This window comes from Ruegeria sp. CJ9 (assembly GCF_056536625.1).
Genome location: NZ_JBQFPY010000014.1, coordinates 1 through 55,271, shown reverse-complemented (window position 1 = coordinate 55,271; position 55,271 = coordinate 1). Strand labels below are relative to the sequence as shown.

Sequence of the window (55,271 nt, the reverse complement as noted above, 5' to 3'; positions counted from 1 at the left end):
GCGCCGAAATTCTTAGCTTCTCAGAGCCAGCGCACGCGTGTGAATTTCGTTAATCGGATGGCTGTCCGCACCTATGGCCGCGGTTTTGTTTGGTTATCATTGGCTCCCGTGTTTCTCTCACAGGGCTGCACTCGCGCCCATTGGCATAGTTTTTGGTATAAATTTTCTACCTTTTGCAGTAGCTGAGTAATTATGGGTGACATTAACAGAGTTAATACCAGTCTAAGCCGAAACCTCGTGGCGCTTTATGCGTTCGAAATGGTCGCGAAACATGGAAACTTTACAAGTGCCGGCGACGCTCTCGGGCTGACCCAGTCCTCGATCTCGCAACGGATAAAAGGTTTGGAGGTCGATCTGGGCGTCGTCCTCTTTAAAAGAGAACACCGGGGCGTTTCACTGACATATGAGGGGTTGAGGCTTTTGAATGTGGTCAGACCCGCAATGACGCAGATGAATTTTGCGGTAAACTCTTTGCTCGAGCGCAAAACTAAACCCAGTGTTCGAATCTCAGCCGATTTTGCGTTCTCAACATTCTGGCTGCTTCCGCGTCTTGGTTACCTCCGAGAGGAAATCGGGGATGAAATTGAAATTCAGATTTTGGCCTCCACTGTGCCGCCCGACCTGGATGATACCGATTGCGACATTCGTATCCATGTTGCACCCAAAGCCCAGATCAAACCTGATGAAATACTACTCTTGGAAGAGGTTGTCGCCGCTGTTTGCAGTCCTCAGCTATTAGAGAAGATTGGATCAATCCAAAATCCCGCGGACTTGCTGGATGTTCAACTTCTGAGCCTGTCAAAACCTGCAACCGCAGCGTGGCAAACCTGGCAAGGATGGTTTGATAGCCTGGGCATAACTGGCAAAAGAAAGAAAAATTACATCAGTTTCAACAACTATGACATGGTCACCCAGGCTGCTTTGTCTGGTGAAGGTGTCGCATTGGGGTGGATTGGATTGATTGATGATCTGCTCAGCAAGGGGTCTCTGGTGACCGTTACGGACGATTTAGTCTTCAGCGATGCTGGTTATGTAATGTCACGAAGTCATACCAACTCCGGCAGGGGGTCCAGGCTTGTGTTCGACTGGATTGCGGATCAAGTTCTCGCAACATCTTCGAATTAGAACGTCGCTGAGTTGTTCAGCCAGCTCGGCCATAATGTCAGGTCAATTCGAAAACTACGGCAATACTACAACAACATGAAGCGGCATTGAAAACTTGCTTTCTTCTCGCTTTACGGAATTGCAAAATCTGGTCGCGAATGTCGGCTACGGGCTGAATCAGCCAAATATGCAACCCGTAGAAAATGACTGCTGTGGGCCAAAGCTGCCGAAAACTGACTCGGTCCTAAGGTGTTTTTTCAACCACGGGCGCGCATCTCCAAAGCGTCTTGTGTAGTTAGAATGTGTCCCGCGTAACCCCATGAACCGCTGCTTACCTCTAGCAACCGGACAGACGTTCCATTTTGTATTGTTTGCCCGGCGACTTCGCCGAAGGCCTTGGTGATATTTTGTATTATCTTGCCTTTTTCTTCTGCCGAAAACACACCTTCAAGCACCTGAATTTCAATTGAGGGCATCGCACACTCCATTTCTTAAGACTTACCAAAATGCCGGTCTATACTTGGTCGATTGTTCGACAAGATGACATGCAATGCCCATTCTTGTAAGAATCCTATGCAGTTCGAGAGGAGCAACTACATGTCAGCAATGGTTTCATTTCGCTCGGTTGTTGATCCAACGGATTGCGATTTTCTTGGACATATGAATGTTTCGAGGTACTTCGCCGCATGTTCCGACGGTGTTTTAGCCATTCAATCTGAAATGGGGTTAACCGCAAACGATATGCGAACGGGCCGCCGTGTTTCATTCGCCGTAGTCAACGCTCAAAGCGATTTCCGCGCAGAGCTTACTGCTGGTGAATCGATACGGCTGGAGACGGAAGTTGTAGCGATTGGCTCCAAATCCATGACCTTTAGACATCGGCTTTTTCGAGCTGACGGCAACAAAATAGCGTTCGAAACCGAATTCAAATGCGTACTGCTAAGCCTCGAAACCCGCCAAGCCACAGAGATACCCGATGACGTTCGCGAACGTGCAACCAAATGGTTGGGGAACCCAACCTGAATGACCAGAAAGTCCCGAATTGCGTTGGTTCACTCCGACTAATCTTAGCGCCGTACATCAATCGGTGGCTTTGGTCAGCATCGCTAGAATTACAAAGCTCGGTCTTGAAGGTCCGCTTTGGGCTGCGATCTGTCGCAGACATCGTATGCAGAAAATGTCTGCAGTGAGCCCAATGCAGTCATCCATCGTTGCTTGAGCAGGACAATAAATTGCGCATTTGACAACAAGTATTTACGGCCCTCATGCTAAAACTTGGAAATCGAAGTGGAACGACCAAAGGTAATTTCATGTTTAGATCATCAACCCGAAGTGAAGCAGAAAGTTTGTTAAGCGGACTTGCTCTTGGATTTTCTGCGGACCCATTCATGCGTTGGCTGTATCCTGAACCTGCCGATTTCCTCTCCCACTTCCCGCGAGTAATGGACTTCTTTGGAGGGCGTGCATTTGAACAGGGCAGCGCGTTTCGAAACGATGATTTCACCGCTGGCGCACTTTGGCTTCCGCCAAGCATTCACCCTGATGAAGAACGGCTTGTCGCCTGTTTTGAGCAGACGGTCTCACCAGAAAAGCATGATGCGTTGTTCGAAACCTTTGGGCAGATGGACAATTATCATCCCGATGAGGACTGCTGGCATTTAGCTTTTATTGCGGTCGACCCAATTCACCAAGGAAAAGGGTTGGGTTCCGCGTTGCTTGAATGCTGCCTCAAACGTTGTGACGAAGATGGAAGACCTGCTTACTTAGAGTCGACAAACCCTACAAATCTATCGCTGTATAAGCACTATGGTTTTCAAGAGATGGGTCTAATCAAAGCCGACCAAGCCCCACCCCTATTTCCGATGTTTCGAGCCGCCCAATAGCGATAGAACAAACGGCTGCATTGTCCGCTTCTCGGAAAACTGCAAAGTCTAGTTTTGAATTTCCGGTTTGGGCTGCGACCGGTCACAGATACGCGTCGCGGATATCTGAGCGAACTGCCGTGTCGCAAAGCGACGTGACCTATTCTTTGACCCATGGTAGTGGCCCTGTGAAAGGGCACTCCATGACAGCGGAACAAAAACAACAAAACCCGACAGCTGGTATTGTGTTCGTGCTGATCGGAATATTGGCGATTTCTGTCAATGACATGCTGATTAAATTCCTGTCTGGCGGTTACCCCTTGCACCAGATGGTGTTTACAAGATCGTTGATCGGGATCGGGTTCAGCTTTGCCCTGGTCCAGATGGAGGGTGGTTGGCGCATCCTGAAAACCGATCAGCCGGGACTTCACCTTGTGCGCGGTTTGCTGATTGTCATTGCCAATCTGACGTTCTTTACGGCCCTGGCGGTAATGCCGCTGGCGGAAGCCACCGCTGTTTTCTTCGTAGCCCCCTTGATGATCACCTTGCTGAGTATCCCATTGCTTGGCGAAAAAGTTGGGCCGATGCGGATTGGTGCTGTGCTTGTGGGATTTTGGGGCGTGGTGATCATGACTCGCCCATGGGAGGCCGGCGGCGAGCGTGAAGTTGGTCTGTTGATGTATGCCTTACCGGTTCTTGCTGCATTTACCTATGCCCTCAACAACTTGATGACCCGTTTTCTTGGCGCAAAGTCCAAAGCCTCAGCAATGGCCGTGTACATTCAGGCGTGCTTTATCGTTGTCAGTCTGTTGTTCTGGTCAGTGGCAGGGGATGGACGTTTTGCGAGCGAGCTCGAGAACGATAGCCTGATCTTCTTACTGCGTGCGTGGGTTTGGCCCGAAGGGGCTGACCGCTGGTTGTTTATTGGCCTCGGATTCAATTCTGCAATTGTCGGGTATTGCCTTGGCCAAGCCTACCGAATGGCAGACGCAGCTACAGTGGCACCGTTTGAATATGTCGGTCTTCCCATGGCTATTTTCTGGGGATGGGTCATCTGGGGCGAACTCCCAAACCTGCCTGTCGCAGTCGGTATTTCACTGATCTTGGGGTCAGGACTGTTTGTCTTTTTGCGCGAGCGTCAGAAAAAGAGGCACGTTGTTACTGAAAAGAGAGTGCACCGTCGGTATTAGGTGCCAAATCAATTCTTGCCAAAAGCCGCTCAAAAATACCTTGGGATATTGAATATCAATCACAGTTGAGCACTGATGAATCTTGTCATTAATGAGATGAGAATTTTGATGCGATACACAGTCATTCTTGCTGCGCTAATTCTTACCGCTTGCGGCAATGAACCCGCAGAGCCTTTGACGCGACTTTATCCAGGCGAGACCCCTGAGTTGCGTGTGATGATCAACGAAACCGCGGACGCAAACGGAGTGCCGCGGAGCCTCGTACACCGTGTGATCCAGCGAGAAAGCGACTACCGCCCTAATGCCCGAAATGGTCCCTATTACGGGCTGATGCAGATTCTGCCTGCTACTGCGCGCCAGATGGGATTTCGCGGACAGCCTTCCGACCTCTTGGACGCTCAGACCAATCTAACATACGCCATTAGATATTTGCGTGGTGCTTGGATGGTTTCAGATGGAAATGAGCCCGAAGCGGTCATGTGGTATGCCCGCGGGTATTATTACGAGGCGCGAAACAGATGCATGCTTGTGGCCACCGGGCTTAGGGATACTGAGGTGCGAAAGTACTGCGGATGAAGCCCGTCTCTGACATTCTTACTCCCCTCTGGAACTGAGACTTTTGGGCAAGTTGCTAACTTTGAGTTATTTGTCATGGCCCCGGAAAAGCTAGTTGTCGGGCGTGCGAGCGCTTCCTCAGGAGAGGCTCCAATTCTGCAAACGACCTAGTCCTCCGGCGCAAGTAGTTTGCACTGGTGTGGAAAGACGGGAGACTGGCACCGAAATTCCTACCTGTGCGTTGCTTTAGGTGTCGTCTGGTGACACGCCCTGCCTATTACCAGAAGTTGGTTCAATCTCCCGAATTGCCAAATCCGCGATTTTTCGAACCAGATACCAAACGCTGCTCCGGCGTGTATGCCCCTTGATCCAGCCAGTCACACACTGAGCCGGGATCCTACCGCTAGTGTGGATGAGGATCTGGCGCGATTGCGCAGGCAGATGATGGCTGTGTTTGAGCGGTGAAGTCTGTTTGACAGAAATATGCAGAAACCGAGTTTGTTGAGTTTCCGCTACGCGTAGCGGCAGATAACAGATTTGCAGAGCAGTTGTACTTGTCGGTGGGATTTTCTCCAACGGGTATCGATATTCGAAGACCTAGTTAGTACCCGTATTTCAGTATGCTCTTGGCCATTCGTATTTATGGATGGGCTGCTTGGTATTGTCTCTGAATTCTCTGAAGAGAATGGACATTTAAGTGCCCTGATCTCGCTATTCTTGCCGGAGGCAGAAAAAAGCAGGGGAGACACGAATTTGCCAGATGCTGTACGACGTATGAGTGACCAAAAGCTAACACTAAGCTGCCTTCAGACCACCAGCATCGCCTGCGATACCGACTATGCAATCATCGCCGATCTGAATGCGATTTGCCGGGCTTTCCCCTCCGAGTTCCAGTTTGGGTGAGGTTAACCAGAACGCGCATTGCCACGGGGTCATTTCACGTGGCAGGGCTTTCAACACTTTTTCCATCAAAGGAAGCGGGGTTCCATCCTGAGCAAACTGGAAAGATGGATAGGCGTTGGCTCCTTTGTAAGGTAAAGAAAGCACCTTCCCGGTTCGTGTCCAGATGTCGGCTATCCGCGTGATCTGCCAGGAGCCCTTCTGCCATTGTGCGTGCACGCCTACATCGTCCAGCAACGGATACTCACGCGCAAAATCATCCATCCGGATGTCATTGACCGCGCAACAATGCCCCTCGAAATTATGCAAATACATCTACTCACTCACTGAACTCACTAACAACTCATGAAACGATACTGCCAAAAAACCGTTCTAACCAAAGTTAAGAAGTTCACATTGGGCAAATTGAACTTCAGCTGCCCTCGTTTTTTTGCCTAGCGCGCTGAAATTATTGTTGGTTTGCTTACGATGACCCGCCGTTCTGATGCTCGTAAAACCAGTTCTGAATTCCTGGCTTTGTTACTCATTGGAGTAGTAATCCTCACAAGATGAGGGCATTGGCCATGAATCTACCGAACCAATCTCTGGTTTGTGAGTGATCAAGATCAGCGCGTTGGACAAAGCCGCCAGTCACTCAGTCCAGTGTTGGAAACTAGTACCGAGCGCGGGCTCTCTTTTTTACGATCACGATCCTCCTCGTCTGACACTCCCGCAAAAAGACAAACAGTCCTGATCCTAAGATTAGCGTGAGGTCTTGTATTTCTACCGACCTAAATTCCTTTCTCTGGTCATAATACGGACTGACCATTCCAAAAATTTCCTACCGCCACCTTGAATTTCTGGACCAATCATTCCAAATCATGCGCATGAGCAAAAAAACTCTCCCAAATGGCGACATCAAATCATCCGCAGGTCCAGGTAGACCTCGTGCCTTTGACGAAGCTGAGGCATTGGAAAAAGCCTTGTGTGTATTCTGGCACAAGGGCTACGAGACCGCGTCCGTGGATGATCTGACCAAGGCCATGGGTTTGAGCCGGTCCAGCTTCTATGGAGCGTTCGGCAACAAGCAGGCTTTGTTTCACAAAGCCCTCAGCCACTATTCAAGGCGTGGTTTGAAAGCGCTGCGTGACGTTGCTGACGCGGGCGGAGATGACCCTGTTGGTGCGATAATGGAAGCTTTGGCGAACCCGCAAGGCGGTCGTGATGGCTGCATGCTTATCAACTGCCTGACGGAACTTGCTCCTCATGATGATGAAGTGGCGGCTCTCGGGCGGCAGCATTTGGAGAATATTGACGAGATTATTGCGAGAGCGCTTGAGCCTTCGGATCCGGGACAGGCCCTCGACAAGGCACGCGCCTTTGCGTCCCTTGCAATCGGAACACTAGCCTTGCGCAAGGCGGGCGTTTCCGCTGAGCAGATATCGCAAACCCTGAAACAAGCCCGGTTGGTGATTTCGCCATAAGGCCTCCCGCCACCATAAGGAAAAGAAACCTAAAACAAACTCAATCAAAAGACAGTGACCCTAATATTGGACTGATTGGTCCAATAATTTCTGAACGAAGTTTACCAAAGAAGGAAGCAGCAATGGCTGATGAAAAACTGTTCTCCGGCATCAAAGCTGGTGCAATCGAGCTGAAAAACCGCATTGTCATGGCGCCATTGACCCGCAACCGGGCAAGAGCCGAGGATGACAGTGTCCATGAATTGCAGGCCAAGTACTACGCCCAGCGGGCGGGTGCAGGTCTGATCATCACGGAGGCTTCGCAAATCTCACCCCAAGGCAAGGGCTATGCCTGGACGCCCGGCATTTATTCCGAAGCGCAGATCGACGGCTGGAAAAAAGTGACTGAGGCCGTCCATGCCAAGGACGGGAAAATTGTAATCCAGCTTTGGCATGTGGGCCGGATTTCGCATTACAGCTTGCAGCAGGATGGTGGCGCCCCTGTTGCACCATCCGCAATTGGAGCTAAGGCCAAGACGTTTGATGGTGAGCAGTTTGTTGAAACATCTGAACCGCGGGCTCTGGCCATCGAAGAAATTGCGAACATTGTTTCCGACTACCGGAGGGCCGCGGAAAACGCCAAAGAGGCTGGTTTCGACGGTGTCGAGGTCCACGCAGCCAATGGATATCTGATCGATCAGTTCCTGCGGGACGAATCCAACAGGCGTGAAGACGAATACGGCGGTCCTGTCGAGAACAGAGCGCGATTCCTGAAGGAAGTCATGGACGTGGTTGTCGACGTGTGGGGCGCCGACCGCGTTGGCGTTCGCCTCAGCCCGTTCTCGTACGCCAACAACATCTCCGACAGCGACCCGCAGGCGACGTTCTCCCATGCGATCAAATTGTTGAATAGCTATGGGTTGGCCTATCTCCATCTCGTGGAAGGACAGACCGGCGGCCCGCGTGATATTCCTGAAGGTGGCGATCTAAAGGCGCTCTATGAATTGTTTGACGGTGCGAAAATGGGCAACAACGCTTATGATCGCGAAATGGCGATTGAATCGGTTGAGACCGGTGCCGTCGATTTGGTGGCTTTTGGCCGACCGTTCATTTCCAACCCGGATCTTGTCAGTCGGCTGGAGAAAGACGCCGCGCTGAATGAGCTCGATCCAACCACTCTCTACGGCGGCACTGAAAAAGGGTACACCGATTACCCGGCACTGGAAGAGGAAGCGGTTGCCGCAGAGTGATGCATCACTCTTAACTCCTTGGTAACAGGCGATACCAAATAGAGTGAGCGCGCCGGTTTGGACGCGCTCACTTCGAGGTTACGGCAATACCCTTTCTTGAAGCGGGGTTCTGTCACAAGTCTACGAATGGACTGCTTCCCTCCGATTGCGGTGATTAAGAGAGGCTTTTGAGTTTATCTTCAGCGTCTCTTTGAGTTGGCGAAATCCAGTTTTCAGCAGATACCACGTCCGAGAAAACGAGCTGTGTGAGCCGACGTGATAGATTTTGGACTTATCTGCCGCGCAGAGTTGGTTCTTCGTATTTGCTGCTGGTCAGGTAACGTTAGGTTGGGAGTACGATATGGAATTACCAACACTGACGTACGAAATGATAGCCGTACTGAGTCTATTATCTTTTACCGTCTTACTTTTTGTTACCGAGATTATACGGATCGATGTCGCAGCAATTCTTGTAATGGTACTGCTTGGCGCACTGAGCTATCTACCGGGGCTAGGTAATCTAGCCGATATATCCAAGCTCTTTGAAGGTTTCTCCTCCAACGCTGTGATGTCCATCATCGCAGTGATGGTAATTGGGGCTGGGCTTGATAAGACTGGACTTATGTCAAAGGTCGCGGCCTTGATCCTCAAGAATGGTGGCACGACAGAGGCCCGGATAATCCCCATAATTTCAACAACGGTTGGTGTCATCAGCTCTTTCATGCAGAACGTCGGAGCTGCTGCGCTTTTTCTGCCTGTTGTTAGCCGCATCTCAGCACGTACGGAAATCCCGATGAGTAGGTTGCTGATGCCCATGGGGTTTTGCGCGATTCTGGGTGGTACGATCACATTGGTCGGGTCGTCGCCCCTCATCCTGTTGAATGACTTGATCGTTTCGGCAAATTCATCCCTTCCGGCTGACCAACAAATGGAGACATTTGGGTTGTTTTCAGTCACGCCTATCGGTGTGATGCTGGTGCTGACAGGGGTTCTTTACTTTGTGCTCTTTGGTCGTTGGGTCCTTCCAGCGCAGCGAGAGCGTGGAGAAGACGCAAGCTCAGCTCGGTCCATGCAGACCTATGTAGAAAACACCTATGGGCTTAGGGCCGATATGTTCGAGATTCGTGTTCCAGAAGGCTCGATCTTGATTGGACAAACGCTCGCGGATGTCATGGTCGCCCATAATATTTACATTCTTGGTACATCCTATCGCGGCCACAAGGTCATCGCGCCGATGGCTGATACAAAGATCGAAGCCCCGGCGCGGCTCGCAGTGCTCGGCCTGCGTCGGGTGGTTGAGCATCAGTTCGCTGAGCCTTACGGCTTAGAGATACTACCCCAACTAGACGTCTTTGCGGATGATTTCGCCGCGACTCAATCAGGGGTGGCAGAGGTTGTTATTCCTCCCGGTTCTTCAGTGATCGGCCAGACTCCGATTGATTTGCGTCTCCGTCAAACACATGGGTTGTCTTTGTTAGCCATTCAGCGTGGCGAAGAAACACTGAGCCACGTTGAAACCGAGGATCATGCAGCCACGCATATCGGGCAAGTTCCTTTGCAAGCCGGCGACACATGTGTGGTGCACGTGCAGTGGGATCGTCTGACACGACTGAAGTCAGACAGGGATTTCGTCGTTGTAACCTCGGACTTTCCCCAGGAAGAGTTGCGGCCACACAAGGTCGGATGGGCGCTCGCCTTCTTCCTAATAGCGTTGAGCTTAATTTTGTTCTCTGATCTGCGCTTGTCATTGTGCCTGTTGATCGGCGCTATTGGGATGGTTTTGAGCCGGGTGCTCTCGATTGATGAAGCCTACGAGTCGATCAGTTGGAGCACAGTTTTTCTGCTCGCTTCGCTGATCCCGTTGGGCCAGGCAGTTCAGAACACCGGCACTGCGGATTGGATTGCCGCGCATGTGTTGGCCCTCCTGAAGGGGTGGCCGATCTGGTCTTTGCAAGCAGGAATCGCCATTTTGGCGACAGCGTTCACGCTGGTCATGTCGAACGTGGGTGCAACTGTTCTGCTGGTGCCGCTGGCGGTTTCTATCGCCATATCAGCGGGTGGTAACCCGGCTGTATTTGCCCTCACAGTGGCAATTTCAACGTCCAACTCATTTTTGATCCCAACCCACCAGGTGAACGCGTTGATCATGGGCCCAGCAGGCTACCGGGTGGTCGATTTTGTTCGCTCGGGCGGAATTATGACTCTCCTTTTCTTGGTTGTCTCAATGACCGGGCTTGCGATTTTCTTCTGAGTCGCCTCTCGGCGATCCGCATTGCTGAACTCTGCTTCAGCTCAAAAGAACTGGCAAGATGAGGCCTTTGAGACCAATCCTTTTGTCGGAGCAGCAGATCCGAGATCTATACAAATGGAACTTCGCTGCGAGCAAGAGAAGAAGGGCGGCGAACAAATGCAAACCTGACGCCGACATACCCTGGTACTGGACCGTTTTTGTTTTATCGATCACTGTTGCTTGGCCAATACCGTCGGCATATTGGAGAGTTCACAATGAAGTTCCTTCGAACACCTGACCATCGGTTTGACGGGTTGCCAGATTTCGCATTCGGCCCGAACTATCTTGATGTGGATGATACCGAAGGCGGTCGACTCCGACTGCACTATTTGGATGAGGGTCCGGCACAGGCACCGCCTGTATTGTTGATGCATGGAGAGCCCACCTGGTGTTTCCTGTATCGGCACATGATCCCATTATTCAAAGATGCGGGCCACCGAGTTCTGGCGCCTGATTTGATTGGGTTCGGACGGTCGGACAAGCCAGCTGAGCGGTTCGATTACACCTACCAACGCCATGTAGACTGGATGTCCGAGTGGTTGCGGAAAGTTGACCTAACGAGCATCACATTGGTTTGCCAAGACTGGGGCGGACTCATAGGCTTGCGGCTAGTTGCGAGTATGCCCGAGCGGTTCTATCGGGTAGTTGTGGCAAACACGGCCTTGCCCACCGGTGACACTCCCTTGGGCGAGGCATTTCTTTCTTGGCGGGAATACTCGCAATCCGTTCCTGAATTTAATTCGGGACGCATCGTATTCGGCGGCACAACATCCAAGATTTCCGATGAAGAGGTCGCAGCCTACAACGCACCGTTCCCGGATGCGCGCTATCTGGCAGGCGCTCGACAGTTTCCAATGTTGGTGCCCGACAAACCCGACAACCCAGCTTCAGAAGCCAACCGAGCCGCATGGAAAACCCTAAAGACCCTCAACACTCCGTTTCTGACCGTTTTTGGAGAAGATGACAGGGTCATGGCGGGAGTAGACAAAGTGTTCCAAAAGTCGATCCCTGGGGCAGTTGGTCAAAACCATACCGTTGTGCCTAAAGCCGGGCATTTCATTCAAGAAGATGCTGGCAGAGAGCTAGCACAGGCGACTTTGAAATTCATTAAGCAAACCTAGCTGGTATCAGTCTAGTTTCTTCCCCTGTTGCCTCAATTCACACCAAATTTGCGACGCAAGTGCTCGGCCAAGGCCGTTATGCGACGTGGTTGGGCTCGGCTAGGCGGAAACATCATTTGCAAAGGTTTCGGCGGTGGGAGGAAGTCGCGCAAGACAGAAACAAGTCTGCCAGATCGAACATCTTCGCCTACATCCAGTTCTGACTTCAATACGACCCCATGGCCTGCAATCGCCCAATCGCGGATGAGTGAACCATCATTGACTATTCGATTTCCCTTTACCGATACGCGCTGGGCATTTGGCCCTGATCCAAACTCCCAAACGTTGTCGATCATGTCGCCAAACCTCATGACCAAGCAGTTGTGGATTAATAGATCTTCTGGTTTTTCGGGCGTTCCGAATGAGGCCAGATAACTTGGGGACGCACATACGAAACGTTGGTAGCTTCCTAGATTTCGCAACCTGAGCGAGCTGTCTGTGATGTTGCCAAAGCGAACGGCGAGGTCGAAACCCTGGCCCACAAGGTCGACATAGCCGTCCGAGAGGGACAGTTCGATTGAGACGGCTGGGTTCTCTTCGGTGAATTCGGCAATAACCTTGGAAACAATGCTCCGTCCCAAGTCAATCGGCGCGCTTATGCGAATTGGACCAGACAGAGTTTCGGCACCGTGCCGAACAAGTGTATCCAGGTCCGCAACCTCACTGAGTATGCTTCTTGCTCCGTTAGCTAGTGTCCGGCCTTCTTCGGTCAGGCTAATGGAACGGGTGGTGCGGTTGAACAAAACCACTCCGTAATGTGCCTCGAGAGCCGCGAGCCGCTCGGACACTGTCGTGCTCGACATCCCTGTGTCGCGCGCCGCGGCCACAAGACTGCCTTTCTCGGCTATGGTCAGAAACAAGCGAAGATTGTCTAAATGCATTAAACGGTATTTCCGGATTATATGTTCGATTATACTCCGTTTATCCCGAAAAGACTGCGGCGTAAATCTAACGCATCACGCAAATACACAAGGGACCTATTCCAATGGCCAAGTTGACAATCGTCGCCAACATCAAAGCTAACCCCGACAAGACTGACCTCGTAAAGGCCGAGCTGATCAAGCTCATCGACATAACCCGTGCCGAAGAAGGTTGCATTAACTATGACCTGCACCAGGACAACGACAACCCGGCTCATTTCGTGTTCTACGAAAACTGGCAAAGCCGAGAGCTTTGGCAAACCCACATGGGTGCTCAGCACCTTGCGGCTTACCTGGAAGCAACAGAGGGCGCCGTTGCAGAATTCACGTTGAATGAGATGACAGTCATCGGTTGATTGAGAACCGGACAAAGGAGCACGTTATGAAAGCCGTGGGATACCTTGAGACAGGGTCGATTGATCGGGCGGACGCCTTAATCGACTTTGAGGCCGACAAACCGACGCCGAAAGAGCACGACTTGTTGGTGAAGGTGCAGGCCGTGTCAGTGAACCCAGTTGATACGAAAATTCGTCAAAAACGTGCTCCTGTAGGTCCAATACCTGATATTCTGGGGTGGGACGCAGTAGGGATCGTCGAAGCAGTTGGTGAAACGGTTGAGACTTTCAGTCCGGGAGATACAGTTTGGTACGCCGGGGCAATAAACAGATCGGGGACCAATGCTGAGTTTCATCTGGTAGATGAACGTATCGTCGGGTCAGCGCCAAAGTCCATATCTGCAAAAGCAGCTGCGGCGATGCCGCTAACGACACTTACTGCCTTTGAGATGCTGTTCGACCGCTTGCGAGTTCAAGATGCCGTTTCCGGCGGGACCAATACGTTGTTGGTTATTGGTGGCGCAGGCGGTGTCGGGTCGATCACCATTCAATTGGCCCGGGCTCTTACTGAATTGACAGTGATAGCGACGGCGTCCCGACCCGAGACACAAGACTGGGTTCGAGAGCTGGGTGCACACCATGTCATCAACCATGCGGAACCTTTTGGCTCACAACTCGAGGCTCTCGGTATCGACAGCGTGGATTTCATTTATTCGACAAACCATTCCCAGCTTTATGCTTCCCAAGCTGGAGAGGTGATGACACCTCAAGGTCGCTTTGGGTTGATTGATGATCCTGAAACCTTCGACATCGCGCCGTTCAAACCTAAATCGATCTCATTGCATTGGGAGTTCATGTACACTCGGTCGCTTTTTGGGACTGGAGATATGAACCGTCAAAGCGAAATCCTGAATCAGGTCGCCGGGTTGATAGATGACGGAAAGATCAGATCCACAGCGACCGATACACTTGGTAGGATCAATGCTACAAACTTAAAGAAAGCGCATACTATCCTTGAAAGCGGCAAGGCCAAAGGAAAGCTCGTGCTTGAGGGTTTTAGATGAGAATTGAGCGGCTGGATCATGTGAATATCGTGACGACTAAGTTGCCTGAGATGGTTACTTGGTATGAAGAGGTCTTGGGTTTAAAACTCGGGGCCCGCCCTGATTTTCCGTTTCCCGGAGCTTGGTTGTATGCGGGTGATCACGCCGTGGTTCACCTTGTGGGTCACGAAGGAACGCCTAATGTCGGCTCCGAAGTGAAGCTCAAGCTCGAGCATTTTGCGCTCTCAGCCACAGGGTTGAGAGCATTCGAAGAAAAACTGATCTCGTGTCAGATCCAGTATCGCAAATCCGAAGTCCCGGGATCCCGAATGATCCAAATCCATGTGGCCGATCCTGATGGAAATCACATTCACATAGACTTTGAAGAAACTGAATAAGTGGCTAACCCGCGAAATAGTCGCAACGCAAAATCAAGCCGGTAACTTCTTGCCGATTAGGGATTGAGGTCCTTGCCGGGTTGCTTCCAAGACTTGCGTGGGCCAACATTTTTTGGGCGGTGCAAATGTCGATTTGGAGATCAGTATGCCGGACCTCAAAACAAACAAGAAAAACGTCATCGCTTTCTACGAAATGATGTTCAACGAGTGTCGACCTGCCGAGGCCATAGAGATCTTTGTTGGGGAAACCTATACGCAGCACAACCCGCATGTTGGCGACGGCAAGCAAGCCTTTGTCGAGTACTTCGAGCGTATGGCTGCCGAATACCCGGGAAAGCGTGTGGATATCAAACGTGCCTTTGCTGAAGACGACCACGTTGTTTTGCATTGCCACCAAATCTGGCCCGATGGTCTCGAGTACGCAGGGATCGATATTTTTCGCCTGGATGTCGATGGGAAGGTTGTCGAGCACTGGGACGTTCTTCAGGAGGTTCCGGCAAACAGCGAGAATGAAAACGGCATGTTTTGACTTAACTGTTCTGACAGCGGCGCATGGAACATTGAAAGGTCCTGTCGGCTGAACCACGATAGTCAAAGGGCATAAGTCTGATCCAAGAAAGCCGCCAGAGCGTATTTGTCAGGAACCGTCGAAAGGAGACAAAAATGCTTCCGACCAGAATTATTGCGGTGTGCCTCGTACTTTTCGCAGCTACCTCGCTTCACGCCGGAGTTCAAATTCGCTTCATAGAAGGTGCACCAAAGGACCGTTTTGTTCTGACGAATGTCGGAACGTGCGAAGTAGAAGCCTCAACCCTCAAAATTGACTTGTCGCAATCTACCGGACGCCTGATTTTCGATGTCACCGAAAATGGCGCAGGCGTAGAGGTATTCCAGCCGCTTGAAATCGTTGAGGGTGTTGATGCACTGCGGCAACTTCCTTTGGTGGTGGACGGGCAAAATACAATTGAACTTGAGATCGCCGCCCTCGCGGCTGGGGACAAACTCGCCTTTACCATTGATGTTGATGATACAATCGGGCAACGCGAAATCACCGTAACCGGGTCCGAGATCGAAGGCGCAACAGTGTCATATGCCGACGCAGTTGAGACCAATACTGCAACCTTCTCTTCCGACGCAGTTGTCAACGTAGCGACCAAGGACTGCTGAAAGCTGCCTTACAATGTCGAACTGGATGGTCCGCATAGCATTTCTTGCCCTCGTGATGGGAGGCGGCATCCTGATCGGGACACTGACTGCACCTGGCGAATGGTATGCTCAGCTTTCTAAACCTGCTTTCAATCCACCAAATTGGATTTTTGGTCCGGTTTGGACGGTGCTTTATGTCTTGATAGCCATGGTTGGTTGGCGCCAGTTCGAAACAGACCGAAGTTCGACCGCAATGAAGCTGTGGTGGGCGCAGATGGGTCTGAACTTTTTGTGGTCCCCAGCCTTTTTCGTACTGCAACTGCCGTGGTTTGCCCTTGTGGTCATTGTCGCGTTGTTGGCCGTAATCTTCATGTTCATCGCTCAGGTCAGGAATTCAGATCAGGTCTCCGCATTGGCCTTCCTGCCTTACTTCGCGTGGGTCGCATTTGCCACGGCGCTGAACCTTTCCATTGCGATACTGAACTGAGAAGGAACAATATGCGTGCCAACTTCATTGGGCTTGTTTCAGGTCTATTTATCATCGGATGCACAATGGCTCAGGCTGATGGAAAAATTACTGAAGACTTCTCCAAGTCTCCGGAGACGCGCTGGGACTACATTGCCGACACCGTTATGGGAGGGGTCTCTTCAGGGCAGGTGCAGTTTCATTCGGAAGGTGATGTTGCATTCGCGCGGTTGACCGGAACCGTGAGTACAGAAAACAACGGCGGCTTCATCCAGTTCCGACGCAAGTTACCTGTTCGACCAGATGAGGGTGTATCAGGCGTCAGGTTAGTGGTGCGGGGCAACGGCGAGCAATACTTCGTTCACCTCAGAACACGTGGCACGGTGCTGCCCTGGCAATACTATCAGGCCGAGTTCGAAACTTCTGACGAATGGACCGAGGTTTCTTTACCTTTGTCAAACTTTAAGGCTTCAGGTGCCCTGTTGCGCTCTATTCCCGTCGCTGACGAAATCACCTCAGTTGGAATTGTCGCCTACGGGCGCGATCACGACGCCCGTGTAGATGTCAGCGAGATTGGCTTTTACTGAAGGTCGCCTGGACGATGGCCCGAAATACGTCAGGGTGTTTCCCATTCGCTGTAGACGCGTGTCCGAGAAGAGCGACACGCGGCCAGATTACTTGTCAACAAACCTAAAGCTGTGACCCAATTGGTAAAATACCTAGGAAACCGGAAACTATGTGATCCCAAGCTGATCCTGTCGGTTCGGATTCATACTCAAGGACGTTGCCATCATCGCCTCTTGTTGTCCATTTAAGCTGACCGGCGTGCTCTAGCGTTACGTTATATGTGTATGCGGGTAGCGCGTCGTCCAAGGCACCCATAGTCCGTGCGGTCAATGCTGGTGAGTCAATCAGAATTCCCATTTCGGTGTTGATGTTGACAGACCGCGGGTCCCAGTTGAACGACCCTACGAACAAGTATCGGTCATCAACTGCAAATGCCTTGGAGTGTAGGCCTGATCGAGATTGAGCCCAGTTAATACCCCGACGTTGGACCTGATAGGCGTCGGGGCGCAGTTCGTAGAGTTCTACCCCACCGCGTAGAAGTGCACGGCGTTTCTTGGCGTAGTGCGCGTAAACGGGTGCGACGTCGTTAGATGCAAGTGAATTGGTCACAACCTTTACGTCGACCCCGCGGTTTTCGAGTTCGGTCAGCCATCTCACACCGTTGTTGCGCGGCACGAAATAGGCGGACACGATGGTCACCTCACTGCTGGCATTCTCAAAGTGCGGAAGCAATTGAGATGCCAGGACGGGACCTGAGTTCTCGAGGCCGGCGGCTTTCGAGGGCGGATCAGCATAAAGTTTCGCAGGCAGCCAATCCAGTGACAGGGCTCCATCCGCGAAGTTCTCTTGCGCTGATTTTCTGAGGGCAGCGCCGTATTGCGTTTGCCTCGCTTCCTCGACCAGTTCGTTCAACCGGACTCGTGCATCAGCAAGGTCAAATTCTTGGGGTTCTCCAACGACCACACGAGCCGGAACGGCGAATTCGCTGTTCCAGAATGCGTCAAAGCTTTGCGACACCTCGCGTACAACTGGGCCTGCGGCCAGCACATCCAGATCGGCATAGTTCATTTCTTTCCGCGCCAGAAAATACTCGGCACCGATGTTTCTGCCACCCACTATCGTGAACACGTTGTCCGCCGTCATGGACTTGTTGTGCATTCTGCGGTTGATGCGTTTGAAGTCCGTCAGACCCGCGAACAAAAGGCTCTGATCGCGCCAAAACGGATTGAACAGCCTGATTTCAATATTCTCGTGATTGTCCAATGCGGCTGTCATCGCGTCATAGCTGGACGTATCCATGTCATCCAGCAACAATCGGACACGAACACCCCGATCTGCGGCCTGCAATAGACTAGCTGCAAAAAGGTGGCCCGTTGGGTCGTTGTGCAGAAGGTAGTATTGCGCGTCTATCGTTTGCTCAGCCGCAGCCGCCAACAACAGCCTTGAGACGAGCGCTTCTTCGCCATCACTGATTAGCTTGACGCCTGACCGACCGTCTTTGGGATTCCCAAGGCGATTGGCCGCCAGGCCCAGAGCTGTGCCTGAAATCGCTGGCAGCGAAGCCGATACCGTCTTTTCATATGTGCGGGTTTTTGGAGCGCAAGCTACAAGAGCCAGCGCGCAACAAACACAAACCAGGAACTTCCATTGCGCCATTTGCTTCCTCCAACCCTATGCCTTAGGTGACTACGCCGGAGCACGCGATTGCAAGTTTGTTCTATGTAGCCTGAGGTTGTTTCGTTTTTGGTGTTGATTTCGCACATCCTACTTTGTCGATTGGCGACTGTGACGGCGTGCTAGTTCGAACGAACTCTGGCAGTTCCCCAATAGGCGGGAATTTAACCAACCACTCGTGGTATTTGATGGTGACGCGTGGATTGCAATATTTGACGACATGCCCATCTTGCCTCGAGGATCGCCGTCGCTGCTCCTAGGCGCAGATAGCATGGTGTTCTGATCGTTTGAGGTCGTGCTTTGGGCGGCGCTGGTTCTACTTAGTCCCGTTCGCTGTCCAAAGCTTCGCGTATGAGCGCCAGATTCGGCAGCGAGTTGCGAAATGGATCGAACCCGAGTTCGTACAAAACAGGATCCAGGGCTTCCGACATCCGATCCATACAAGCTTTCAAAAACTCCGCGCCTCGCGGTGTGGACCGGGCAATTTTTGAACGCTTGTCATTGGGGTTGGCTTCAAGGGTAATTAAGGCATGACTTTCAAGACTGGAGAGCATGTGCGTCATCGACGTCTTGGGCACTTGAAAAGCGTTCGATAGCTGTAGTGGCGTCTCTCCCTCGGGGCGCCGGACCAGGTGGCCCAATATGCCAAATTGGGTTGCGGTCATTCTGCCAGGTAAGAACGCTTCTAGCTTGGTCGAGATCAACTGATTGATGATCCCGACCTCGGTGAAGAACCGGTAGACTTCGTTGGTCTCATGTTCAGGCTTCATTCAGAATTCGTGTCTCCAGCGGCCAGCGGGGTGTGGCAATTGGTTCGGGTCCATACCCCAAACGCAGCAACATTTGCACTGTGTGCCCTGTTGGCGCAAGAAGCTCATGCGCCAGAGCGTATTCATCGGCCATCTCGGGATATTCCTGAAGTGCCTGACTGACCGGATGAACGCCCAGGCCCATTTCGGTTGTCTTCAGGTAAAAACGCATCAATCGACGCCCGGCATCGAGTTGATCGCTTCGCGTGTTTGTAGCCGTCTTCATGACCGCGTATTGCGGCGTCGCGTCTAGCATGGCGAAGTAGCCTCGCATGTGTGACTGAGTACCTGGGTGGTCAACGTTCATCAGGGTCTCATTGTCCAACAGACCTGCTAGTCGCAGTGTTTCCAGCATGGGATCACGCAGTTCAATCCCGTCAGGGTTGGCGTTGATTTCTGCTTTCCCGATCCGCATGAGGTCGACGGATTCTTTCAGCGTCTGCGGTGTACGCATCTCGATTTCAAATGCGCGTTTCGTGAGGTCTCGAATACGGGCCACTAGACTCTCATCGGAAATCAGAGTGGCGTAGTTTTCAAGGACTGACATTTCCGCCTCGGACAGACGCTGTTCAGTGTACGGTTCTTTGTTGGAATGCCGTTTGAGGATTTGATCTGATAGTGGATCGGATGTCCCGCCTGGCACAAACACTGCTTCTGCGATGGGTCCGTCATCCCCATCTGGCAGTAACTTGACCTCGGTATCGAACCCGAAAGCACTTGCCGCCAGTACCATCGTCTCAACAAATGCCCCGAGGCCAATATAGAGCTGACGGTGGTAAGGATCGGTTTCCGGAAGCTCGCGATCAGGATCACGGTGGATGCGCACCTTGTCTCGTCCAACCAACTCGACCAGCCAAGGTTGCAAGTTGTGCGGATTGGGGGCGAGAATTGCATAGGACAAAGCAACTTTGCGTGGGTCGTCATACGGTTTTGGCGTCCACGGAGCCAGCGCGTCATGCGGTGTGCGTGTAGCGAGAAACGCAACCGCACCGGTTGCCGCCAGTATTGTGCCTCCGCCTAGAATCTTGAGAAAACGTCTTCGGTTTAGCATCTTGACTCTCCAATAGTGCGATATCGTACTAATTTAATACGAATTCGTACCACATCAACCCCAAACGATACAGTGATTGATTGAGTGATTTGAAAAAAGAAAATCAGAACAGCCGGACGCAACCGTGGACTGCCGTGGGCGACAAATATTCGGAGCGCCTTTGATGTCGAAAATTGGCAGTTATTTTAGTTGATTAACGACCGGACACGAGAAGATCAGAGGCTGTTGAGCCGATGCTTTTCGAGTATCCCGCAAAGCATAGCCTGCGCTTGCAGCCTGTGTTCTCGATGACGTTCGCGGGCGGCATCTGGACGACCTTCACTAATCGCTTGAAAAACAACCCGGTGATCTTCATTGGATTTGACGGGCAGGGGCCTGATGAACAACGTAGTTGCGCGCGCGCGACGCACCTGGTCGCTCATCATGGCGACAATCGCTTCGACCCGTTTGTTGCCGCCCAACCGAACGAGCTCCTGATGAAACAACTCGTCGGCCTCGGCCCAGGCTTCAAGGTCTCCGGCTTCGATGGCTTGGTCCATCTTTGCAATTGATCCAGCAAGTACCGCCAGTTCATCTTCGGAATAACCCGCTTCGGCAGCGCGCTGCGCTGCGAGGCTCTCGAGTTCCGTCAGTATGTCGTAAATTTCACGCATGTCATCTGATGAAACAGGTAGTATCCGCACGCCCTTGCGGGGCCGCATTTCCAGCAACCCTTTACTTTCCAACATCAAAGCAGCTTCCCGTATCGGGGTGCGGGACATGCCCAGAGTTTCGGCGAGTTCCGACTCCAGATGGTCAGTCCCGGCGGCAAGTTCGCCGGACAGGATCATCTGCCGCAAATCCCTAACAGCGCGTTGCGTATTGGAAAGAGTTTTTGCGTCCTGATCCTTCACGGTGTCTCCAGGTTGATCTTTCGCCCTTCCGCAGCCGAGAGATAGATGTTCTCTTCGATGCGGATCACGTCCAAATAGTCTCGGGCCGTGTTTTCCAACGGTGTGCCTCTTAGAAGGCCTGAAACGACGTGACTTTGCAAGGCGTGGACGCAGTCACCTCCAAACCCATCGTGATCGCTTGGAGGTAGAATCTGCTGCCGCTCCTGTTTTCCAAAAACGCGGAGTTCTACTGAACCGTCGCCGTTAAGAACCAGTGATCCTTCCGTTCCTTCGACGAGAGCTTCGCCCATAGTCTGACGCAGGTTTTCGGCGCTGTGGTCAAGGCACCTGTTCCCATCGAACAGAGCTTTCAAACCGTTGGGGTGGTCAAACAGGATGTAACCTGCATCCTCGCCCGCGATAACGGGGTTAACTTGACGCAAGTCCGCATAAACTGCGCTGGGCGCATCGAATAAAAATCGGAATGTGTCTACCCAGTGAACCGCTGTTTCATGAACGAGGAAACGTGGCATATCCTGAAAGTACGGCTGCCGGTCTAGGTAGGCGCGCGGTCCCTGTCCGTCACCGGGTCGAAGTCGGAAAGTCGCTTGTAGAGGTGTTCCAATTCGACCCTCGGTCATCGCTACCTTGATCGCACGATACCAGGGCTGAAAGCGAAAGTTCTCATGCACGACAATGGTTGCGCCTGCTGCTTCAGCCTCGGAGACGATCCTCTTAGCTTCATCCAATGACATGCAGAAAGGTTTTTGGCAGATCAGCCATTTTATTCCAGAGCGCAGTGCCGTTCGGATAACGTCGGCCTGCGCCACAGGTGGAAGGATGATGTCCACGAGATCTGGTTTTTCCACCTCCAGCATTTTTGACAGATCATTGTAAGCGGCCAGTCCTGTTTCTTTCGCCTTGTTGATATCACGGTTGCAGGATGCAATCGGAACCGCTCCGGGCATTCGGGACCAGCTTTCGTAGTGGAATTTGCTGAAGTATCCCGCTCCAACACACGCAACCTTGATGGCTTGTTGAGTATTCATGCCCGCAATGCTTCCAATACCGACGCGGCTGCATCCCGCGTTCCGGCGGTGCCACCTAAGTCACACGTCAGGTTCTGTCCGTTCGCAGTCACCTTTTCCACGGCTTCGCTCAACCGTTCGCCGTCGTTGGACAGGTCTGGATGATCATGGGTCAACCCCAACCATTCAAGCATCATTGCTGCGGACAGGATCATCGCAAAAGGATTGGCAATACCCCGTCCCGCAATGTCCGGAGCGGAACCATGGCAGGGTTGGAATACAGCGTGATTCAACCCGATATCCGCTGACGGAGCCAGTCCAAGACCACCCATGAGACCCGCGCCAAGGTCGGAGAGGATGTCTCCGAACATGTTCTCAGTCACCAATACATCGAATTCCCAAGGCTTTTGAACCATCCATAGAGCGGTGGCATCAACATAGGCATGGTCTGCCTGCAATTCGGGATGGTGTGCAGCTTCTGCATCAAACATCGATCTGAAGAACGCAAAGGCGCGGAACACATTAGCTTTGTCGACACATGTAACTCGACCCCGACCGCGCCCGGTTCTTTTGCGGTTCTGGGCGAGTTTAAACGCGAAACGGAACAGTTTTTCGGACACCTCACGAGTGATCAGCAGAGTTTCACGTGCTTCGTGTTCGGTAACTTCGCCAGTGCCTTGGGTGAAGAACAGTCCTTCTGTGCTCTCGCGTATCAAGACAAAGTCGATCTCTTTTCCGGTGGGCAGCGCCAAGGGGGTCATTTGCCCGCTGCTTACCTTTACTGGCCGTACACCAGCGAAAAGTCCCAGTTGCTTTCGCAGATCGATCTGCGGTGAAATCTCGGTTCCGTCAGGGTAGCGAACGTCCGGCAAACCCATTGCAGATAGCAGAATAGCGTCGGCGTTGCGTGCAGTTTCGAGTGACCCAGCCGGAAACGATTCTCCAGTTTTGGCGTAGTGGCCTGCGCCCGCCGGAGCGTCTGTAAACACCAGTTCGTATGAAGGACTGCTGCGCGAAAGCTGGTACAGAATTTCAAGCGTAGGGGCCATAATTTCCGGGCCGATTCCGTCCCCGTGGAACACTGCCACATTATAATTTTTCTTCATCTTAGCCCGCTTCCTTCCCGTTTCGCATTCATAGCGCGATAGCAGCTTTCACTACAGTCCGTTGACAACGCATTCTTTAATGTATACGCAAATAAATGCAATAATAAACGCAAAGTTGTTTGGGAGGACTTGGAAATGAAACAAAAGCTAGGGCGGTTGGCGGCCGCAGCCGTGATGGCGACCGGGATTGCAGGGGCAGCTGTTGCGCAGGATTATCCCTACCGTGATATCACCACAGCTGTGGTCTGGGGGGCCGGAGGAGGTACGGATACGATCAACCGAATGATCATGGCCGAGATGGAAAAACACCTTCCAGTCTCGATCAATGTGATCAATCAAACAGGTGGTGTCGCAGGCTCCAACGGTATGGTCTACGTCATGAATCAACCAGACGATGGCTACACATTGGTTGGTCTGTCAGAGTCCAACGTCACCGCTGCTGTGCAGGGTGGTTGGGATAAGAAATTTGACTTTTGGTATCCGTTCATTGTTGGCGGATCACCTGATCTGATCTCGGTTCCAGCAGATAGCCCTTACAACACGCTTGAAGAGCTGGTCGACGCCGCAAAAGCTGCTCCTGGGACCATTCCAGCGGCGGCTTCCGGCGCAGGTTCGATCCACCACTTGAACCTTCTGGCTATCGAAAAGGGGTCCAGTGCAGAATTCAAGTTTGTTCCATACAAAGGTTCAGCGCCCGGGCAGGAGGCAGCAATAGCAGGTGAAGTCGCGTTGGTTGTGACTTCTCTAGCTGAACAGGCCCCGTTGATCGAAGGCGGTCAACTTAAACCGCTTGCGATGTTGACACCCGAAGATGCGCAGATTGCAGGGGCAACAGTGCCTTCTGCCTTTGGCATCTATGACGGTCTCGATCAGTATTTGCCACTCAAGCAGGCCATCGGGTTTGCAGTTCACAGTTCAGCGGGGGACGACGTAAAGGCCGCGCTTGGTGATGCCTTCGAGCAAGCGATTGCCTCCGACACCGTCGCTGAATGGGCCTCTGCAAACAATTATGATGTCGGTGGTCAACACGGCGAAGAAGCTCAAGAGCTGTTTGCGAACCTCGAAGCTACCTTTGCCTACACCTTACAAGATTTGGGTGCCGCAACCGTCGATCCGGCGTCGCTGGGTATCGAGAAGCCATAATCCGATCACATTTGAAAGGGCGCGCATAATCGCGCCCTTTCCGACAAGAGGCAGGCAATGGACAAACCTGACGATACACTGATCATGCGGGCGCGCGATTTCTGGGCCTCGATTGGTCTGATAGCAATTTCCACCTTTTTCCTTTGGAAGACGTCGGACATCCCCCTTTGGGGTGAAAACCGCGCAGGTGTCAGTGGGTCGGACTGGTACAACTCGGCTGCAATTGTACCGCTGTTCATCTTCGGTGGATTGCTTGTGTTGTCCTTCGTCTTGCTAGCTATTTCGATCCGCTCAGGTGGAGCCCAAAACGCGCTCAGTGCTTTGGGGATCGGATGGGATAGGTCGGAAGCCTATCGAGCATCAACAATCGGCCTGATCCTTCTTGCATATGTCGTGGGACTGGTCCCCAGAGTGGACTTCATTCTGTGTTCTGGGTTGCTGATTACAGCTTTGACCTACGGGTACTACGGCGGCCATTCTCAGCGTGCTTTGGTGGCCTGTATCGCAGTTGTCGCTGCCGGTTTGTTTGCATTCATCTTCTTTCCTGCACAGGTGGTTTGGAATGCACATGGTGATGATTGGTTTACACTGGCCTTGTGGGTCGCGTTAACACTAGTGGTGTTGACCAAAGCGGCTTCTGAACGCGTTTTGCGGTTCGTTCCATTGGTGGCAATACTTGCCCCGCTCATCCTCGTTTGTGCGATGGCCTTTGTTTTCCGGCAGAACGTGCCCGCGCGCGGCGGGCTGATCTTCAAGCAAATCGAATACCACTACTACGTGACGCTTCGTCCGCTATGGAAAGACTGACCGGATGGACTTTATTCTTTCGCAACTAGCTGGATTTGGGACTGCATTCGTGGGTCTGGCAGTGGACCCGCTGACCTATCTGTATTTGATCGCATCCGTATTCCTGGGCATCACATTCGGCGCATTGCCCGGCCTTACGGCAACCCTGGCAGTGACGATCTTGACGGGTTTCTTCGGCAACAAAATCCCGCTGGACTATTCGCTCATCGCTTTGCTCGGGGCCTATGTCGGCGCGATTTACGGCGGCTCTTACCCGTCTATTCTGCTGAACATTCCGGGCACAGCAGCCAGCGCGGCGACAGCCATGGATGGCTACCCACTGGCTAAAGCGGGTCGAGGGGGTGAAGCACTTGGGCTGACCACGACGGCCAGTTTCATTGGCACAGTTATCGGGACCATCACGCTTTTGATTTTTGTCTGGGCGCTGCTTTTGGTTTCAAAGAACATCGCAAGCCCAGAGAAAGCACTGCTGGCCCTTTTCGGCATTCTGCTTTCGGGCACTTTGATGAGCGAAGACCTGGTGATTAAGGGATGGATCGCCGGTCTGATCGGGCTTGCGATGTCCATGGTGGGACTTGACCCTCTGTTGTCTGAGCCGCGCTATACCTTCGGCTGGTCTTACCTGATGAGCGGATTTCAGGTCGTGCCAGTTTTGATGGGTGCCTTTGCCATCCCCCAAATTATCGACGGTTTGAGGCACGTTGAGGCTGGGAAAGTTGTAGCCCTAAAGGGTCGAATCCTTCCGAACCTACGCTCCATCCGACGCTACCTGCCCACCATTGGCCGGTCAGGAGTGATTGGAACTGGGGTAGGAGCGCTTCCTGGCGTCGGCGAAGATGTCGCCGGTTGGGTCAGCTACGGTGTTGGCAAGACCGTATCTGCCGAGGGCGACAAGTTTGGAAAAGGATCATTGGAAGGTCTGCTGTGCTCCGAGACTGCAAACAACGCCTGTATTGGTGGTGCGCTAATCCCGCTTTTAGTGTTGGGCATTCCCGGTTCGCCACCCGCCGCGGCTTTGATGGGGGCCTTCAAGATCAACAACGTGATCCCAGGCCCCACGATAGACCCCGAGATCATTTTGCGCGTGGTTGCAATTTTAGTGCTGGCCTCCCTGACAATGTTCTTGATGGGCCTGTTCACCGCTCGGGTATTCATCAAAATACTTGCCATCCCGCAGACCATCTTCTTACCCGTCGTTATGGTTCTGACAACAATTGGGTCTTTCAGCGTCGGTGGTGGTATCAATGATCTCTACCTGATGCTTGGCGTCGGCGCCGTTGCCTACTTCATGAACCTGATGAAGTACCCAATCGCGCCGTTGGTGATAGGCGTTATTCTGGGCAGCCTGTTTGACGAAACCTTCCGCCGGTCATTGTTCCTGTCGGATGGGGATCCTTCGGTCTTCTTTTCACGACCCGGTGCGGCCATTCTGCTGGTGCTCAACATTGGTCTGATCCTCAGCCAGCTGCCCGTTGCAAAGCGCGCTTTCTCACGCCTGAAAGGACTTTCTGTCTGATGTTTGTAGTCACTGTCACTTTCACTCTCAAACCCGGTACGAGAGACACTTTTCTACCGCTGATGGTCAAAAACGCTTCAACCTCGTTGCGTGAAGAACCCGGATGCCAACAGTTTGACGTGTGCCTCGGCGACGATCCCGAGACAGTTTTTCTTTATGAGGTTTATGAGGACAGCGCGGCGTTCTCTGCCCACCTAGAAAGCGCGCATTTTCAGTCCTTCGATGCGGCAGTGGCTGATATGATCGCCACCAAGGTAGTTCACCAGTATTCCGAGGTCATCCGATGAACGATTGGGAAATCCATGCCGTGAAATACGCGGATCGCAACGCCCGGACGCGAGCCGATAGCTTCATTGTCGATGATAATCATGACGCTCCTCACGCGATGGATTATTTCGTTTGGGTGCTCAAACGCGGTAACAAAGTCGTTCTGGTCGATACCGGTTATGACTCCGATGAGGCCGCCGCACGTGGTCGTCCCATCGCGATGGACCCTCGCGAGGCTCTAAGCCCTTTAGACATTATGCCAGAAGCGGTGACTGAGGTCATCGTGACCCACCTTCATTATGACCATGCAGGGGGGCTGCATTTGTTCCCTAACGCGAAATTGCACATGCAGTCGGCGGAAATGGCCTTCGCCACAGGTCCATGCATGTGCCAGGATCACCTGCGTGCGCCTTTCACGGCTGGCCATGTCTGCGAGGTCGTAAAGCGTCTCTATTCAGGCAAGGTCGTGTTCTACGATGGAGAAGCCGAGATTGCAGATGGGGTAACGGTGCACTGCATCGGAGGGCATTCGCGCGGGTTGCAATGCGTTCGCGTAAGAACGGCGGCCGGGTGGATGGTACTCGCCTCTGACGCCTCGCACTATTACGAGAATTTCATGGCACGCAAAGCCTTTCCTATCGTCGTCGACCTGCAAGACATGATGGATGGTTTCGAGACACTTGAGAGGTTGGCTTCGCATTCTAGGCTTATCGTGCCCGGCCATGATCCACTTGTGCGTGAGGTATTTCCCGTGGGCGCGGCACCGCATATCCATAGGCTGGATCCAGGGCCGACGCGGGACATTGAACTATGAAAATCGGTGTCATAGCGGACGATTTTACTGGTGCAAGTGATGTCGCAAACACCTTGGCGAAAGGTGTTGAGCCGGAAGGTGGATTACGAACGGCTCAGTTTCCGGGTATTCCAACTACCCCAGCCGACAAAGAGATCGAAGCGGGTGTGGTCTCACTTAAGAGCCGCACCGCACCTATTGAGGAAGCCGTAGCGGACAGCTTGCAAGCTCTGCGGTGGCTTAAGGATCAAGGATGCCAGCAGTTCATTTTTAAATACTGCTCGACATTCGATTCCACTAATGAAGGAAACATCGGCCCGGTCGCGGAAGCGCTTGCCAACGAACTGGACGCGCAGAAGGTGGTTTTCTGTCCGGCCTTTCCCACCACGGGGCGTACCATCTATCACGGCCATCTTTTTGTGCTCGGCAAGCTATTGCACGAGTCTGGGATGGAAAATCACCCTCTTACTCCGATGACGGATGCGAACATCAGGCGTTGGTTGCAGCACCAGGCCAAAGAGGCGGTTGGGTTGGTTCCAGTTGGCACCGTGAAGCAAGGGCCAGAGGCGATTGCTGATGCGTTGCAGATCGCAGACGAACGCTTTGTAATCGGTGATGCGATTTCGGACGAGGATTTGCTGGCCTGGGGCGAGGCACTGATGGATGCCCAGCTGATTACCGGGGGATCCGGGATAGCATTGGGTCTACCCAGAAACTTCGTCAGAAAAGCTTCGTCCAAAAGAGGTGGCATTGTGTTCACAGGTATCTCTGGGCCTGCCGCTATCCTTGCAGGGTCATGTTCAGGTACGACACGCGGGCAGATCGATGTTCATGCGGAATCCAATCCGACGTTCGCCATCGATGTTCCGGGTGTTATGTCCGGGGATGTGACTACGCAAACGCTTCTGGATTTCTTTGAAACGCATTCAAGAGAGTCCCCTCTCGCTTACTCATCAGGAAGCCCGGAAGAGGTGCGTGCGATCCAAAGTCAATTCGGTCAAGAAGTAGTAGCGGACAGGCTGGACAATCTCTTTGCGGAAACAGCACGAGAACTTGTTCAAACGGGTCATAAGCGCCTTGTCGTGGCCGGAGGAGAGACGTCAGGCGCTGTCGCCAAGGCCGTCTCTGAGGCATTGGGTTCACAGGCCATGTCAATTGGGCCAGAGATCGATCCGGGCGTGCCAGTCTTGAGCGTTGGAAAGACTGAACCCATTGCGCTGGCTCTAAAGTCTGGAAACTTCGGCGCTCCGGACTTTTTCGCGAAGGCCCTCAGAATGATGGAGTCCGGTAAATGAGTTCTGAAGAACAGACACTGCGACGGCAGATGTCGGAACTGTGTGCATCACTGTTTGCGCGTGGTTTTTCCGTCGGCACGGCGGGCAATGTCTCCGCGCGTTTACATGACGGGATCCTCATGACGCCAACGAATTCCACCTTGGGCGATATCGACCCCGAGCGCATCGCCAAGATTAGTTTGGATGGCAACCACGTTTCCGGCGACAAGCCGACCAAAGAGGTTTTTCTGCATCAAGCCTTCTATGACACGCGGCCGGAAGCGGGCGCTGTGGTTCATCTGCACTCGACCTGGGCCACTGCTCTGTCGTGTCTGGAAGACACCGATCCCAATGACTGTATTCCGCCGCTTACGCCGTACGTGGTGATGCGCGTCGGCACGGTCAAACTGGTTCCATACATCAAACCAGGCGACCCGAAATCCGGTTACTTGATCCGCGAACTGGGCGGCAAGTATAGTGCGGTTCTGTTGGCCAATCACGGTCCCGTCGTTTCGGGAAAGGATCTCTTCTCAGCGGTCTGTGCAGCAGAAGAGTTAGAAGAAACAGCCAAGCTACTAGTGGCTTTGCGGGGCCTGCCAACCCGGTTGCTGGATGTAGCTCAAGTCGCAGAACTCAAAGAGACTTTCGGAAGGATTTAATCCGGCACCGAAAAGTGGAGTGCGCAGACTTTTGGGCAAATCGTGCAGAGTTATGAGCAAATATCGCGCAGAAATATGGTCGAACTTCAAGAATTTTCTTTAATGAAATCAATGGCGGTAATGCAGCGTTAGAAGAGCACCTACAGTCTCTGGGTTAGTTCAGGATCTCTGACGATGCAGACCTTTTTCGACAGTGCCCGCTTGTTAGACCCGATCTGAGAGGTGGACGACATTCAATTGGCGTCCAGGCTCAATAGCCTGACACGTCGCGGGCGTATTCCTGATAGATGCCGGGGTCAAAGATGGAATTCACTGCAAGCTCGCGTCTGGGCAACATGTCGCTGGGAAACACTTGCGCGGCCAAAAAAACCTCTGGCGTTACAAACCTCAGACCCTCGGGCAAATCCCCCAGCGTAGACGCGGGTTCATTGGTCGCAAGGTTGTAACCCCAAACCCCGAAAGAAGGGATCGACATCTGATAGTTCACCACCTGCGGGAACATCTCGGACAGGGTTTCCGATATCGTCCAATAGGTATGGGGGGAAAAGAAAGGTGAGCTGCTTTGTGTCACCAGAACGCCGTTTTGGGACAGAATGCCCTGAACCATGGCGTAGAACTCGACCGAATACAGTTTTGAAAGCGCCTCGCTATGAGGATCGGGAAAGTCGATGATGATCCGGTCATAGATCTGATCGGTGGATTTGACATAGTTGAAAGCGTCGGTGTTGTGAACGTTTAGTATGGATGCCTCCATGCTGTTGTCATTCAGACGTGCGACGGGGGCCAGATTGCGCCCCAGGTCGGTCATCGCTGGGTCAAGATCGACCAGATCGATACGCTCAACGCTGGGGTGTTTCAGGATTTCACGTACTGCCAGACCGTCGCCACCGCCAAGCACCAGAACCGACTTTGGGGTGCTATCCCCCCAGGACAAGGCAGGGTGGACCAACGCTTCGTGATAGCGGTATTCGTCGGTTTCAGCGAATTGCAGATGGCCATCAATGTACAGGCGCACGTCGTTTTTTTGCCAAGTATTGGTAACGACCAGCGACTGATACTGCGATTGTTTGCGCCAGACGATGCGATCAAAATACAGATGATCCTGCGCAAATGCAGTGATGCGCCCGGCCACCAAGGTCAGGGCGAACAACAAAACTATGGTACCAATGGCACAGGCCAGCATCCGTTTGGGCGCATCCAGTTGGTCGCGCAGACACAGGACGCTGAGCAGGCCAACCATGGCATTGGTCAGACCGATAGCGAAAGAGGATGAAATCAGCCCAAGCGACGGCAGCAACAGAATGGGAAACAGAACCGATCCCCCAAGCGCACCGATATAGTCTAGTGACAGCACATCAGCGATGGATTCCCGCGTTGTACTGCTTTCCGACAATACGCGCATCAGCAGCGGTATTTCCAACCCGACCAGAAATCCGATGGCCGAGATGAAGGTGAACATACCCACCGTGTAAAACCAGGGCGCGTAAGGAAAAAGCATGAACAGCGACACGCTGCACAGACCACCGATCAGCGCCAGGATCAGCTCAACCCAGATGAACGTCTGGATCAGGTTGCCGTGGAAAAAACGGGACACATAGGACCCCACGCCCATGGCAAACATGAAAAACCCGATCGTAAGTGAGAACTGATAGACCGAGTTTCCCAGCAGATAGCTGGACACCGTACCGATGATCAATTCGTAGACGATGCCACAAAGGGCAACAACAAGGATTGCGCCAAGAAGAACCATCGCCTGCCGCCGGGGCAGCGCCGTGTAACGCGGTGTCAGAGTATCAGTCATTTCAAAATCCGAAAACGGGAAGACCCGGCACTGATAACGCGCCGGGTCTGAGTGGGGTTTGGTGTAGTCGCGGCGTCTTATTTACCGGCGCGCAAACCGCCCGAGCGGGCGCTGCGCGGGGCCGAGTAGCTGTTGCGCGGTGTCACTGACCGGTTGTTGAAGCTGGACGCGGTAATGCCGGCCGAGCGTTGGCGGCTGATCAGGTTGCCGATCAGAGCCCCCGCCAGAAATCCCGCCCCCGAGAACCGCAAGCCCGCGGATTGGCCGGTGGTGTCGGTGGCGATCAGGCGGTTGTTGGCCTCGTCAATCTCGATTGTGAAAATCTCACCCTCGCTCGAGTCGCGCGTGCCATTTGCGTTCGGATCGACAAAACCCGAGAATTTGGCGTCAGACAGAACCTCCATGCCCAGCGGTTCGTCATAAAAGCGCGGGTCCGAGTTCATGACCTGAGCCAGATATCCGGTGAACTCATCCACCTGCTCGTCAGATGCTTCGGCGATGCTGTTGGCTTCCAGGTATTCCTGATACTGGTTGATCGCGAATTCGGTCCGGTCCAGAACCTGCCCAAGATCGGCGGTTTGCTCGGATTTCGAGCTAAAAAACATCGAATAGGCCACAAAGCCTACAACGCCAACAATGGCTATCGTTTTAATGTTTCCAAACATAACTTCTCCTATTGATTTGAGATTGTGATTCAGGATTCGCTCAGGTCGCTGCTCCACCAGACCTGATGCAGGTCTTTGCCGTAGAACTCTTTGAGTTCGCCGCATTTTTTCAGGCCATTGGCCTGCAGTTCTGTTGCGTTGGCGTTGGACAGGTCGGACGGGATGGCCAGAACGGCCATGCGATAGCTTTGCGCGCGCGCCAACGAAAGCTGTTGATCCAGCCCGCTCAGCCCGCTGCTGGTTTCGCACCAGCGCAGGCCGGCAACGTCGTCCGTTTCGGCGGCTTTGTGAATGTCGGTGAAGCTCAGGCCAGTGGTTGGCGATGGCTCTGCCGCCTGTATGTCGGGCGCTTCGGGATTGTCCAATCCATAGATGATCTTGGCTTCGCGTGGGCCGTGATACCCGGGTACCGTCAGTTCGACTTCGGCTCCGAATTCCTCATACAGTTTATGCGCCGCGGCATAGAGCTTTTTGCCAAACTCTTCATAGTCGCTGGTTTCGATGAAAATCTTGCGGACATGCATCTGGGCCAGTTTGCCAAGCAGGTCGTTCAGCATCTGGCTTCCCAGCCCCTTGCCCGCATGCGCCTGATCCAGATAAGTCCAGGACAGCCAGGCGATGTCCGGCGCATCTTCGTCGAGGCAATAACCGATCAGCCCCAGCACCTCGCCGCGGTCCTGCAGGACGAACATGTTGTCCGTTCCTTCATGCACGAACTTGTTTTCGGCTTCGTCGGCATCATCTTCGTCGGTTTGGGCGATGATTTGGACAGCCGGGGATACATGCCGCCATTCCATGGGTTTAAGGGTTGGCCCTTTTGAGCCGAACAGGGCGCTAAACATGGCGAGTCCTCCTCCGATCAAGGCGGATGTGCTGTGGGTGAAAACGGCGATCTGAGGGCGCAGAAACAACAGCTCGGCGATAAGGACAAAGACAATCAGCGCCAGCATCCAACTGCGTCGCCCCGGTGTGCTTGTGGCAATCACGCCATAGGAAACCAAGCTATAGGCGACACTGGACAGCCCCACAAAGCCGGGTCCGGCCAATGCGAATTCTGTTGTCGTTCCGGCAACGGCGCAAAGGATAACAAGCCCTGCGGTTCGGGCGCTGCCCAATTGCGGTTCGCTGAGGCTGCCGCCAACAAGAATCAGCAGGCAATTGAGCGTCAGATGGTTCAGGTTGCCATGTCGGATCGAAAACAACAGATGATCGGGCAGCGTCACAATGGGTCCGGAATGCCGAACCGGACCCCACAGCGCATAAACGATTATCGCGCATAGTATGAGACTTATCGTGACCGGGCATTTGCGCAGTTCCTTCATCCGCCCTTTAGCAGCCCGCCGCCGCAAGCCGGTGTCTGCTCTGTCCGATCAGACCGCGCTTGATGGATTGCACATCGACGCGCTGGGGGCGGAAATAGGACTTCAAAACCTCTAAGCTGCGCTGTGGTTCTGCGTCACCGCACATAAAGATATCGATGGCGGCATATCCGTGTTCGGGCCAGGTGTGGACCGAGATGTGCGACTCGGCCAAAAGTGCCATGCCTGTGAAACCTGCCCGTTGTCCGAAATCGCGCATGTTGATCCCAAGAACCTGAGCATTGGCAGCAATTGCCGCGCGTCTCAGGGTCTCTTCTGCTGGGGAAGGATCGTAAAGTGCGCTTGCATCGAAAAAATCTGCTATAAGGTGTAGGCCCAGAGGAGATGAGAACCCATCCATATGAAATCGAAACCTCAAATCAAAAAATTCTGCATCCTGACTATCCCTCTGATCTTGGTAGTCAATCTCAACTCAGGTTTATCTGAATTGGGTTGCTGGGCTGTGGCAAAAAAACACAACTCATGAGGGATTTGTGCTAAAATTAAATCAAGACCGCGACTGGTCCGGTTGTGGTGCTTTTGGGCGCAATTTCACATAACCTGCTGATCGGCTGTCTCAGGTTTGCTTTGACCTGGAATTAAACCGGTTCTGCCAGATCCTTGCGCGCTGTGCGTCGCGGTTTTCATATTCGGTGATGGCCTGGGCAATGCCGCGATCCACCGATCCTTCCCGATCCGACCCGATATCCGTCATGCGCATGGTATACCACGCGGTCATCCCTCCGGGTGGAAGGGTAGTGAAGCGGGGGAAGGGGGCCTCGTGTCGTCGCGCCTGCCACGTCCGGGGCAAAGCGGGATCAAGAACAAAGCCCCGTGCGATACCCACCGCATCCACATCCCCCGCCATAATTGCGGCTTCTGCCTCGTCGCGGCGCTTGAATCCTCCGGTGGCCATAAGCGGGATCGCGGTTAGACCGCGCGCCGCATGAACGAAGTCGAGGAAATAGGGGCCTTTGGACGTACGATCGGAACTGGACGGAGCGCCCGGGAAATAAGTTCCGCCGCTGATGTCCAATAGATCAACACCTTTGCCTTCAAGCCCTGCAACCACCTTCAGCGCGTCTTGTTCTGTAAGGCCGCCGTCCAGCTGATCGGTGGCGTTGAGTTTGACAGCAACTGTAAAATTGCGGGGCACTGCGGCACGAACGGCCTCGACCGTGTCGATCAGCAGGCGCATCCGCGCGTGGATTGCGCCGCCATAGGCATCCGTCCGGCGGTTGAAGAGGGGTGAGAGAAACTGGCTCAGAAGAAACCCATGCGCGGCATGAATCTGGACGCCCCCAAAACCAAGTTTGGCTGCAAGATGGGCAGTGCGGGCAAATTGATCCGGGATTGCTCTGATTTCGGGCAAAGACATGGCTTCGCTGCGAAAGTCTGGGAAGTCTATCGCACTTGGGCCTCTGGGCTGGCTGATCGGTAAATGGGCCAACGCCCCGGCATGGCCGAGTTGCAACCAAAGCTGCGCGCCGTCGGCCGACCCGCGCCGGGCTAGATCGCTGAAGGCCGCCAGGTCGGCTTGTTCATCAAGCACCAAATTGCCCGGCTTTTCGGGGAAATGAGGATCGCCTTGCACCTCGCCGATAATTGACGCGGCCACACCCCCTGTTGCCCAACGTTCATACAGACGCATCTGTGCAGCGGTTGGGTTGCCCTGACCGTCGGCCAGTGAATCCGACATGGCCGATTTGATGATCCTGTGCTTCAAAACACGCCCGTTCGGCAGTGTAAGCGGCGTGAAGAGAGAGATGTTCGAGGCGGCGGGCAAGGTAGTTCTCCTTGGTTTTTGATCTCCACCTTAGATAATTTGGACAATCTCTTTTGATAATGTAGTGATTGGGATTAGTTTTTGATATTTTTTGGATCAAATGGCGCAAAAGGCTGAACTGGAAATTCTTCTGGCCGTGGTTGATCACGGCAGTTTCTCGGCTGCGGCCCGCGCATTGGGATACACCCCGTCGGCCGTGGGCAAGCGGGTGTATCAGCTAGAGCAGAGGTTGCGGGTGCCGCTTCTCATACGCTCGACTCGGCGCATGACCTTGACCAAGGCGGGACAGCGATATGTAGAGGAAGCGCGCGAGATTCTCGCCCGCCTGACGGCACTGGAAGAGGACATTGCCGATGGTGCCGACAGCCTGCATGGAACGATCCGCCTGACAAGCTCGGCGGCTTTTGGTCAGCGACACGTGATCCCTCTGGTCATTGAATTCATGGATCTCAACCCCGAGGTCGAGATTGACATGCTGTTGACGGACAAGGTTGTTGATCTGGTCGGAGAAGGTTTTGATATCGCGATCCGCAGCGGCGTTTTGCCGGACTCATCGCTTGTGTCGCGGAAACTGATGAACAATCGGCGGATACCATGTGCAGCGCCCACCTATCTTGAGCGGCATGGCGAACCGCAGCAACCACAGGAATTGACCGCGCATAAATGTCTACGCCTGGGGCCGGAAAAACACCTGTCGGATTGGGGATTCACGGGAGCAGCGGGTCCCATATCGCGTCTTGGGCCGGGGTTTTCATGTAACAGCCTCGAAGCGCTCCATGCAGCGTGCTGCGCCGGGCGCGGCATTGCTTGGCTGCCGGAGTTTCTTGTCTCGAATGACTTGCACACTGGTCGCTTGACCTCGGTTTTGCCCGATCATGCTGAACCGAATGCCGGTGGTGGGATCTTTATTCTGCGCCCAGAAATGCCGTTTTTACCGCAGCGCGTGCGGGCCTTGATCAACTTTGTGGCCGACCATTTCTCGGGCAAGACCAGCCCCCGAGATGCTTGAGGTGCGGGCCGAGAAGGTCTGTTGCGCCTGAATTGATAAGATAGTTCCGCTAGAGCTGGGAATATTGGAACATTCTTCTTTTAAGAGTGGTGGTAAATCCACGATAAACCCCATATTAAGTGCGTCACGAATCCATCAGGCAGAAAAACAGTCCCGTGTTCGACCTACCGGCGCAGCGTGCGCATCTCTCCGAAAAATATGATCTGACCCCATCGCCCGAGCTTGCCGCAAGCATGAGCGATATCTATGACCGCATGTCCCGCGTGGTCTCGCCCGTCGATTGGGCGATCTATGCGCCCTATGTCAAGGCGATCAACGACCTGAAGGTCGAGCGCAACGCGGTCATTCTGGGCCATAACTACATGACGCCCGAAATTTACCATGGCATTTCGGATTTCGGCGGCGACAGCCTGCAACTGGCGATCAAAGCGACCGAGGTCGAGGCGGATGTGATTGTGCAATGCGGTGTGCATTTCATGGCCGAGACATCCAAGATTCTTAGCCCGGACAAGACGGTGCTGATGCCGGATATGGAGGCGGGATGCTCGCTGGCGGAATCGATCACCGCCGAAGGGATCGAGGAAATGCGTCGCCGGTATCCAGGTGCGCCGGTTGTGTCTTATGTGAACACCACGGCCGAGGTCAAAGCGGCGTCAGATATTTGTTGTACTTCGTCGAATGCCGCCCAGATTGTTGCGGCGCAAGACAGTCACACGGTCATCATGACGCCGGATCAGTATCTGGCGCAGAACGTGGCACGCGATGTGCCGCAGAAAAATGTGGTCTGGTGGGAAGGGTCATGCATCGTGCATGAACAATACAGCCCGCAAGATCTGCGCGATTTCCGGGAATGGAATCCGGGCACCCGCCTGATTGCGCACCCTGAATGCCCACCGGACGTTGTGGCCGAGGCAGATTTCTCGGGCTCCACCAGCGGTATCATCAAATACGTCTCGGACGAAAAGCCGGAAAAGGCGCTGCTGATTACCGAATGCTCGATGGCGTCGAATATTGCGGATTCACTGCCCGAGGTTGAGTTTGTCGGCCCCTGCAACATGTGCCCCTACATGAAGAAGATCACGCTGGAGAAGGTGCTGTTCGCGCTTGATACCATGACCGGGCAGGTCGAAGTTGACGCCGAAGTGGCGGACAAGGCCCGCCTGTCGGTGCAACGCATGATCGACTTGTCACGCCAGCTGGGTATTTGATCCGCGACATGCAGAGCGTTGAGACGCCGCGTGTGGTCATCATCGGCGCCGGGCTGGCGGCAGTCTATGCGGCCCTGAAGCTGGCCCCTTGCCCTGTGGTGATGATTTCGCCTGAACCGCTTGGATCGGGTGCAAGCTCGGCCTGGGCACAAGGCGGCGTTGCCGCTGCCATGGCGCGGACGGACAGCCCCGAAGCGCACGCGGACGACACCATGCGCGCCGGGGCCGGGTCGGTCCTGCGCGAGGTGGCCGAGTTCGTCACCAATGCCGCACCGGAACATATTTATGATCTGTCCGACTTGGGCACCGGGTTTGATCGCACCGCCGATGGTGGGTTCGTGCAATCGCGCGAGGCCGCGCATTCCGCCGCCCGCGTGGTCCGCGTCAAGGGCGATCAGGCCGGAACCGAGATCATGCGTGCTCTGATCGAGGAGGTGCGCCGAACGCCGTCGATTCAAGTGATCGAGGGCGCGCAGGCCGTAGGGCTGGAAAGCGACGGTACACAAGTGACCGGCGTTTACCTGACCCGCGCCGATGCCGCCGATGCGCCGCCGATATTGCTGCGCGGATCAGCGCATGTTCTGGCCACGGGGGGATCCTCGGGCCTTTATGCCCAAACCACCAATCCTGCACGTATCCGCGGGCAGGGGATCGGCATGGCTGCTCGCGCAGGCGCGCGCATTGCAGATGCCGAATTCGTGCAGTTCCACCCCACCGCCATCGACGTGGGCGAAGACCCGACGCCATTGGCAACCGAGGCGCTTCGGGGCGACGGTGCCATCCTGATCGACAGCGCCGGCCACCGGTTTATGCCCGACATCCACCCTGACGCTGAACTGGCCCCCCGCGACACGGTTGCGCGCGCCGTTTACCTGAAGGCGCAGGCGGGCAAACGCCCGGCATTGGACACGCGCCAGGCCATCGGGGCCGAGATGGCTAGGCAATTCCCCTCGGTCACCGAGGCCTGTTTGCGCAACGGTGTCGATCCTGCGACCGACCCCATCCCCGTGACCGCTTCGGCGCATTATCACATGGGCGGGGTTGAGACCGATCTGGCTGGGCGCAGCTCACTGATTGGGCTGTGGGTGTGCGGCGAGGCAGCCTCGACCGGGTTGCATGGGGCGAACCGGCTGGCGTCGAACGGGTTGCTTGAGGCGTTGGTGTTTGCCCGCTCTTGCGCGCGCGACATTGCAACCGTTGTGAATCCGCAGGACGCGGCTGAGGTGAACATTTGTTTTGCCACTGGTGGTGAGCTGATCAATGAACAGGATGTGGCCGCCCTGCGCGAAACCATGACCGAACATGTGGGTGTGGTGCGCGACGGTACCGGCCTGCGCCAAGCGTTGACGAAAATCGCGGCGTTGGAAGCCCGGCATGCGGGCTCTGATCTGTTTCTAAACATGACCGCCACCGCCACTCTGATCGCGGCTGCCGCGCTGCTGCGCGAAGAAAGTCGCGGTGCCCATTCCCGATCCGATTTCCCCGATCTCACCCCCGGCCCCGGCCAACGCTCGGCCCTGACGCTGAGCGAGGCGCTGGCCCTGCGGGACCGCATTGCAAAGGACACAGTATGAAATACCCGACCCTGCCCGACTTGATCCTTGAACCGATGGTACGTTCCGCGTTGATGGAGGATCTGGGGGCCAATGGCGATATCACCACCCTGACCGTAATCCCTGCGGAAGCCACTTATTCTGCCCGGCTGAACGCGCGCGAGGACGCGGTTGTCTCGGGTATGCAGGTGGCTGCGCTGGCGTTCCGTCTGGTCGACCCGGCGCTGCGTGTCACCACCCACGTCGCCGACGGCCAACGCTGCACAAAAGGCGATACGTTGATGGAAATTGAGGGCAGCGCCGCTTCGATCCTGTCGGGCGAGCGGGTGGCGCTGAATTATGCCGGGCGCATGGCCGGGGTGGCGACCGCGACGGCGGCGCTGGTGGCCGAAACCAAAGGCGCCAATGCTCGCATCACCTGCACCCGCAAGACCACGCCCGGCCTGCGTATTGTCGAAAAACAAGCGGTTCTGCATGGTGGCGGGTTCAATCACCGCTTTTCCCTGTCCGACGCGATCCTGATCAAGGACAACCACATCGCCGCTGCCGGTGGGGTGCGCGCCGTGCTTGAGGCTACCAAGGCCCGCGCCTCGCACATGATGAAGGTCGAGATCGAAGTGGACACGCTGGACCAACTGGCCGAAGTGCTGGAGGTCGGCGGGGCCGATGTCGTGTTGCTGGACAACATGCCACCCGAGACATTGAAACAGGCGGTGGCACTGGTCGACGGCCGGATCGTGACCGAGGCATCGGGCAATATCAGCCGCGACACCGTGGCCGCCGTGGCGGCAACCGGCGTGGATTACATTTCATCCGGGGCGCTGACTCATTCCTATCGCACCATCGATATCGGGCTGGATTTCTGAACCAACTCAAACCCTCTCGCGGATGGAGGCCGCTCCGGTGCCAGCCCTCTGACCGCCCGCGAATAGTGATCGTGACCTATGTCAATGACGGCTCTGCGCCAGTGTTGTTCATTAGGGGCATATCGCTGGCCGGGCTGTGCAATCCTGATTGCCGTGCTCATGGACAGTTTGGGGGTGTGATGGCTTTCGACGGCCCAAGCTCCAACTAAGAAGAGGCTCGCGTTGAACGCGCTGGGTTGGAAGAGGTGTTTGACCGGTTGGAGGGCTCAAATGGCTGATGGATGTGGTTGCGACCAGCACGCTCGGATGTATCTGACGGTGACAGAGGCTTTGGCTCGCGGACTGGCCGTTGCCGATCCGATTGCCGAGACCGAAACCGTGTCCCTGATCGATGCGACGGGTCGGGTGTTGGCTGAGGATTGCACCAGCAAAGTGGACATGCCCGCCTTCGACAATTCCGCCATGGATGGCTTTGCCGTCCGCACGACTGATCTGGGCAAAGGGCCCGTGTTCAACTTGCCGGTGGCGGGACGCATCGCCGCCGGGGACAGCGGTGCCCATGATACGCCAGCGGGTGCGGCCTTGCGCATTTATACCGGTGCCGCGGTGCCCGCCGATTTCGACGCCGTGCTGATGCAGGAGGATTGCGAGGCCACCACCGGAGGTATCCGATTTACCCGCCGTCCCAAACCTTGCCAACATATCCGCCGCGCGGGGGAGGACTTGAAGGCCGGTGCCCCAATCCTGTCGCAAGGATGCGAGATCACCGCGCGCGAAGCTGCAGCACTGGCTTCGGCCGGGTATGGCGATGTGAATGTATTCCGGAAGCTGAAGGTCACCCTTTTTTCCACCGGTAATGAGCTGCAACAACCCGGTGAACCGCTGGGCCCGGGCCAGATTTACAACTCGAACCGCTATATGCTGCGGGCTTTGCTGAACAAGCCGTGGATTGATCTGATGGATATAGGCCCGGTCGCAGATGACCCCGAGCGGCTGGAGCAGGTGTTGCGGCAGGCCTGCGATGATGCCGATCTCATTGTCACAACGGGTGGTGTTTCGGTGGGGGATGAAGATCACATGCCGCGCCTGTTTGAAGCCGTTGGCGGCCAGATTGACGTGATGAAGGTGGCCATGAAACCGGGTAAGCCGATCATTTTCGGTCGGCGCGGCGACGCGCTTTATGTCGGGCTGCCGGGCAATCCGGTTTCGGCTTTTGTGACATGGCAGATCATCGGGTCGCACATGATGGCACGTCGGGCTGGTCTGCGTCATACGCCGCCAACCCCGGAACAGGCGGTGCTGGCCGAACCGCTGCAGCGCCACGCTGGGCGTCAGGAATACCGTCCGGTCATGATCGACGACACGACTTCCGACGGCGTTCCACGGCTGCGTTTGATGGCACCTTCATATAGCGGCCGGGTTGCGACGCTTGCACAGGCGGATGGTCTTGCAGTCATCCCTGCGGAAACCGAAACGCTGCCACAAGGTCATAAGTTGCCGTTTCTTCGTTTTTGAAACAGATGCCCGGATCAACTTAGGTTTTTGTACATATAGGTCGTAGGCTCTAGCCGGTCCTCAAGCGGATTGCGGCAATAGTCCGGGATCTCTCCGGCGATCTGAAAGCCTAGGCTTTGATACAGGATGCGTGACGGGTCTGTACTGCGTGTGTCAAGCACCAGCAAGGTACGGCCCAGCTGGATAGCCCGGTCCTGAAGCGCCGCCATCAAGACCCGCCCCAAACCCCGGCGTCTGGCGCTGGGGTGAACCAGCAGTTTGGCCACATCGGCCCGGTGTGGCTGGTTGGGCATCGTCGCGGGGATCAATTGCACCGTGCCCAGAATGCGTTCGTTTTCACGAAAGACGAACAGGTCCAGCGAGCCGGTCTGTACGTTGGGCCGCACCCGGTCTTGCCAATAGGAGCGGGCCTGATCCGATGAAAAGGGCAGGATGAACCCGATACTGGCCCCGTCCTGTACACAAGCGTGCAGGATATCGGTCAAGTCGTCCAAGGCGGTGTCAAAGCTGCAAACGTCGATGCGTGTAATCATATCAGCACCAATAGGTACCGTGCCCCACGCGCGGGCGTTGTTTCAAACCGCGTGGGACCCGCAAGGTGATAGCGCAGGCAATCGCCGCCATTCAAATCATGGGCAACGCCGTCTACGGTCAGTTTCAGCGCGCCGTCCAACATGATCAGGTGATGTTCTTGCCCAGGCTTTGGTGGCGCATCGTACGTGATTATCGCATCGGGGGGCAGGTGACCTTCCAGCACCTCTCCGCTAAGCCCAGTGGCGGGCGGAGATACCGAGCGACGGGTAAATCCGGTTTCCGGGTCGCGCCATTCGGGTTGCCGTTCGAACGGTACGCGAGGGTCGAAACTGTCTTCGACCATCATCAGCAGACGCGACATCGGCAGGCCATAAGCTGCACAAAGCCGTCCCAGCGTTTCAGCGGTCGGGCTGACATCGCCCTTTTCCATCCGCGAAAGCGTGGCGCGGCTGATGCCGCTGTGTTCGGTCAGTTGGTCCAGTGACCACCCATGGCTCCGGCGCAGTTCGTTCAGACGGTTGGCGAGGCGGTTCGAGAGATCATCCAGCATGTTCATATGTGAGAATATCGTTCATTATAGAGATTATTCTCCAAAAATATGTAATACGCAATAAAAAAGGGCGCAGAAATTTCTGCGCCCTTCAAAGTGTTAAGATCTCGTGCGCTGGGTTATTTCCAGCCAGCCTCGTTGAAGATTTTTTGCGCTTCAGGAAGGTTCTTTGCGACCTCGGACAGGTTCACTTCATCTGCCTTGAACTCACCCAGTGACTTGACCGAGTCCGCAAGTGCGACGCCGTTCACCGCCGGGAACTCGTCATTGCCGGCCGAGAAATATTGCTGGGCCGAGTCGCTGGCCAGGTATTCCAGGAACAGAACCGCATTGTCCTTGTTCGGTGCATTCGCGGCGACACCGGCCCCGGAAAGGTTCATGTGCGCGCCAGTGCTGTCGTTGTTAGGGAACACCCAGCCGATTGAGTCGATTTCCGACGAAACGCCTTTGACATCTTTGCGGATGGCGCGGGCAAAGTAATAGGTGTTCGACACGGCGATATCACATTCGCCCGAAACAATGCCACGCAGCTGGTCGGTGTCGCCGCCCTGCGGATCGCGCGCCATGTTGGCGACGATGCCTTCGGCCCAGGCTTTGGCGGCTTCAGGTCCTTCGTGGGTGATGATCGATGCCAGAAGCGTTTGGTTATATGTGTTGCTGGACGAGCGGATGCAGACCAGACCCTTGTATTCAGGTTTCGCCAGATCGGCGTAGGTGGCCGGCGGGTTGGCTACGTTTTCTTTGTCGAAAAAGATAATGCGGCCACGCTGCGAAAAGCCGAACCATTGGTTGTCATTGTCTTGCAGATTGGCAGGGATACGTTCTTCGAGCACTGCACTGTCGACCGGTTGCAAAATGCCCGCGTCTTTGGCCCGCGCCAGACGCGAGGTGTCTACTGTCAACAGGATGTCCGCGGGCGAGTTGGCGCCCTCAGCTTCCATCCGTGCAATGAGTTCGTCGGCCTTGCCTTCGATACGGTTGATGGTGATGCCGGTCGCCTCTTCGAAATCAGAATAGAGACGTTCGTCGGTGTCGTAGTGGCGTGACGAGTACAGGTTCAGTTCACCTTCGGCGGCGGCAGAGGTAGCAACCAAAGCCATCAGAGCGGCGGCAACGCAGGTAGAGGATTTCAGCATCATTTGTCCCAACATTGAAAATCGTGGCGGGTATTAACCCGACTGATTTGGTCAATTAAACGATTCTGAGGGGGATGCAAGGAAATCTGACAGATTTAGTTGGTCAAAATGTCGCTCGCCTTTCCTGCTGCGCACTTGCTGTCAGGATCGACGCTGTTTGCTCTGTCTTCCTTCCGGTTGCGGTGGTGCGGGTGACGGCGCCGGCTCAGGTTCCGGATCGTCGCTCAGTACCGGTTCCTTGGTCAGCATGGCCTGAGTTACAGCTTCCATGTATTTTTGCAGCATGACCGGCGGATCGGCCGGTGCGAGTTTGATGGTCAACCTGCTTGCACCTTCCTGACTATAGGCATAGCGCGAGGAATAGCTGGCGTTGACCTGGGCCGCCACGGGCCCCCAGCCGCCTTTCACTGAAGCGCTACCTGATTTTTCGGTCTGTTTGGTCATCGAGATCGCCATTTTGACCTCTATCTCGGCCTCCTGCACCGCATAGAATGCAGGGAGGAATCCCATCGACACGAGGCTGAATTCTTTGGCGGGGCCGTCGGGATTGGAGAGATCGGGAAGCAGGATTTTCTGATCGGCCATGTATTTGGCCATATCAGTCGAGTGGCGATCCAACTCGCTTTGTGATTCAGCGACCGAAAGTGCCAGCTTTTGAACCATTTCTGCAAAGGGAACGTTCAGCAGTTCTTGCCCGATACTCATTGTTCAAACTCCTTTTGAAAAATTTGTGTTCACTCGATGATTTGCGTTTTTGACCGCCTTCGGACCGAAAACGTAACTTTCGATGCGTTCTGGCTGACCGCCTGTTTCTTGGCGTTGGTTGCGATCTGTGCCCTATTGCCATCTTGGCCCAGCCCGACCACGGCCTCGACCTTTACATTGTCGATGGTAAACTCGCTGCTTCCGTCTGAACCGGCGAGAATCTGTTCGCCCAGTGCCTGTGAAAATTCCTGAGCGTCGACAACCTGAGTGTCTTCGTCGCCCGAATTCATTTCTGACCGACCCTGGGCCAACGGGTTTGTTACCGGAGACACCGCGCCCATCAGCATGCCGCCGCCGCCTTCTTCCAGATCGTCAATCCGATTCTGCAGGTCCGAAATTGTTTGAAGCAAAGTGGTCTCGCGCTGCTCCATTGCGGTAAGACGGTCAGCAAGTGACTGCAACAGTGTCGCAAAGGCTTCGGGCAATTCGGTGACGCGTACATCAATAGGTGGCCTCTTGGGGGCCTTAACTGTCTTACGTGCCATCGGTGTCCTCTGGTGACCTGTTGTCATCTACTGGGCCCGGAGCAAAGCGCATGCGCATGGTCGATGCACTTTTGGTGTCGACCGTATCGGTCTGGGTCAACTTCGGTCCCATGAAGATCGAGATGATTGCGGGCCGCTTGCCTTCTTCCGTCTTAGTGCTCATCTCCATTACGACTTTCAATTCCACATCGACATCCTGCATGTGATAGAAAACCGGTGGGATGCCCATGTCGCGGAGCTCCTGCGGGTAGTTCTTTAGGGCGTTCAACTGGTCGAGGCTTAGTTGCTCGGCGGCTTGCGCCACGCTCCTGCCAATATCCGCGACCATATCGGTCAGGGTCGTTCCGAGTATTTCACCGTCGGCCAAGTTGACCTCCCGTCATCGAAAATCCGGAGAACGTTAACACGAGAACGCTCTATCACAACGCGAAATATCAAAATCAAACTTGCCAAGCCCCTTACGGGGCTGAGCGCAGGCAAGAAACGCATAGTTGGAAAACAAAAAAACCGCGCTCGAAGGCGCGGTTTCTTTAAGTGGTTATGTGCGGTTCTTAGCCCTGACGAGCTTTGAACTTGCGCTGCGTCTTGTTGATCACGTAGACGCGGCCTTTGCGACGCACAATACGGCAATCACGGTGCCGGTTCTTGAGCGAGCGGAGCGAGTTCTTGACCTTCATTGGTCTGTCTCCAATCTGCGGCGCCTTCATCAAGGACGTGGCCAGCGCCTGGGTTAGTCGGGTGCCCCGGAAGCCCGGAACAGTGAAATCATGGTGGGCGGTACAAGGATCGAACTTGTGACCCCTTCGATGTCAACGAAGTGCTCTACCGCTGAGCTAACCGCCCACGTCCCGTTGCGTTGTCCTACCCCATAACGAAATGGGGCGCGGAACCCCGCGCCGGTAGCGGGGTCTATAAAAGGAGTCGCAAAGGGGTTCAAGGGGTTTGGTAGAACTATTTTCCGGTCTATGTTCAATGCGAACAAGGAGTCACCATGCCGAACGCCCCCTATGTATTGGACATGCCCGCCAGACGCACGTCATGCGTGGTGTTTTCTTCTCCTCATAGTGGTCGGAGTTACCCTCAAACGCTGTTGAACCGCACGGTTCTAAGTGAAAATGTGATTCGATCCTCGGAAGATGCCTTTGTAGATCAGTTGTTTTCTGCGGCTGCTGACTTTGGCGCGCCGTTGATCTCGGCAGTGTTGCCACGGGCGTATCTGGATCTGAACCGCAGTGCCGAGGAGCTGGATCCGGCACTGGTCCAAGGGGCGCGACGTTCCGGGCATAACCCCCGGGTGGCATCCGGGTTGGGGGTGATTCCCCGCGTGGTGGCCAATGGGCGTGCGATCTATCGCGGCAAGCTGACAATGGACGAGGCGCGCCTGCGCATCGACACCTGCTGGCGGCCCTATCATGCACGTCTCAAATCCTTGTTGGCCGAATCACTCGACGTCTTCGGCCAGGCGATATTGATCGATTGCCACTCGATGCCGCATGAGGCGGTCGCCATGGCCAGCAACGCGAAATCCAAGCGGCCAGATGTGGTGCTGGGGGACAGGTTTGGCGCGTCCGCCTCGATCGAGGTTGTGGATCAGATCGAAGCGGCCTTTGTGTCCGCCGGGCTGAACGTGGCACGCAACGCGCCCTTTGCCGGGGCGTATGTGACCCAGACCTATGGCCGCCCCGCCCGTCAGCAACATGCGGTGCAGATTGAAGTTGACCGGGCGCTTTATATGGACGAGGCCAATATCGTGCCAAATGAGAATTTCGCCCTTTTTCAAGAAATTCTGCGCGACATCATTCAGGAAATCGCCAGCATTGGCGATGATCCGGTTCGCCTGGCGGCCGAGTAAGCTCAGCGCAGCGCGCGGCCTTTCACAATTGCATCATTGCCAAAACGGCGCCGAATCTCGTCGGTGGCGCGTTCGGCCTGTGATCGCTGAGTTGCTCCGGGATCCAGCAAATCGCCCGATATATCGGCCTGCGCTTCGGGGCACAAATCAGACAAGCCAACGCCCAGCAATCGATATGGCCCCTGATCGCCAACCTGGTCGAAAAGGCCACGGGCCGTGCGGTAAAGTCGGTCGGCAATCTGGGTGGCGTCACGCAGGGATACGCGCCGGGTGATGATCTTGTGATTGGCTCGTTTGAGTTTCAGGGTGACAACACGCCCGGCCAATCCTTTGGCCTTTGCCCTGTCCGCCACCTTTTCGGAAAGGCGCCAGATGTGCCCATCCAGAATATCCAGACTGGCGGTATCTTCGAAAAACGTCGTTTCGTTGCTGATGGATTTCATCGGCTCATGGGCCGAGACGCGCCGCTTGTCCTGTCCGCGCGCCAGATGCCACAGCCGATAACCCATTGACCCGAACCGTGCGGTTAGCGCCTCTTGGTCCCAGCGCAGCAGGTCGGAAAAACTGCGGATACCCGCGCGATCCAGCGATTCCTGCGCAGCAGGGCCGATGCCCCAGATCAGCCGCACGGGTTTGTCGTACAGGAACTCAGCCGTTTCCGCCTTTCCGATCACCGAGAATCCGCGCGGCTTGTCGAGGTCCGAGGCGACCTTGGCCAGAAACTTGTTGTGCGACAGCCCGATAGAGCCGGTCACGCCCAACTCATCCTTCATCCGCCGAACCAGCCGCGCCAGCATAACGGCAGGCGGCGCGCCATGCAGGCGCTGCGTGCCGGACAGGTCCATGAACGCCTCGTCCAGCGACAGCGGTTCGACCACCGGGGTCAGTTCGTCCATCATCTTGCGAATCTCGCGCGACACTTCGGCATAGACCGACATGCGCGGCTTGATCACCACCGCCTCGGGGCACAGTTGCAAGGCTTTGAACATCGGCATGGCCGACCGCACCCCGCGAATGCGCGCCACATAACAAGCGGTCGACACCACGCCGCGTTTGCCGCCGCCGATGATTACCGGCTTGTCGGCCAACTCGGGATTGTCCCGCTTTTCGACCGAAGCATAGAAGGCATCGCAATCCATATGTGCGATGGACAGATCAAACAGCTCGGGATGCGCCTTGATCCGCGGGCTGCCGCAGGCAGTGCAGCGCCGTTCGTCGGTCAATTTGGTCAGGCAATCTCGGCAGAGACCGGGCATGAAATCTTCCCGCCTTTCATGCGATTCAATTAGTGGTTTCCTTATACCAGCCCCAGCTGTGGCACGAAATGCCAGCGATTACTGAAAGCAGGGTCATGTCCGAAAGAAGACCCCCCGCGAAGTGGCGGGGGGAGGTGACGGACCTCAGGAAGAGAGGGTCCGCGGGGAGTATCACACCCCTAGAATCGCGCAAAACCGCCAATTTCGATAGGACCGAGGTCACACATGAGAAACTCGTATTTTTCATGTGTGTTTTGGGGCACAGCGGCGATTTGGCACGGTTGGGCCGGAAAGTGACGTTAGGTCAACTGGTTGCAAGCCGTTTCTGCGCGGAAATTCGCTGATTTGGTGGCACTTGTCAGTGATGTGTCAAGGAATTTAACTCAGCAAGAACCGCCTGGGCTGCGGCTTTTGGGTCCTGTGCCTGATAGATCGGGCGGCCAACAACGATGTGATCGGCACCGTCGCTGATTGCACTGGCCGGGGTGGCCACACGCTTCTGATCGCCCAATGCTGCGCCTGCTGGTCGGACACCTGGAGTAACGATCAGACGACCTTCGGCCTGGGGCAGGGCGCGGATTAGCGCGGCCTCTTGCGGGCTGGCGATGACGCCATCGGCCCCGGCCTCTAGCGCGCGTGCCGCACGTTCGACCACCAGTTCCTGCACGTTGCCCTCTTTCAGCAGGCTGGCATCCAGATCGTCGCGGTTCAGCGAGGTCAGGATGGTCACGGCGAGGATTTTAAGGTCCTTGCCCGAGGCACCCTCTTTCGCGGCGCGTACCACATGGGGATCACCATGCACGGTCAGGAAATCCAGATCGAACTGTGCTAACCCGCGCACAGCGTTTTCCACTGTGTTGCCGATGTCGAACAGCTTCATGTCCAGAAAAATGCGCTTGCCGTGATCCTGTTTCAGCTCATTAGCCAGGGCCAGCCCGCCCCCGGTCAGCATACCCAATCCGATCTTGTAGAAAGATACGGCATCGCCCAGCCGCTCGGCCATGGCCAGACCTTGCAAGGCGTTTGGAACATCAAGGGCAACGATCAGGCGGTCATCGGACATGGGGCAAGCTCCTTTTTGGCAAACGTCTGCGTCCTAACGGGTTCCGCGCCTTGTGTCCATGCAGGACCGATGTTTGATCGAAGTCGCATTCCTCATGACTGAGTGTGCTATGGTCCTCCCGTTACAAAGAACATTTAAGATGGGGGACTCATGAAACAGTTTGCGGGTGTGGGGTTTGTTTTGTCTTTGGTTGGCTGTCAGCAAATGCCGTTGCAGCCAGAGGCCGCAGATACGGTCATCAGATCCCCGACCAATCAGGACCTGCGCCTTGTGCGCGGCTATCGTTCGACCGACGATGATTGCCAGTTGACCGGCGAAACGGCCTTTACCGTCGATTTTCTGGATGACGCGGCTGATCTTGTGTCCTGCCCCTCAGGCAGCGATGCGGCGCAATCATTGGTCGACATGTATAATGCACGGCAAGTCGCAAAAACCGGAGGGTATACAGTCTATTCCGTACCGCGCCGTTAAGTGCGGAATCTGCGGCTTAGCCTCTTGAACCGTCAAAGATATTTCCCAGATTGAATGTGAGGCCCAGACCGACGCGTGCCGCCAAGCGGGCGCATCACATTCAGGGCGCTTGAGATAAAGGAGAATGCTATGGACTTGAACAAGTTCACCGAGCGGGCACGGGGGTTCGTGCAGGCGGCGCAGACGATTGCGCTGCGCGAGGGGCACCAGAGGTTGGAGCCCACACATATTTTGAAAGCATTGATGGATGATGATCAGGGGCTGGCCAGCAACCTGATCACTCGTGCAGGTGGCGCGCCGAACCGCGTGGTCGAGGCGCTGGATGCTGCGATGGCCAAAATCCCGAAGGTCAGCGGCGACGCAAGCCAGATTTACATGGACGGCCAGACCGCCAAGGTGTTGGACGAGGCCGCCAAGATTGCCACCAAAGCGGGCGACAGCTTTGTGCCGGTCGAACGCGTGTTGATGGCACTGTGCATGGTGAAATCCAAAGCCAAGGACGCTTTGGATGCTGGTGCCGTGTCTGCGCAAAAGTTGAACGAAGCGATCAACGATATCCGCAAGGGTCGCACCGCTGACAGCGCGTCGGCGGAGGAAGGTTATGACGCGCTCAAAAAATATGCGCGCGACCTGACCGAGGCTGCGGCCGAGGGCAAGATCGACCCGATCATCGGACGGGATGAGGAAATCCGTCGCTCGATGCAGGTTCTGTCGCGTCGTACCAAGAACAATCCGGTTCTGATCGGGGAACCCGGCGTCGGTAAGACCGCGATTGCCGAAGGTATGGCCCTGCGCATCATCAATGGTGATGTGCCGGAATCGCTGAAGGACAAGAAACTGCTGGCGCTGGACATGGGCGCGCTGATCGCCGGTGCGAAGTACCGCGGTGAATTCGAAGAACGCCTCAAGGCTGTTCTGACCGAGGTCACCGAGGCCGCCGGTGAGATTATCCTGTTCATCGACGAGATGCACACATTGGTCGGTGCAGGTAAATCCGACGGCGCGATGGATGCCGCCAACCTGATCAAGCCCGCGCTTGCACGGGGAGAGCTGCATTGCATCGGTGCAACCACGCTAGACGAGTACCGCAAATACGTCGAAAAAGACGCGGCCCTTGCGCGACGGTTCCAGCCAGTGATGGTGCAGGAGCCGACGGTCGAGGACACGATCAGCATCCTGCGCGGTATTAAAGAGAAGTACGAGCTGCACCACGGTGTGCGCATCTCGGACTCGGCACTGGTATCGGCGGCGACCCTGTCGCATCGCTATATCACCGACCGGTTCCTGCCTGACAAAGCTATCGATTTGGTCGATGAGGCGGCGTCGCGTCTGCGGATGGAGGTAGACTCCAAGCCAGAAGAACTTGATCAACTTGATCGTCAGATCCTGCAGATGCAGATCGAGGAAGAAGCGCTGAAGCTTGAGGATGACGCAGCCTCCAAGGATCGTCTGGAAACCTTGCAAAAGGATCTGGCCGACCTGCAGGAGAAATCCGCCGAGATGACCGCCCAGTGGCAGGCCGAACGCGATAAGCTGGCAGGTGCGCGTGATCTGAAGGAGCAGCTCGACAAGGCGCGGGCTGATCTGGAGATCGCTAAGCGCGAAGGCAACCTCGCCAAGGCGGGTGAGCTGTCCTACGGCGTCATCCCCGAGCTTGAGAAAAAGCTGACCGAGGCCGAGAACGCCGAAAGCAACGCCATGATGGCCGAAGAAACGGTGCGTCCGGAACAGATCGCTTCGGTGGTCGAACGCTGGACGGGTATCCCGACCTCGAAAATGCTGGAAGGTGAGCGCGAGAAGCTGCTGCGGATGGAAGACGATCTGCATTCCCGCGTGATCGGTCAGGATGCGGCGGTGACTGCCGTGGCCAACGCCGTGCGCCGTGCGCGTGCTGGCCTGAATGATGAGGGTCGCCCCTTGGGTTCGTTCCTGTTCCTCGGGCCGACCGGCGTGGGTAAGACCGAGCTGACCAAGGCCGTGGCAAACTTCCTGTTCGACGACGACAACGCGATGGTACGCATCGATATGTCCGAGTTCATGGAGAAACACGCGGTCGCCCGTCTGATCGGTGCCCCCCCGGGCTATGTGGGCTATGACGAAGGCGGTGTGCTGACCGAAGCCGTGCGGCGCCGGCCCTATCAGGTTGTGTTGTTTGACGAGGTCGAAAAGGCGCATCCGGATGTGTTCAACGTGCTGCTGCAGGTTCTGGACGATGGTGTGCTGACCGATGGTCAGGGCCGCACCGTGGACTTCAAGCAGACGCTGATCATTCTGACGTCGAACCTCGGCTCTCAGGCGCTCAGCCAGTTGCCCGAAGGTGCGGACAGTGCGCAGGCCAAACGCGACGTGATGGATGCGGTCCGGGCGCATTTCCGGCCGGAATTCCTGAATCGTCTGGACGAAACGATCATCTTTGACCGGCTCAAGCGGGCCGATATGGATGGCATCGTTGATATCCAGATGGCACGCCTGCAGAAACGTCTGGCCGCCCGCAAGATCGAGCTGGCACTGGACGATGGCGCCAAGGAATGGCTGGCGAACGAAGGCTATGATCCGGTCTTTGGTGCGCGTCCGCTGAAACGCGTGATTCAGCGCGCACTTCAGAACCCATTGGCCGAGGCCCTGCTGGCCGGCGAGATCAAGGACGGCGAGACTGTCCCGGTGACCACCGGAGCCGAAGGTCTGATCATCGGTGACAGGCTGGGCACGTCAGATCGACCCCGCCCGGACGATGCCGTGGTGCATTGATCTGAGATTGGAAACCAGAAAGACCCGCCAAACTGGCGGGTCTTTTTTTTACACCTTGGCAAAATGCCCATTCAGAAAAACAGCGATTTCCGTCAGCGAGGCATCGGCTTCGGGTATCTCCGGGTAAAACTCGAACACGTGCCACATGCCCTCCCATACACGCAGGGTGCAGTCGGCGCCGGCCTGTCGCAGCAGGCGATCCAGACGCACGCAACCGCTCAACAAATGATCGCGGGTTCCCGAAGTCAGAAAGACGGGTGGAAAGTCTGCGTCGAAGGGGCCGTAAATCGGAGATACGTCGGGGGCTGTCAGGTCGACCTCTTTGCCAACATAACAGTCACGGAAAAAGTCGATTTCAGACTGATTTAGAAACGGGTCGCGATCTGCCAGTCCGCTGTCCCCGTTGTTCTGCAGGTCGACAAAAGGTGAAAGCAGGGCCAGTGCCGTTGGTAACAGAACGCCATTTGCGCGCATTCTGTGGACTGCAGCCAATGCAAGATTTCCCCCGGCAGATTCTCCGCACAGGCAAGCCCCAGGCGTTTCGGCCAGTACAGACGAGATGACTGCGGTGCAGGCATCAAGGGCCGCCGGGTATGGCGCTTCGGGGGCCAAGGGATAGTCCGGTGCAATCACAACCGCGCCGGTCTTGGCCGCCAGCCAGGCTGAGATTGGCAAATCCTCAAACGGGCTGCCAAGGGTAAAGCCGCCGCCGAACAGATAGACCAACCTGCGGCCAGGGCGCGGTTCGGCAGGAGTGATAACCATGCAACGCACACCGCCAATTGTTTCATCGGACAATGCAACGCCGGACATTTCTACGGCTGCGGTACAACTGTCTGCGTAATCCTCTCGCAACATAGCCCGCATTTCGGGAAGAGGCTGCGTTAGATCCCGAATTGCGGCTTGTTCGGCATAAGATGCAGCCTTGGCACTGATTGCGGCGGGGGCGGGCATAGGTTTGTTTTTTCTGTGGTTCATACCATTGATATCGCAATGTCAGCAGGCGCAAGGGATCTAATGGATGCAGGTATACTTTGACGGTTTCCCCAAAAACACCGCACTACGTCTGTCGATCCATTGCAAAGCCTGCACGTTCCGGGCCTGAATTGCAAAGCTTAGCTTTGTTGGGAACGTTCTGAAGTCCACGCCTACAGGCGACTACGTTACAATCTCGTCGCTCAATCGTGACGCTCATTACCTTGGCACTGTGCTATCAGCGATCTACCTCATACCCGAGGTGTTTTGACAACGGAGACATACATGGCGCATCGCTGGACCAATACATTGACACATGCGGACGTCACCCCAAGGGCGGCGTTTTTGAACCGGCGTCAGGTTATGGCCGGGCTGGCAGGTGTCGGACTGGCGGGGATGGCGCGCGGCGCGACGGCGCAAGAAGCGCTGGAGCCGAACACCTGGGAAGAGATCACGTCTTATAACAACTTTTATGAATTCGGGACTGGCAAGGATGATCCTGCCAAATATGCCGGTGCGCTGACCACCGAACCATGGAGTGTTAAGATCGACGGTCTGGTCGACAATCCGGGTGACTATGACTTTAAGGATATCATGTCTGAGATGACGGTCGAAGAACGCATCTATCGTTTCCGGTGTGTCGAGGCCTGGTCGATGGTGATCCCGTGGAACGGATTCGAACTGGCTGATCTTCTGAACATGGCAGGTGTTCAGGAAGGGGCCAAATACGTGGCCTTTGAAACCGCCTTGATCCCCGATGAGATGCCGGGCGTGCGCTACCCGATTCTGGAGTGGCCTTACCGCGAGGGTCTGCGCTTGGATGAGGCGATGCATCCGCTGACCATCATGGCGACGGGTATTTATGATCGGCTGATCCCAAACCAGAATGGTGCGCCGCTGCGTTTGGTGGTGCCGTGGAAATACGGCTTCAAGTCGATCAAGTCGATCGTGCGGATCACTCTGACAGAAGAAGAGCCACCCACCAGCTGGAACATGTCGGCGCCACGTGAGTATGGCTTCTATAGTAACGTGAACCCGAACGTGAACCATCCGCGCTGGTCGCAAGCCTCGGAACGTGAAATCGGCGGCGGTCTCTTTGCCAAGCGTATACCAACCCTGATGTTCAACGGCTATGAGAACGAGGTCGCCGGGCTGTACGAAGGCATGGATCTTTCGCAATACTATTAAGTCTATGCAGCAGGTGAATCATATATTACGCCGTATTCCCGCTTGGGCGGTCTACCTGATTGGGGCGCTTCCAGCGCCCTGGTTGTTTTACCAGGGGCTGACAGGCGGATTGGGCGTAAACCCGATAGAGGCGTTGGAGCATCGGTACGGAGAGTTGGCGTTGCAGCTTCTGATTGGTGTGCTGGCGATTTCTCCTCTGCGGCGTTTCCTTGGCCTGAACCTGCTGAAGTTCCGCCGCGCCCTTGGGGTTCTGACCTTTGCGTATGTCACGCTGCATCTGTTGGTGTGGCTTGTGTTGGATGTGCAGGTGCCCAGCCAGATTTGGGCGGATATCGTTAAGCGCCCATATATAACGGTCGGCATGGCCGCTTTTGTCTTGATGCTGCCGTTGGCGGTGACGTCGAACAATCTGTCGGTGCGGAAATTGGGTCCGCGATGGCGCAGCTTGCAGCGCCTGGTGTTTCCCGCGGCGATTCTGGGTGGGTTGCACTATGTCATGTTGGCCAAGGGCTTCCAGATTGAACCGCTGGTCTATCTGTCTGCAATCGTCGGCCTGTTGCTACTGCGTTTGCCTATATCCGGTGTGCTGACTCGGTCGCGTCAGGCCGATTCCATCTGACTCGGCGCTGAGTCTATGGGTAAGCCTGTTCAAAAGCTGAGATTCGAGGTGGGATGCGCTGCGTGTTGCGGGTTTCGTGGAGTATGACGTTATTTAAGCTTATGATTTATATGGGTAAAAATTAAATCTGCGGTTTTTTGCGAGTTTGTCGAATTTTCCACTTGCGGGTTGTTTGGGTAAACCTTAGAACCCCCTTCACCGGCGCTGCTGAGGCGGTGTTGGGACGCTGGAGACGGCGGAGACGCTCAGGAGAGACTGGGGG

Annotated in this window: 57 protein-coding genes and 1 tRNA gene; 33 read left to right on the top strand and 25 right to left on the bottom strand. The window is 55.1% G+C overall.

The annotated features are described in order from the left end of the window. Window positions 1–192 precede the first annotated feature (192 nt). Window positions 193–1,125 carry a LysR family transcriptional regulator gene (locus tag ACR0AJ_RS20120; RefSeq protein WP_480741759.1) on the top strand — a complete coding sequence of 311 codons (933 nt, stop codon included), beginning with the start codon at window positions 193–195 and terminating at the stop codon, window positions 1,123–1,125. A 236-nt stretch (window positions 1,126–1,361) separates the two neighbouring features. Here ACR0AJ_RS20120 and ACR0AJ_RS20115 read toward each other — a convergent pair whose 3' ends face one another. Beyond that, window positions 1,362–1,580, bottom strand: coding sequence for a tautomerase family protein (locus ACR0AJ_RS20115; protein ID WP_480649282.1), 219 nt, complete (start codon window positions 1,578–1,580; stop codon window positions 1,362–1,364). A 121-nt stretch (window positions 1,581–1,701) separates the two neighbouring features. Between ACR0AJ_RS20115 and ACR0AJ_RS20110 the strand changes: the two genes are divergently transcribed. From ACR0AJ_RS20110 to ACR0AJ_RS20095, 4 genes are all read left to right on the top strand, one after another. After that, window positions 1,702–2,127 (top strand): acyl-CoA thioesterase, encoded by a 426-nt coding sequence (locus tag ACR0AJ_RS20110; protein WP_170414968.1) that lies wholly within the window; start codon window positions 1,702–1,704, stop codon window positions 2,125–2,127. Window positions 2,128–2,492: 365 nt separating this feature from the next. Further along, complete coding sequence (locus ACR0AJ_RS20105) at window positions 2,493–2,987, top strand: GNAT family N-acetyltransferase (protein WP_480741757.1); 495 nt, start codon at window positions 2,493–2,495, stop codon at window positions 2,985–2,987. A 182-nt stretch (window positions 2,988–3,169) separates the two neighbouring features. Next, window positions 3,170–4,156 carry a DMT family transporter gene (locus ACR0AJ_RS20100; protein ID WP_480741755.1) on the top strand — a complete coding sequence of 329 codons (987 nt, stop codon included), beginning with the start codon at window positions 3,170–3,172 and terminating at the stop codon, window positions 4,154–4,156. A 108-nt stretch (window positions 4,157–4,264) separates the two neighbouring features. Further along, entirely contained in the window at window positions 4,265–4,732 is a 468-nt protein-coding gene (locus ACR0AJ_RS20095; protein ID WP_254428635.1) for a lytic transglycosylase domain-containing protein, read from the top strand. A gap of 774 nt (window positions 4,733–5,506) precedes the next feature. Here the strand turns inward: ACR0AJ_RS20095 and ACR0AJ_RS20090 are convergent. Beyond that, entirely contained in the window at window positions 5,507–5,926 is a 420-nt protein-coding gene (locus ACR0AJ_RS20090) for a hypothetical protein (protein ID WP_170414957.1), read from the bottom strand. A 551-nt stretch (window positions 5,927–6,477) separates the two neighbouring features. Between ACR0AJ_RS20090 and ACR0AJ_RS20085 the strand changes: the two genes are divergently transcribed. The 4 genes from ACR0AJ_RS20085 (at window position 6,478) to ACR0AJ_RS20070 (ending at window position 11,693) form a co-directional block, all read left to right on the top strand. Next, the gene (locus tag ACR0AJ_RS20085) at window positions 6,478–7,074 is read left to right on the top strand and encodes a TetR/AcrR family transcriptional regulator (RefSeq protein ID WP_480741753.1); all 597 of its coding nucleotides are present in this window, start codon (window positions 6,478–6,480) and stop codon (window positions 7,072–7,074) included. A gap of 122 nt (window positions 7,075–7,196) precedes the next feature. Continuing rightward, window positions 7,197–8,303: an alkene reductase gene (locus ACR0AJ_RS20080; RefSeq protein ID WP_480741752.1), complete on the top strand. Its 1,107-nt coding sequence runs from the start codon at window positions 7,197–7,199 to the stop codon at window positions 8,301–8,303. Window positions 8,304–8,643: 340 nt separating this feature from the next. After that, window positions 8,644–10,533, top strand: coding sequence for an SLC13 family permease (locus ACR0AJ_RS20075; RefSeq protein WP_480741762.1), 1,890 nt, complete (start codon window positions 8,644–8,646; stop codon window positions 10,531–10,533). A 254-nt stretch (window positions 10,534–10,787) separates the two neighbouring features. Continuing rightward, complete coding sequence (locus tag ACR0AJ_RS20070) at window positions 10,788–11,693, top strand: haloalkane dehalogenase (RefSeq protein WP_170352045.1); 906 nt, start codon at window positions 10,788–10,790, stop codon at window positions 11,691–11,693. A 32-nt stretch (window positions 11,694–11,725) separates the two neighbouring features. On the opposite strand, the gene ACR0AJ_RS20065 is transcribed toward ACR0AJ_RS20070, so the two are convergent. Then, window positions 11,726–12,613, bottom strand: coding sequence for a LysR family transcriptional regulator (locus ACR0AJ_RS20065; protein ID WP_170352044.1), 888 nt, complete (start codon window positions 12,611–12,613; stop codon window positions 11,726–11,728). A gap of 104 nt (window positions 12,614–12,717) precedes the next feature. Here ACR0AJ_RS20065 and ACR0AJ_RS20060 point away from each other — a divergent pair, with 104 nt between their 5' ends. The 7 genes from ACR0AJ_RS20060 (at window position 12,718) to ACR0AJ_RS20030 (ending at window position 16,627) form a co-directional block, all read left to right on the top strand. After that, window positions 12,718–13,008: a putative quinol monooxygenase gene (locus tag ACR0AJ_RS20060; RefSeq protein WP_170352043.1), complete on the top strand. Its 291-nt coding sequence runs from the start codon at window positions 12,718–12,720 to the stop codon at window positions 13,006–13,008. Between the two features lie 26 nt (window positions 13,009–13,034). Further along, entirely contained in the window at window positions 13,035–14,051 is a 1,017-nt protein-coding gene (locus ACR0AJ_RS20055) for a zinc-binding alcohol dehydrogenase family protein (RefSeq protein WP_170352042.1), read from the top strand. Continuing rightward, entirely contained in the window at window positions 14,048–14,428 is a 381-nt protein-coding gene (locus ACR0AJ_RS20050) for a VOC family protein (protein WP_170352041.1), read from the top strand. Before ACR0AJ_RS20055 ends, ACR0AJ_RS20050 begins: the two co-directional genes overlap by 4 nt. Before the next feature lie 145 nt (window positions 14,429–14,573). Further along, the gene (locus tag ACR0AJ_RS20045) at window positions 14,574–14,957 is read left to right on the top strand and encodes a nuclear transport factor 2 family protein (RefSeq protein WP_170352040.1); all 384 of its coding nucleotides are present in this window, start codon (window positions 14,574–14,576) and stop codon (window positions 14,955–14,957) included. A 134-nt stretch (window positions 14,958–15,091) separates the two neighbouring features. Beyond that, entirely contained in the window at window positions 15,092–15,595 is a 504-nt protein-coding gene (locus ACR0AJ_RS20040) for an aggregation factor core (RefSeq protein WP_480649291.1), read from the top strand. A 13-nt stretch (window positions 15,596–15,608) separates the two neighbouring features. Further along, window positions 15,609–16,061, top strand: coding sequence for a TspO/MBR family protein (locus ACR0AJ_RS20035; RefSeq protein WP_480663598.1), 453 nt, complete (start codon window positions 15,609–15,611; stop codon window positions 16,059–16,061). Between the two features lie 11 nt (window positions 16,062–16,072). Beyond that, window positions 16,073–16,627, top strand: coding sequence for a CIA30 family protein (locus tag ACR0AJ_RS20030; RefSeq protein WP_480741749.1), 555 nt, complete (start codon window positions 16,073–16,075; stop codon window positions 16,625–16,627). 103 nt (window positions 16,628–16,730) lie between these two features. Here ACR0AJ_RS20030 and ACR0AJ_RS20025 read toward each other — a convergent pair whose 3' ends face one another. The 6 genes from ACR0AJ_RS20025 to ACR0AJ_RS20000 all read right to left on the bottom strand — a co-directional run bounded on the left by ACR0AJ_RS20025 (window position 16,731) and on the right by ACR0AJ_RS20000 (window position 23,147). Continuing rightward, complete coding sequence (locus tag ACR0AJ_RS20025) at window positions 16,731–18,263, bottom strand: phospholipase D family protein (protein WP_480741747.1); 1,533 nt, start codon at window positions 18,261–18,263, stop codon at window positions 16,731–16,733. A gap of 338 nt (window positions 18,264–18,601) precedes the next feature. Beyond that, window positions 18,602–19,051, bottom strand: coding sequence for a MarR family winged helix-turn-helix transcriptional regulator (locus ACR0AJ_RS20020; RefSeq protein ID WP_480741746.1), 450 nt, complete (start codon window positions 19,049–19,051; stop codon window positions 18,602–18,604). Beyond that, entirely contained in the window at window positions 19,041–20,141 is a 1,101-nt protein-coding gene (locus ACR0AJ_RS20015) for an Acg family FMN-binding oxidoreductase (RefSeq protein WP_480741744.1), read from the bottom strand. Before ACR0AJ_RS20015 ends, ACR0AJ_RS20020 begins: the two co-directional genes overlap by 11 nt. A gap of 215 nt (window positions 20,142–20,356) precedes the next feature. After that, window positions 20,357–21,034, bottom strand: coding sequence for a GntR family transcriptional regulator (locus ACR0AJ_RS20010; RefSeq protein WP_170361961.1), 678 nt, complete (start codon window positions 21,032–21,034; stop codon window positions 20,357–20,359). Continuing rightward, on the bottom strand, window positions 21,031–22,062 hold the full coding sequence (locus ACR0AJ_RS20005) for a Gfo/Idh/MocA family protein (protein ID WP_480741741.1): 1,032 nt from the start codon (window positions 22,060–22,062) through the stop codon (window positions 21,031–21,033). Before ACR0AJ_RS20005 ends, ACR0AJ_RS20010 begins: the two co-directional genes overlap by 4 nt. Next, entirely contained in the window at window positions 22,059–23,147 is a 1,089-nt protein-coding gene (locus ACR0AJ_RS20000; RefSeq protein WP_480741739.1) for an isocitrate/isopropylmalate dehydrogenase family protein, read from the bottom strand. Before ACR0AJ_RS20000 ends, ACR0AJ_RS20005 begins: the two co-directional genes overlap by 4 nt. Window positions 23,148–23,282: 135 nt before the next feature. On the opposite strand from ACR0AJ_RS20000, the gene ACR0AJ_RS19995 reads away from it, so the two are divergent. From ACR0AJ_RS19995 to otnC, 7 genes are read left to right on the top strand one after another with little or no spacing between them, the layout of a single operon-like run. Continuing rightward, window positions 23,283–24,290 carry a Bug family tripartite tricarboxylate transporter substrate binding protein gene (locus ACR0AJ_RS19995; RefSeq protein WP_170361964.1) on the top strand — a complete coding sequence of 336 codons (1,008 nt, stop codon included), beginning with the start codon at window positions 23,283–23,285 and terminating at the stop codon, window positions 24,288–24,290. A 57-nt stretch (window positions 24,291–24,347) separates the two neighbouring features. Then, window positions 24,348–25,097 (top strand): hypothetical protein, encoded by a 750-nt coding sequence (locus ACR0AJ_RS19990; RefSeq protein ID WP_480644830.1) that lies wholly within the window; start codon window positions 24,348–24,350, stop codon window positions 25,095–25,097. A gap of 4 nt (window positions 25,098–25,101) precedes the next feature. Next, window positions 25,102–26,613 carry a tripartite tricarboxylate transporter permease gene (locus ACR0AJ_RS19985; RefSeq protein ID WP_480649307.1) on the top strand — a complete coding sequence of 504 codons (1,512 nt, stop codon included), beginning with the start codon at window positions 25,102–25,104 and terminating at the stop codon, window positions 26,611–26,613. Next, the gene (locus ACR0AJ_RS19980) at window positions 26,613–26,900 is read left to right on the top strand and encodes a putative quinol monooxygenase (RefSeq protein WP_480638644.1); all 288 of its coding nucleotides are present in this window, start codon (window positions 26,613–26,615) and stop codon (window positions 26,898–26,900) included. Before ACR0AJ_RS19985 ends, ACR0AJ_RS19980 begins: the two co-directional genes overlap by 1 nt. Then, on the top strand, window positions 26,897–27,694 hold the full coding sequence (locus ACR0AJ_RS19975; protein ID WP_480638645.1) for an N-acyl homoserine lactonase family protein: 798 nt from the start codon (window positions 26,897–26,899) through the stop codon (window positions 27,692–27,694). The genes ACR0AJ_RS19980 and ACR0AJ_RS19975 overlap by 4 nt, the downstream gene beginning before the upstream one ends. After that, on the top strand, window positions 27,691–28,968 hold the full coding sequence (otnK, locus tag ACR0AJ_RS19970) for a 3-oxo-tetronate kinase (RefSeq protein ID WP_480741737.1): 1,278 nt from the start codon (window positions 27,691–27,693) through the stop codon (window positions 28,966–28,968). Before ACR0AJ_RS19975 ends, otnK begins: the two co-directional genes overlap by 4 nt. Further along, window positions 28,965–29,606, top strand: coding sequence for a 3-oxo-tetronate 4-phosphate decarboxylase (gene otnC, locus ACR0AJ_RS19965; protein ID WP_170352025.1), 642 nt, complete (start codon window positions 28,965–28,967; stop codon window positions 29,604–29,606). Before otnK ends, otnC begins: the two co-directional genes overlap by 4 nt. A gap of 250 nt (window positions 29,607–29,856) precedes the next feature. Here the strand turns inward: otnC and ACR0AJ_RS19960 are convergent, their stop codons facing one another. The 5 genes from ACR0AJ_RS19960 to ACR0AJ_RS19940 form a co-directional block, all read right to left on the bottom strand. Beyond that, window positions 29,857–31,407: a polyamine aminopropyltransferase gene (locus tag ACR0AJ_RS19960; RefSeq protein WP_425082487.1), complete on the bottom strand. Its 1,551-nt coding sequence runs from the start codon at window positions 31,405–31,407 to the stop codon at window positions 29,857–29,859. Window positions 31,408–31,484: 77 nt separating this feature from the next. Next, complete coding sequence (locus ACR0AJ_RS19955; protein WP_170399946.1) at window positions 31,485–32,072, bottom strand: hypothetical protein; 588 nt, start codon at window positions 32,070–32,072, stop codon at window positions 31,485–31,487. 29 nt (window positions 32,073–32,101) lie between these two features. Continuing rightward, complete coding sequence (locus tag ACR0AJ_RS19950; protein ID WP_480741734.1) at window positions 32,102–33,394, bottom strand: GNAT family N-acetyltransferase; 1,293 nt, start codon at window positions 33,392–33,394, stop codon at window positions 32,102–32,104. Between the two features lie 7 nt (window positions 33,395–33,401). Beyond that, window positions 33,402–33,791: an adenosylmethionine decarboxylase gene (speD, locus tag ACR0AJ_RS19945; protein WP_480741732.1), complete on the bottom strand. Its 390-nt coding sequence runs from the start codon at window positions 33,789–33,791 to the stop codon at window positions 33,402–33,404. 216 nt (window positions 33,792–34,007) lie between these two features. After that, window positions 34,008–35,216 (bottom strand): oxidoreductase, encoded by a 1,209-nt coding sequence (locus ACR0AJ_RS19940; RefSeq protein ID WP_480741730.1) that lies wholly within the window; start codon window positions 35,214–35,216, stop codon window positions 34,008–34,010. 100 nt (window positions 35,217–35,316) lie between these two features. On the opposite strand from ACR0AJ_RS19940, the gene ACR0AJ_RS19935 reads away from it, so the two are divergent. The 5 genes from ACR0AJ_RS19935 (at window position 35,317) to ACR0AJ_RS19915 (ending at window position 41,367) form a co-directional block, all read left to right on the top strand. Continuing rightward, window positions 35,317–36,225: a LysR substrate-binding domain-containing protein gene (locus ACR0AJ_RS19935; protein WP_480741728.1), complete on the top strand. Its 909-nt coding sequence runs from the start codon at window positions 35,317–35,319 to the stop codon at window positions 36,223–36,225. Between the two features lie 155 nt (window positions 36,226–36,380). After that, entirely contained in the window at window positions 36,381–37,433 is a 1,053-nt protein-coding gene (nadA, locus tag ACR0AJ_RS19930) for a quinolinate synthase NadA (protein ID WP_170352018.1), read from the top strand. Window positions 37,434–37,441: 8 nt separating this feature from the next. Beyond that, on the top strand, window positions 37,442–39,007 hold the full coding sequence (locus ACR0AJ_RS19925) for an L-aspartate oxidase (protein WP_170352017.1): 1,566 nt from the start codon (window positions 37,442–37,444) through the stop codon (window positions 39,005–39,007). Continuing rightward, window positions 39,004–39,852 (top strand): carboxylating nicotinate-nucleotide diphosphorylase, encoded by an 849-nt coding sequence (nadC, locus tag ACR0AJ_RS19920; protein WP_480741726.1) that lies wholly within the window; start codon window positions 39,004–39,006, stop codon window positions 39,850–39,852. The genes ACR0AJ_RS19925 and nadC overlap by 4 nt, the downstream gene beginning before the upstream one ends. Window positions 39,853–40,122: 270 nt before the next feature. Further along, the gene (locus ACR0AJ_RS19915; RefSeq protein ID WP_480741725.1) at window positions 40,123–41,367 is read left to right on the top strand and encodes a molybdopterin molybdotransferase MoeA; all 1,245 of its coding nucleotides are present in this window, start codon (window positions 40,123–40,125) and stop codon (window positions 41,365–41,367) included. Window positions 41,368–41,381: 14 nt separating this feature from the next. On the opposite strand, the gene ACR0AJ_RS19910 is transcribed toward ACR0AJ_RS19915, so the two are convergent. The 8 genes from ACR0AJ_RS19910 to ACR0AJ_RS19875 form a co-directional block, all read right to left on the bottom strand. Then, a complete protein-coding gene (locus ACR0AJ_RS19910; protein WP_480741723.1) occupies window positions 41,382–41,900 on the bottom strand; it encodes an N-acetyltransferase family protein in 519 nt (172 codons plus the stop codon). After that, a complete protein-coding gene (locus ACR0AJ_RS19905) occupies window positions 41,897–42,451 on the bottom strand; it encodes a helix-turn-helix domain-containing protein (protein WP_480741721.1) in 555 nt (184 codons plus the stop codon). The genes ACR0AJ_RS19910 and ACR0AJ_RS19905 overlap by 4 nt, the downstream gene beginning before the upstream one ends. Window positions 42,452–42,570: 119 nt before the next feature. After that, window positions 42,571–43,587, bottom strand: coding sequence for a Fe(3+) ABC transporter substrate-binding protein (locus tag ACR0AJ_RS19900; protein ID WP_170352060.1), 1,017 nt, complete (start codon window positions 43,585–43,587; stop codon window positions 42,571–42,573). Window positions 43,588–43,728: 141 nt separating this feature from the next. Beyond that, window positions 43,729–44,292 (bottom strand): hypothetical protein, encoded by a 564-nt coding sequence (locus tag ACR0AJ_RS19895; protein WP_170352013.1) that lies wholly within the window; start codon window positions 44,290–44,292, stop codon window positions 43,729–43,731. A 29-nt stretch (window positions 44,293–44,321) separates the two neighbouring features. Then, window positions 44,322–44,837, bottom strand: a complete 516-nt coding sequence (locus ACR0AJ_RS19890; RefSeq protein WP_170352012.1) for a hypothetical protein — start codon at window positions 44,835–44,837, stop codon at window positions 44,322–44,324. Next, a complete protein-coding gene (locus ACR0AJ_RS19885) occupies window positions 44,827–45,204 on the bottom strand; it encodes a hypothetical protein (RefSeq protein WP_170352011.1) in 378 nt (125 codons plus the stop codon). The genes ACR0AJ_RS19890 and ACR0AJ_RS19885 overlap by 11 nt, the downstream gene beginning before the upstream one ends. Before the next feature lie 184 nt (window positions 45,205–45,388). After that, entirely contained in the window at window positions 45,389–45,514 is a 126-nt protein-coding gene (ykgO, locus tag ACR0AJ_RS19880; RefSeq protein WP_008755722.1) for a type B 50S ribosomal protein L36, read from the bottom strand. Window positions 45,515–45,605: 91 nt separating this feature from the next. Next, window positions 45,606–45,680, bottom strand: a tRNA-Val gene (locus tag ACR0AJ_RS19875). Between the two features lie 148 nt (window positions 45,681–45,828). Between ACR0AJ_RS19875 and ACR0AJ_RS19870 the strand changes: the two genes are divergently transcribed. Further along, window positions 45,829–46,689: an N-formylglutamate amidohydrolase gene (locus ACR0AJ_RS19870; RefSeq protein ID WP_480741719.1), complete on the top strand. Its 861-nt coding sequence runs from the start codon at window positions 45,829–45,831 to the stop codon at window positions 46,687–46,689. A 2-nt stretch (window positions 46,690–46,691) separates the two neighbouring features. On the opposite strand, the gene ACR0AJ_RS19865 is transcribed toward ACR0AJ_RS19870, so the two are convergent. Continuing rightward, complete coding sequence (locus tag ACR0AJ_RS19865) at window positions 46,692–47,945, bottom strand: DNA polymerase IV (protein ID WP_480741717.1); 1,254 nt, start codon at window positions 47,943–47,945, stop codon at window positions 46,692–46,694. Between the two features lie 358 nt (window positions 47,946–48,303). Beyond that, window positions 48,304–49,008, bottom strand: a complete 705-nt coding sequence (pyrF, locus tag ACR0AJ_RS19860; protein WP_170361982.1) for an orotidine-5'-phosphate decarboxylase — start codon at window positions 49,006–49,008, stop codon at window positions 48,304–48,306. 150 nt (window positions 49,009–49,158) lie between these two features. Between pyrF and ACR0AJ_RS19855 the strand changes: the two genes are divergently transcribed. Then, a complete protein-coding gene (locus tag ACR0AJ_RS19855) occupies window positions 49,159–49,479 on the top strand; it encodes a hypothetical protein (protein ID WP_170352007.1) in 321 nt (106 codons plus the stop codon). Between the two features lie 129 nt (window positions 49,480–49,608). Then, entirely contained in the window at window positions 49,609–52,227 is a 2,619-nt protein-coding gene (gene clpB, locus ACR0AJ_RS19850) for an ATP-dependent chaperone ClpB (protein WP_170399974.1), read from the top strand. A 48-nt stretch (window positions 52,228–52,275) separates the two neighbouring features. Here the strand turns inward: clpB and ACR0AJ_RS19845 are convergent, their stop codons facing one another. Then, entirely contained in the window at window positions 52,276–53,181 is a 906-nt protein-coding gene (locus tag ACR0AJ_RS19845) for an alpha/beta hydrolase (protein ID WP_480741715.1), read from the bottom strand. Window positions 53,182–53,487: 306 nt separating this feature from the next. On the opposite strand from ACR0AJ_RS19845, the gene msrP reads away from it, so the two are divergent. Next, window positions 53,488–54,390, top strand: coding sequence for a protein-methionine-sulfoxide reductase catalytic subunit MsrP (gene msrP / locus ACR0AJ_RS19840; RefSeq protein ID WP_480649336.1), 903 nt, complete (start codon window positions 53,488–53,490; stop codon window positions 54,388–54,390). Between the two features lie 4 nt (window positions 54,391–54,394). Beyond that, a complete protein-coding gene (msrQ, locus tag ACR0AJ_RS19835; RefSeq protein ID WP_170352003.1) occupies window positions 54,395–55,009 on the top strand; it encodes a protein-methionine-sulfoxide reductase heme-binding subunit MsrQ in 615 nt (204 codons plus the stop codon). The last annotated feature ends 262 nt before the right edge of the window (window positions 55,010–55,271 follow it).

Bases quoted from the DNA above. Each gene is read 5' to 3' on its own strand.
- ACR0AJ_RS20120 (WP_480741759.1), top strand. From the start codon at position 193: ATGGGTGACATTAACAGAGTTAATACCAGTCTAAGCCGAAACCTCGTG.
- ACR0AJ_RS20115 (WP_480649282.1), bottom strand. From the start codon at position 1,580: ATGCCCTCAATTGAAATTCAGGTGCTTGAAGGTGTGTTTTCGGCAGAA.
- ACR0AJ_RS20110 (WP_170414968.1), top strand. From the start codon at position 1,702: ATGTCAGCAATGGTTTCATTTCGCTCGGTTGTTGATCCAACGGATTGC.
- ACR0AJ_RS20105 (WP_480741757.1), top strand. From the start codon at position 2,493: ATGCGTTGGCTGTATCCTGAACCTGCCGATTTCCTCTCCCACTTCCCG.
- ACR0AJ_RS20100 (WP_480741755.1), top strand. From the start codon at position 3,170: ATGACAGCGGAACAAAAACAACAAAACCCGACAGCTGGTATTGTGTTC.
- ACR0AJ_RS20095 (WP_254428635.1), top strand. From the start codon at position 4,265: ATGCGATACACAGTCATTCTTGCTGCGCTAATTCTTACCGCTTGCGGC.
- ACR0AJ_RS20090 (WP_170414957.1), bottom strand. From the start codon at position 5,926: ATGTATTTGCATAATTTCGAGGGGCATTGTTGCGCGGTCAATGACATC.
- ACR0AJ_RS20085 (WP_480741753.1), top strand. From the start codon at position 6,478: ATGAGCAAAAAAACTCTCCCAAATGGCGACATCAAATCATCCGCAGGT.
- ACR0AJ_RS20080 (WP_480741752.1), top strand. From the start codon at position 7,197: ATGGCTGATGAAAAACTGTTCTCCGGCATCAAAGCTGGTGCAATCGAG.
- ACR0AJ_RS20075 (WP_480741762.1), top strand. From the start codon at position 8,644: ATGGAATTACCAACACTGACGTACGAAATGATAGCCGTACTGAGTCTA.
- ACR0AJ_RS20070 (WP_170352045.1), top strand. From the start codon at position 10,788: ATGAAGTTCCTTCGAACACCTGACCATCGGTTTGACGGGTTGCCAGAT.
- ACR0AJ_RS20065 (WP_170352044.1), bottom strand. From the start codon at position 12,613: ATGCATTTAGACAATCTTCGCTTGTTTCTGACCATAGCCGAGAAAGGC.
- ACR0AJ_RS20060 (WP_170352043.1), top strand. From the start codon at position 12,718: ATGGCCAAGTTGACAATCGTCGCCAACATCAAAGCTAACCCCGACAAG.
- ACR0AJ_RS20055 (WP_170352042.1), top strand. From the start codon at position 13,035: ATGAAAGCCGTGGGATACCTTGAGACAGGGTCGATTGATCGGGCGGAC.
- ACR0AJ_RS20050 (WP_170352041.1), top strand. From the start codon at position 14,048: ATGAGAATTGAGCGGCTGGATCATGTGAATATCGTGACGACTAAGTTG.
- ACR0AJ_RS20045 (WP_170352040.1), top strand. From the start codon at position 14,574: ATGCCGGACCTCAAAACAAACAAGAAAAACGTCATCGCTTTCTACGAA.
- ACR0AJ_RS20040 (WP_480649291.1), top strand. From the start codon at position 15,092: ATGCTTCCGACCAGAATTATTGCGGTGTGCCTCGTACTTTTCGCAGCT.
- ACR0AJ_RS20035 (WP_480663598.1), top strand. From the start codon at position 15,609: ATGTCGAACTGGATGGTCCGCATAGCATTTCTTGCCCTCGTGATGGGA.
- ACR0AJ_RS20030 (WP_480741749.1), top strand. From the start codon at position 16,073: ATGCGTGCCAACTTCATTGGGCTTGTTTCAGGTCTATTTATCATCGGA.
- ACR0AJ_RS20025 (WP_480741747.1), bottom strand. From the start codon at position 18,263: ATGGCGCAATGGAAGTTCCTGGTTTGTGTTTGTTGCGCGCTGGCTCTT.
- ACR0AJ_RS20020 (WP_480741746.1), bottom strand. From the start codon at position 19,051: ATGAAGCCTGAACATGAGACCAACGAAGTCTACCGGTTCTTCACCGAG.
- ACR0AJ_RS20015 (WP_480741744.1), bottom strand. From the start codon at position 20,141: ATGCTAAACCGAAGACGTTTTCTCAAGATTCTAGGCGGAGGCACAATA.
- ACR0AJ_RS20005 (WP_480741741.1), bottom strand. From the start codon at position 22,062: ATGAATACTCAACAAGCCATCAAGGTTGCGTGTGTTGGAGCGGGATAC.
- ACR0AJ_RS20000 (WP_480741739.1), bottom strand. From the start codon at position 23,147: ATGAAGAAAAATTATAATGTGGCAGTGTTCCACGGGGACGGAATCGGC.
- ACR0AJ_RS19995 (WP_170361964.1), top strand. From the start codon at position 23,283: ATGAAACAAAAGCTAGGGCGGTTGGCGGCCGCAGCCGTGATGGCGACC.
- ACR0AJ_RS19990 (WP_480644830.1), top strand. From the start codon at position 24,348: ATGGACAAACCTGACGATACACTGATCATGCGGGCGCGCGATTTCTGG.
- ACR0AJ_RS19985 (WP_480649307.1), top strand. From the start codon at position 25,102: ATGGACTTTATTCTTTCGCAACTAGCTGGATTTGGGACTGCATTCGTG.
- ACR0AJ_RS19980 (WP_480638644.1), top strand. From the start codon at position 26,613: ATGTTTGTAGTCACTGTCACTTTCACTCTCAAACCCGGTACGAGAGAC.
- ACR0AJ_RS19975 (WP_480638645.1), top strand. From the start codon at position 26,897: ATGAACGATTGGGAAATCCATGCCGTGAAATACGCGGATCGCAACGCC.
- otnK (WP_480741737.1), top strand. From the start codon at position 27,691: ATGAAAATCGGTGTCATAGCGGACGATTTTACTGGTGCAAGTGATGTC.
- otnC (WP_170352025.1), top strand. From the start codon at position 28,965: ATGAGTTCTGAAGAACAGACACTGCGACGGCAGATGTCGGAACTGTGT.
- ACR0AJ_RS19960 (WP_425082487.1), bottom strand. From the start codon at position 31,407: ATGACTGATACTCTGACACCGCGTTACACGGCGCTGCCCCGGCGGCAG.
- ACR0AJ_RS19955 (WP_170399946.1), bottom strand. From the start codon at position 32,072: ATGTTTGGAAACATTAAAACGATAGCCATTGTTGGCGTTGTAGGCTTT.
- ACR0AJ_RS19950 (WP_480741734.1), bottom strand. From the start codon at position 33,394: ATGAAGGAACTGCGCAAATGCCCGGTCACGATAAGTCTCATACTATGC.
- speD (WP_480741732.1), bottom strand. From the start codon at position 33,791: ATGGATGGGTTCTCATCTCCTCTGGGCCTACACCTTATAGCAGATTTT.
- ACR0AJ_RS19935 (WP_480741728.1), top strand. From the start codon at position 35,317: ATGGCGCAAAAGGCTGAACTGGAAATTCTTCTGGCCGTGGTTGATCAC.
- ACR0AJ_RS19925 (WP_170352017.1), top strand. From the start codon at position 37,442: ATGCAGAGCGTTGAGACGCCGCGTGTGGTCATCATCGGCGCCGGGCTG.
- nadC (WP_480741726.1), top strand. From the start codon at position 39,004: ATGAAATACCCGACCCTGCCCGACTTGATCCTTGAACCGATGGTACGT.
- ACR0AJ_RS19915 (WP_480741725.1), top strand. From the start codon at position 40,123: ATGGCTGATGGATGTGGTTGCGACCAGCACGCTCGGATGTATCTGACG.
- ACR0AJ_RS19910 (WP_480741723.1), bottom strand. From the start codon at position 41,900: ATGATTACACGCATCGACGTTTGCAGCTTTGACACCGCCTTGGACGAC.
- ACR0AJ_RS19905 (WP_480741721.1), bottom strand. From the start codon at position 42,451: ATGCTGGATGATCTCTCGAACCGCCTCGCCAACCGTCTGAACGAACTG.
- ACR0AJ_RS19900 (WP_170352060.1), bottom strand. From the start codon at position 43,587: ATGCTGAAATCCTCTACCTGCGTTGCCGCCGCTCTGATGGCTTTGGTT.
- ACR0AJ_RS19895 (WP_170352013.1), bottom strand. From the start codon at position 44,292: ATGAGTATCGGGCAAGAACTGCTGAACGTTCCCTTTGCAGAAATGGTT.
- ACR0AJ_RS19890 (WP_170352012.1), bottom strand. From the start codon at position 44,837: ATGGCACGTAAGACAGTTAAGGCCCCCAAGAGGCCACCTATTGATGTA.
- ykgO (WP_008755722.1), bottom strand. From the start codon at position 45,514: ATGAAGGTCAAGAACTCGCTCCGCTCGCTCAAGAACCGGCACCGTGAT.
- ACR0AJ_RS19870 (WP_480741719.1), top strand. From the start codon at position 45,829: ATGCCGAACGCCCCCTATGTATTGGACATGCCCGCCAGACGCACGTCA.
- ACR0AJ_RS19865 (WP_480741717.1), bottom strand. From the start codon at position 47,945: ATGCCCGGTCTCTGCCGAGATTGCCTGACCAAATTGACCGACGAACGG.
- pyrF (WP_170361982.1), bottom strand. From the start codon at position 49,008: ATGTCCGATGACCGCCTGATCGTTGCCCTTGATGTTCCAAACGCCTTG.
- ACR0AJ_RS19855 (WP_170352007.1), top strand. From the start codon at position 49,159: ATGAAACAGTTTGCGGGTGTGGGGTTTGTTTTGTCTTTGGTTGGCTGT.
- clpB (WP_170399974.1), top strand. From the start codon at position 49,609: ATGGACTTGAACAAGTTCACCGAGCGGGCACGGGGGTTCGTGCAGGCG.
- ACR0AJ_RS19845 (WP_480741715.1), bottom strand. From the start codon at position 53,181: ATGCCCGCCCCCGCCGCAATCAGTGCCAAGGCTGCATCTTATGCCGAA.
- msrP (WP_480649336.1), top strand. From the start codon at position 53,488: ATGGCGCATCGCTGGACCAATACATTGACACATGCGGACGTCACCCCA.
- msrQ (WP_170352003.1), top strand. From the start codon at position 54,395: ATGCAGCAGGTGAATCATATATTACGCCGTATTCCCGCTTGGGCGGTC.